Here is a 55,368-nt window from a genome sequence, read left to right as displayed (position 1 = left end):
AAGCGGTTCGCGACCGGCGCGATCTCCTACGGGTCGATCTCGGCCGAGATGCACGAAACCCTGGCCATCGCGATGAACCGGCTCGGCGGCAAGTCGAACACCGGTGAGGGTGGCGAGGATCCGGAACGGCTCTACGACCCCGAACGGCGCAGTGCCGTGAAGCAGGTCGCGAGTGGACGGTTCGGGGTGACGAGCGAATACCTCGTCAACGCCGACGACATCCAGATCAAGATGGCGCAGGGCGCCAAGCCCGGCGAGGGCGGGCAGCTGCCCGGCCCGAAGGTGTACCCGTGGATCGCGAAGACGCGGCACTCCACGCCCGGTGTCGGGCTGATTTCCCCGCCACCGCACCACGACATCTATTCCATCGAGGACCTTGCCCAGCTGATCCACGACCTCAAGAACGCCAACCCGAAGGCACGCATCCACGTGAAGCTCGTGTCGGAGGTCGGCGTCGGGACGGTCGCGGCGGGTGTGTCGAAGGCTCACGCCGACGTCGTGCTCATCTCGGGCCACGACGGCGGGACCGGCGCGTCGCCGCTGTCATCCATCAAGCACGCCGGTGGCCCGTGGGAACTCGGGCTCGCCGAGACGCAGCAGACGTTGCTGGCCAACCGGTTGCGTGACCGGATCGTGGTGCAGACCGACGGTCAGCTCAAGACCGGCCGGGACGTCGTCGTCGCGGCGCTGCTCGGCGCCGAGGAGTTCGGCTTCGCGACCGCGCCGCTGGTGGTGTCCGGCTGCATCATGATGCGGGTGTGTCACCTCGACACCTGCCCGGTGGGCGTGGCGACGCAGAATCCGAAGCTGCGCGAGAAGTTCAGCGGCAAGGCCGAGTACGTGGTGAACTTCTTCGAGTTCATCGCCCAGGAGGTCCGGGAATACCTGGCGGAGCTGGGTTTCCGCTCGATCGCCGAGGCCGTCGGGCACGCCGAGTTCCTCGACAAGCGCAAGGCCGTCGAGCACTGGAAGGCGTCCGGTCTGGACCTGGCGCCGATCTTCCACGTGCCCGAGATGGCGCCCGCTGGGCTGCGGCTCCAGCAGACGCTGCAGGACCACGGGCTGGACAAGGCACTCGACAACACGCTGATCCAGCTCGCCGAGGGCGCGCTGAACTCCGGCGACAAGGTGCGGCTGGAACTGCCGGTGCGCAACGTGAACCGGACCGTCGGCACCATGCTCGGGTCCGAGCTGACCAAGCGCTGGGGCGGGGAAGGCCTGCCGGACGACACGATCGACGTCACCTTCACCGGCACGGCGGGCCAGTCGTTCGGCGCGTTCGTGCCGAGCGGGATCACGCTGCGGCTGGTCGGCGACGGCAACGACTACGTCGGCAAGGGCCTGTCCGGCGGGCGGATCATCGTGCGGCCGCCGCATGAAGCGACGTATGCGGCGGAGGAGCACATCATCGCCGGGAACGTCATCGGCTACGGCGCGACGAGCGGCGAGATCTTCATCCGCGGCAAGGTCGGCGAGCGGTTCTGCGTGCGCAACTCGGGCGCGCTGGCCGTCGTCGAGGGCGTCGGTGATCACGGCGGCGAGTACATGACCGGGGGCCGGATGGTGGTGCTCGGCCAGATCGGGCGCAACTTCGCGGCCGGGATGTCCGGTGGGATCGCCTACGTGCTCGACCTGCCGGCGCACCGGGTGAACCCGGAGATGGTGGACATCGATCCGCTCGACTCCGAGGACGTCGCGTTCCTGCGGTCCACTTTGGAGAAGTACTACAACGAAACGGAATCCGCTGTCGCGCGGGCCCTGCTGGCGGACTGGGACGCGGCCACCGACCGGTTCGGCAAGGTCATGCCGAAGGACTACAAACGAGTGCTCGCCGCTCAGGCGAAGGCCGAGCGGGATGGGCGTGACGTGAACGAGGCGATCATGGAGGCGGCTCATGGCTGACCCCAAGGGTTTTCTGACCACCCCGCGCGAAACGCCGAAGAGCCGCCCGGTGGATCTGCGGCTGATGGACTGGCGCGAGGTCTACGAGGACTTCGCGACGACGAAGCTCCAGAAGCAGGCCGGGCGCTGCATGGACTGCGGGATCCCGTTCTGCCACCAGGGTTGCCCGCTCGGGAACCTCATCCCGGAGTGGAACACCTTGACGTGGCAGGAAGACTGGCGCGAGGCGGCGGATCGGCTGCACGCGACCAACAACTTCCCGGAGTTCACCGGCACGCTGTGCCCCGCGCCGTGTGAAACCGCTTGTGTGCTCGGGATCAACGACGATCCGGTGACGATCAAGCGGGTCGAGATCTCGATCATCGACCGCGCCTTCGAGGAGGGCTGGGTCACCCCGCAGGTCCCGGTGACGAAGACCGGCAAGAAGGTCGCCGTCGTCGGTTCGGGGCCGTCCGGACTTGCCGTGGCGCAGCAGTTGACGCGCGCGGGCCACAGCGTCGTGGTCCTCGAGCGGGCCGACAAGATCGGCGGGCTGCTGCGCTACGGCATCCCCGAGTTCAAAATGGAGAAGTCCCGTTTGGACCGTCGGCTCGACCAGATGCGGGCCGAGGGCACGGAATTCCGGACCTCGGTGAACGTCGGCGTCGACGTCACCGCCGAGGAACTGCGGTCCGCCTACGACGCCGTGGTGCTCGCGGGCGGGGCGACGGCGTGGCGGGATCTGCCGATCACCGGCCGCGAGCTGGACGGCATCCACCAGGCGATGGAGTTCCTGCCGCCCGCGAACCGGGTCGCCGCCGGGGAGCTGGACGTGTCGCCGTATGACGCCGCCGGGCTCGACGTCGTCGTGATCGGTGGCGGTGACACGGGCGCGGACTGCGTCGGCACGTCACACCGTCAGGGCGCGAAATCGGTGACACAGCTGGAAATCATGCCGCGTCCGCCGGAGTCCCGTTCGGACGCTCACCCGTGGCCGACGTACCCGATGATCTACCGGGTCTCCTCGGCGCACGAGGAGGGCGGCGAGCGGCTGTACTCGGTCAACACACAGGAGTTCCTGGGTGACGAGAACGGCCGGGTGCGGGCGCTTTCGCTGGTCGAGGTGCGCAACGAGGGTGGCAAGTTCGTCCCGGTCCCCGGGACCGAACGGGAGCTCCCCGCGCAGCTGGTGCTGCTCGCGATGGGCTTCGTCGGCCCGCAACGGGAGGGCCTGCTGGAGTCGCTCGGTGTCGAGCTGGACCCGCGCGGGAATGTCGCGCGGGACAAGGACTTCCGGACCAGCCTGGACAACGTGTTCGTGGCCGGGGACATGGGCCGGGGCCAGTCGCTCATCGTGTGGGCTATCGCCGAAGGCCGCTCCGCGGCCTCCGCCGTCGACGCCTACCTCACCGGCCGGGACGTCCTCCCCGCCCCCATCCGCCCCACCGACCGCCCCATCTCCTGACCCGAAACGGCGATCTCGCGTAATCCGATGGAGATCTCGCGTGCTTGGACGGCATCCCCGGCCAAACACGCGAGATCTCCGTTCACGCACGCGAGATCGCCACTTGCGCACGCCTTCCCTTGCTCTTTTCGAGTGAAAGCGGGAAATGAGTGGCGGGGAAGGGGTGACGGGGAGCAACCTGGTTGTAGGGGACGCCGTCGGTGACGAGGGGGCTCGAGCCGACGGCGTGCCGTCCAACCGGATGGCGATTCACTGGGGAAGGGGCCCGATCTTCGTGCTGTCACAGGCTTTTCCGCGCGTACAGGCCTGATTCTCCCGCGGTGAAGTCCGTGAATGCCACATTGAGGGAATCAGAGTCCCTCAATGTGGCATTCACGGACCGGTACGACGGGCCAGCAGGTCGAGGGCGAGCAGGCCCGCGCCAAGGCGACCCGCCTCGGGGCCGAGTTTCGCGACGCGCAGCTCGGGCATCCGCTGGAAAGTCAACGACGCCGCCAGCCGTTCCCGCAGCGGCGCGACGACGTACTCCCCCGCCGCGAACAGGCCACCGCCGAGCACGATCACCTCGGGACCGAGCAGCGTGAGCAAGGTGCGGAGGCCACGCGCGAGCCCGTCCACCGCCTCGGACACCACGGCACTCGCCACCGGATCGCCGTCCCGCGCGAGATCGATCACCGGCAACGCGCCGTCGACCACCCGACCCGCCCGTTCGGAGTAAAGACGCGCGACCGCCGACGCCGAAGCGCTCGCCTCCAGGCAGCCGACCGCCCCGCAACCACACCGCAGCGAATGGCCGACGTCGATGTGCCCGATCTCCCCCGCGAGCCCGTGCGCACGGTAGATCCGGCCGTCGAGCAGCAACGCCGCGGCGATCCCGGTCCCGACAGCGACGAACGCCGCGTCCGCGCACCCCTGCCCCGCCCCGACCCGGAACTCGGCGAGACCGCCCGCGCTGACGTCGTGCCCGAAGGCCACCGGCAACCCGAGCCGCGATTCCAGCAGCGAGCCGAACGGGACGTCCCGCCAGTCGAGATTCGCCGAAAACCGCGCTACCCGCGCCTCTTCGTCGACGATCCCCGGCACCACGACGCCCACCGCGCGCACCGACGTCCCGCCGCCCATCTCCCGGACCAGCGAGGTGACCTGCGCGGCCAGCGCCGTCCCGTCCGCGCCGCGCGCCGTCGGGACCTGCCGTTCTTCGAGGATGCCGAGCTGCGCGTCGAGCAGCGCGGCCTTGATCGTCGTACCGCCGACGTCGAGTGCGGCCACCGTGTCCATGACCGCATTGTGGCATCGAGGCCGTCACATCCAGCATCGTCACATTGACGCCCCCTTCACACGGACCTACTCTCAGACGGCCAGACGACGGAATCCGGAACGCGGTGAGAATCCGCGCGGTCGCGCCACTGTGACCCCCGAGGGGGAAGCCAGACCCGGAGCCGTCGAGCAGTTGTCCCCGACGAGGCCGCGCAAGCCCTAGGAGGTCACCGTGACGAACCCGGCGATCACAGCCGCCCCCATCCCGCTGCGGATCCCGATCCGCGAAATCGTGCCGTGGGCGGTGTTCGTCACCCTCCTCGCGCTGATCGCGCTGTACTTCGTCAGCACCGAGCAGGGCGCGCTCTCGGTGTTCGCGAACACCTACGTCCACGAGTTCGTGCACGACGGCCGGCACCTGCTGGCCTTCCCCTGCCACTGAGCGGGGCCACACCACTCATGATGAGGACCTTGCTGGTCCGCGGGATGCTCGCGGGCCTGATCGCCGGTGTGCTCGCGTTCGTTTTCGCCTATCTCTTCGGTGAACCGTCGGTCAACGCCGCCATCGGCATCGAGGAGTCGGGCGGCGCCGCGCACTCCCACACGCACGACCACGGTGCGGGCGCCGAGCCCGCACCCGCGCCCGCTCCCGCTGAGCACGAGGAGGAGGTCGTCCCTCGCGACGTCCAGAGCACTCTCGGGCTCTTCGCGGGCGTCGCGGTGTACGGCGTCGCGATCGGCGGGCTGTTCTCGCTCGCCTTCGCATTCGTCTACGGCAGGCTCGGCACGCTCCGGCCTCGTGTCACGACGGCGTTGCTCACCGGTGGCGCCTTCGCGGTGGTTTTCCTGGTGCCGTTCCTGAAATACCCGGCGAACCCGCCCGCGGTCGGCCAGGCGGGCACGATCGGGCAGCGCACCGAGCTGTACTTCGGTTTCGTCGCGATCTCCCTGCTGGCCGGAATTCTCGCCGCCGCCTTCGGCCGCAAACTCGCCGACGCGCTGGGCGCGTGGCGGGGCGGGCTGCTCGCGTGTGCCGGGTACGTCGTCGTGATGGCGGTGGCCGCGTGGCTGATGCCGGTGATCGACGAGGTCCCGGCGACGTTCCCGGGTTCGACGTTGTGGAGTTTCCGTACCGCATCGGTGGGAACACAGCTGACCTTGTGGATTTCCCTGGGCCTGGTTTTCGGATTCCTCGCCGAAAAGGCGTTGGCACGGAAAACCCCCGCCGTGCTTTCAGAGCGGTAACACCCCCATCCCTTACGGTGAATCCGCGCGTGCCCTGCCTGACGGGCACGCGCGGCTTCCGTAGCGTCACCGGTCATGAAAAAGCCAGCCATGATGCGGCGAGCGGAAGCCGGTGCCGAACTCAGGGCACTCCGTGAAGCGCGGGGCATGGGCCTGCGCGAGATGTCGCACATCTTCGGCGAGAACCCGGGTTTGCTTTCCAAGTGGGAACGAGGGCTGTACTCCATCGCACCGTGGCAGGTCGGCATCTACTTCGGCGTGTGCTCGGCACCCTTGCCCGAGGCCCGGCGCGTCGCGGAGATGCTCCAGCCGCCGAATGACCTGTACTGGGTCCGCCCCTATTTCGACAAGCTGACCGATCCGGTCAAGTCAGTGGTCATCCACGAGAACGCAGCGAAGACGATGGTCTGCTACAACCCCGACTACATTCCCGGATTGCACCAGACCGAAGACTACGCCCGAGCTTTATTCGAGCACGAGCCGCACCTCCCTTCGGAAAAGGTCGATCTCCTTGTCAAGACTCGTCTCGACCGGCAGAAGTTGCTGGCACGACCGAACCCGCCACGATGTACGTTCTTCGTTCATGAAAGCGCGTTGCGAAGGGTCGTGGGAAACCCGCAGATCATGCACGAGCAGCTCCAATACCTGATGCTGTCCACCAGTCTGCCGCATTGTGTGATCCGAGTGGTCCCCGAGGCGAGCCCGGCGGGCCGAGCCCGCCGCCTTCCGTTCCGGATCATGGAGTTCCCCGAACCGCGCCCCGCGATGGCCTACGCCGAGACCGACACGGCGAACCTCTTCATCGAGGACCGTCCCGCGGTGGAGACCTACTACTGCCTGGTTACGCAACTGGAACAGTCTGCCCTGAATGAGGGACAATCGCGGGACTGGCTCGTCCGGCTGGCGGACGAGTACGAGCGTATGAGGGAGTAATGCGATGGCGGCCCGCGAGCTGACCTGGTTCAAGAGCAGCTACAGCGGCAGCAAAGAGACGAGCGAGTGTGTCGAAGTCGCCTTCGCACCCCAGCTCACCGCGGTCCGCGACTCCAAGGCCCCCACCGGACAACTGACCGTCAGCCACCACGCCTGGGCGTCCTTCCTCACGGCGCTCGCGCGGTAGCACCGCGGCGTGGTCGAATCGTTACCACGCCTCCTGCGGGCACGGCTCTAAGATCTCCTGCGGGTCGGGGGATTCCGCAGGGGGAAACATGTCTCAGGAGGCCCTGCCCGCGTCACCACCGACCCCGGTGGTCCCCGGGCGAAACGGCTATGCCACCGCCTCGCTGTGCTTGGCGATCTTCGGGTTCACCGGTATTCCCGGGCTTCTCGGCGTGATCTTCGGGATCGTCGCGCTCGTGCAGGTCCGCCGGACCCGGCAAGCCGGACGTGGCTTCGCCGTCACGGGCATCGTGCTCAGCGTGTTGTGGCTGGCCGGTGTCGTCTTCTGGATGCTCGACGAGCTGGACGATCCTCCCGGATCGTACGAGCTTTTCGCTCTCCAGAAGGGCGATTGCTTCGTGGAGGCCGTCCCGGCAGGCACCAACGCGACAAAGGTGCCTTGTACCGCGCCGCACGACGCCGAAGTCATCGGCACGGTCGTGTTCCCCGCTGACATCTACCCCGGCGACAGCCGGGTCAGTTCACAGGCGGCTCTCGACTGCGACAGGCAGGCAGTCCACTTCTTCGACAAGAGGATCGCGCCTGGCGTGTACACGATCCCGCAGATACCGAGCGAACGGGCGTGGGATCACGGCGTCCGCACCGCGATGTGCCTGGCCTTCGGCTCGTCGGGACGGTTGTCACAGCCCGTCCGCGAACTCGTCCGCTGACTTCTCCCGGACCACACAAGGAGTTGTATGTCCGATTCACCCGTACCGAGAGCCGTACCGCCGTCCGGGCCGAGCTACGAGGACGCACCGTCACCGCCGCCCCAGCCCGTCCCGCCGGGCACCAACGGGCTCGCTGTGGCGTCGCTGGTGCTGGGCATCGTCGGCGGGATCCTGCTGAGCGCGATCTTCGGGTTCGTCGCGCTGCGGCAGACCCGGCGGACCGGCCAGGCGGGGCGGAAGCTGGCGATCGCCGGACTGACGCTAAGCGGCGTGTGGCTCGCGGTGATCCTGATCGCGGTGACCGTCACGGCCACGAATTCCCGGCAACTCGCGGACAACGAGCTGAGCGTTTTTTCGCTCAACGACGGGCAATGCTTCAACGCCACCGAAGTGAACAGCACGACCGTGGCGAAGACGCAGTGCACGGTCCCGCACGACAGCCAGGTCTTCGGCAGGGCGCTGCTGCCCGGCGCCGACGCCTACCCCGGCGAGGCGCAGCTCAAGAGCACCGGCCTCGCGGAATGTCATGCGCAGGCGAAGGCGTTCTTCACCAACGGCGCTCCGGAAGGTCTGAAGCTGAACGTCTACTACCCGTCGGAAGCGGGCTGGCGGGGCCAGGTCCGCACCGCCGTCTGCGTGTTCCAGAGCGCCACCGGCCAGCTCTACCACCCCGTCCGCCCCTGACAACGCGCCGTGGGGGCCTCCCCGAGGGACTCTGGGTCCCTCAAGGAGGCCCCCACGGACCTCTGCGCTCCCGACGGTGCCGCAGCGGGCGCCCACGCAGCCGCTGCGGCAGACGCGCCACGCGGCCGAACGGGATGGCGACCGGACATGCCGCGCGGCCAGGCAAGATGGCGGCCGGACGCCCCGCGCGACCGGCGCTCGACGGTGGCCGGGCGGGATGTGCCGAGGGACGCCTTCGGTGCGCTCACCGCACCGAGGGACGCCCCCGTCACACCCAACGCACCCAGGGCGTCCCTCGGCGCTGCCCCACGCCCCACACCCCACGCTGTGAAGGCCTCCTTCACAGCGCTCAGCGCCAGTAAGGAGTCCTTCACGGACGCCGGGCGAGAGCGGCCGGGCTACCTGCGCCGCATTTGAGCCGGGGAGGGTTAAGGGGCGCCGGGTGGGATGAAGGGGAGGGTGGCAGGGGCGCCGGTGGTCAGGAGGCGTAGGAGGAGGGACGTGTCGAGGTGGGTGTCGACGGCGTCGGCGAGGCGGTCCAGCATGTCCTCCCGCAGCTCCGCGAAGCCGGGGGCGTCCGGGGATGGCGTCCACGATCGACCCGCGGCGAGCGCGACTTCCGTGAGCCAGGCACGGCGGAAGCCGTCGTTCTCGAACGCGCCGTGCCACGTCGTGCCCCACACCGAGCCGACCCGGTAGCCGTCCAAAAAGGACTCAGCGGATCCGGACAAAACCGCGCTGCCGTGGTGGATTTCGTACGCCGAAACGTCGTGACCCCGCCACGAACCACTGGGCCGCCCGAGCACCTTTTCGCCGGAGAACGACACCCGCGTCGGCAGCAGTCCCAAGCCGTCCACCTGACCAGCCAACGACTCCACATCATCCACAATGGACTCGGCGAGCATCTGGTAGCCACCGCAGACGCCGAGCACCGGACGACCCGCCGCGGCCCGCGCGGCCACCGCCGTGTCCAGACCGCGCGAGCGCAGCCAGCGCAGATCGTCCACTGTGGCCCGTGAGCCGGGCAGCACGACCAGGTCCGCCGCCGCGACGACGTCGGGATCGGCGGTCAACGACACCGTGACGCCGGGTTCGGCGGCGAGCGCGTCGACGTCGGTCGCGTTGGAGGCACGCGGGAAGCGCACCACGGCGACGTTCAGCCCGCCGCCTGTCGACGAGTGGCGCCAGCCCGCCACCGCCAGCGCGTCCTCGGAGTCGATCCACACGCGGTCGAGCCACGGCAGCACGCCCAGCACGGGGCGCCCGGTGACCTTCTCGATGCTGTCCAGCCCCGGCCGGAGCAGGCCGACATCGCCGCGGAACTTGTTGACGATCCAGCCCGCGACCAGCGCCTGGTCCTCGGCCGAAAGCAGCGCGAGCGTCCCGAACATCGCGGCGAGCACGCCGCCGCGGTCGATGTCGCCGACCACCAGCACCGGCAGCGAAAACCGCCGCGCCAGGCCCATGTTGACGTAGTCCCCGGCGCGAAGGTTGATCTCGGCCGGGCTGCCGGCACCTTCGCAGACCACGACGTCGAAGCGGCTGCTCAACTCGGCGTACGCGTCGAACGCGATGGTCGCGAGACCGGCGCGTCCGGTGGCGTACTCCCCCGCTTCGAGCGTCCCGAACGGCTTCCCCAGCGCGACGACGTGACTGCGCCGGTCACTTCCCGGCTTGAGCAGCACCGGGTTCATCGCGGCCTCGGGCTCGGCGCGCGCCGCGCGGGCCTGGAGCCACTGCGCGCGGCCGATCTCGGCGCCGTCCGCGCAGACCATCGAGTTGTTGGACATGTTCTGCGCCTTGAACGGCGCGACCCGCATCCCCTGACGCGCCAGCCAGCGGCAGATCCCGGCGGTGACCAGGCTCTTTCCCGCGTCCGACGTCGTCCCCGCGATCAGCAGCCCGCTCATGCGATCGCCTCGCTCCGCGAGACAGTGTTCAATCCCTTTTGGCGCATGATATCCATGATTCGCTCGCAAGCGTCGCTCATCGGGCGACCACCACGGCAACCGCCAGCGCCGCCGCACCGACCACTTTGGACAATCGCACCGCGCGGCGGAGGTCGACAGTCTCCGGCGCCCGTCCCTCACCGAGCGTGCCACGACGCTCGGTTCGGCCGCCGTAGCTGTTGGTCCCGCCGAGCTGGACGTCGAGCGCCCCGGCGAAGGCGGCCTCGACCTGCCCCGCGTTGGGGCTGGGGTGGAGCGCGCCGTAGCGCCGCCAGACCCGCCACGTCCGACGGACCTGGCCGCCAACGAGCGGCGCTGACAACGTCGTCAGCGCCGCACCGATCCGCGACGGCACGAGATTCGCGACGTCGTCGGCGCGAGCCGAAGCCCAGCCGAAACGTTCGTAGCGGGGCGAGCGGTAGCCGACCATCGCGTCGAGCGTGTTGAGCGCGCGGTAGCCGAACAGGCCGGGAATCCCGCCGACCGCGCCCCAGAACAGCGGCGCGACCACGGCGTCGGAGGTGTTCTCGGCGATCGACTCGGTCGCGGCGCGGGCGAGCTCGGCGGAGTCCAGCTCGGTGGCGTCGCGCGCGCAGAGGTGCGAAAGCCTTTCCCTCGCCGCGGGGACGTCGTCGCTTTCGAGCAGTCTGGCCATCTCGGCGCCTTCGGTCGCGAGGCCACGTCCACCGAGGACGATCCACGTCGCGGCGGCTGTCAGCGCGAAGCGCGCGAAGGGACGTCGTCGCGTCACGGCCTGAGCAGCGACGCCGAGTCCCGTAGCGACGCCGACGCAGATCCCGGCGTACGCGGCTCCGCGCGGCTTCGAGTCCGCCCAGAGACGTCGTTCCAGCGCCGCCGCGGCCGTCCCGAACAGGGCGACCGGATGCCCTCGACGGGGGTCGCCCAGAAGTGCGTCGGCGGCGAATCCGGTGATCAATCCGGCCGTCGTGGCTGCTTGTCGGAGTGGCACGTGGCGAACCGTAGCGCGTGCACGACAATGCGGAGTATGACTGTGTCTGATGCCGCCTCCGCGCCAGGGAATACGTCGGCGGGGCTGACGCACCGGCTCGCCGGGTACCTCGAGACCCTGGCGCGAGCACTACGCCGGTACGGACGTGACGACGGCAAGGTGCTGGTCCTCGGCGGTGTGCGCTCGGGGAAGTCCAGGCACGCCGAACGGCTCGTCGCCCACCATCCGTACCTCGTCTACGTCGCGCCCGGCCTGCCGCCGAGCGCCGAAGACCCCGAGTGGGCCGCGCGCGTGGCCGCGCACAAGGCGAGAAGGCCGTCGCACTGGAAGACCGTCGAGACGACCGACCTGCCCGGCGTGCTGCGGAGCGCGACCGGGCCGGTACTCATCGACTGCCTCGGCACGTGGCTGAGCCGGGTGCTCGACGAGGTCGGCGCGTGGACGCAGAAGTCCGGCTGGGAGCTCCGGCTGGACGAACGACTCGAGGATTTCCTGGTCGCGTGGGCGCAGGCGCGGGTCCCGGTGGTCGCGGTCAGCAACGAGGTCGGCAGTGGTGTGGTGCCCGCGACGGTGTCCGGGCGGCTGTTCCGTGATGTGCTGGGCGCGCTCAACAGCCGTGTGTCCGCCGAGTCCGACCGGGTGCTCCTGGTCGTCGCCGGCCGCGTACTCGATCTGCCGTAGGGAGTTCCGCCATGCGTTTCGACATCCCCGTCCCGGACGCCGCCGCCCACGCCGCCGCCCGGGAGCGGCTCGACGGGCTGGTCAAACCGGTCGGCTCACTGGGGCGGCTGGAGGAGATCGCGGCCTGGCTGAGCGCCGCGCACGGCTGCGTGCCACCCCGGCCGATCTCGGACGTCCGCGTCGTGGTGTTCGCCGGCGACCACGGCGTGTCCGCGCTTTCGGCGTATCCGCGCGAGGTCACCGGCGCGATGGTGCGGGTGTTCCTGGCCGGGCGCAGCGGGGTGAACGTGCTCGCTTCGCAGGTCGGCGCCCGAGTGCGGGTCGCGGACATCGCGGTCGATTGGGACGCTTCGGATATTCCGGATTCCGTGCTGGCGCACAAGATCCGGCGGGGTTCGGGCTCCATCGACGTCGAGGACGCGCTCCTGCCCGGCGAGGCCATGCGTGCGTTCGAGGCGGGGCTTTCGCTCGCGGACGAGGAGATCTCGACCGGGGCCGAACTGCTGATCCCGGGCGACATGGGGATCGGGAACACGGCCGTGTGCGCGGCGCTGGTGGCCGCGTCGCTGGGTCTGCCCGCCGCGGAGGTCGTCGGAACCGGGACGGGGGTGGATTCCGACGGTCTCGCGCGGAAGGTCAAGGCGGTGTCGGCGGCTCTCGCGCGTGCCGCGGGACGCGTCGAGGATCCGTTCTCGCGGCTGACGGTGCTGGGAAGCGCGTGCGCGGCGGCCACCGCCGGTTTTCTGGTGCAGGCCGCGGTGCGTTCGGTGCCGGTGCTGCTCGACGGCGTGTTCTCGGGCGCCGCGGCGCTGGTCGCGCGAGACATCGCGCCGGGAGCGGAACAGTGGTGGCTGGCCGGGCACCGCTCGACCGAGCCGTCGCAAGCGTTTGCGTTGAAGGCGCTGGGCCTGGAGCCGATCCTCGACCTCGGTTTGCGGCTCGGCGAAGGCAGTGGCGCGGTGCAGGCCGTCCCGACGCTGCGGGCCGCGCAGGCGATCCTCGCCGACATGGGCCTGCTCGCGGACCTCACGTGACACGCTCGCTCGCGGTGGCGTCTGCTGCGGTGGCAGGTGTGCTGAAAGGGCCCTTCGGTGCGTTGAGTGCGCTGAAAGGGCCCTTCAGTGCGTCTAACGCACTGAAAGCGCCCTTCAGCACCCACGGGCCTCTCCGGGGTGCAGGACTTCCCGGGGGCGCTGCGTGAGCCGGTGGGGGGACGCGGCGCGGATGGCGGTCGGGACGTTGACGACCGTGCCGGTCCCGGCGCCGCGCGTGATCGACGGCCGGGTGGCCGGGGCCGCGATGGTGCTCGCACCGCTCGCGGCGGTGCCGCTGGCCGTGATCGCGGGGCTGGTCGTCGCGGCGGGTGACGCGCTGGGCCTGCCCGCGATCGCCGTGGCCGCGCTGGCGCTGGGCGCGGTCGCGCTGGGCAACCGCGGCCTCCACCTCGACGGGCTCGCCGACACCGCCGACGGTCTCGGCGCCTCCTACGACCGGTCGAAGGCCTTGGACGTCATGCGCCGCGGCGACTCGGGACCCACCGGCGTGGCGACGCTGGTGTTCGTCCTGCTCGTGCAGGCAGGTGCGCTGACCGGCGCGATCTCGCACGGGCACGGTGTCACCGCGGTGGTTCTGGCCGTCCTCAGTGGACGGTGTGTGCTTTCGCTCTGCTGCGCCCGAGGTGTCCCGTCCGCGCGGCCGGAGGGGCTCGGCGCGACCGTCGCCGGGTCGGTCCCGATCGTCGCGGCGGTGCTGGTCTTCGTGCTCGCCGCGGGTGTTTCGGCAGTCGCGCCCGGCCTGCCGTGGTGGCGCGGTCCCCTCGCCGTCGCGCTCGGCTACGTCGTGGCTGCGCTGCTGCTGGCGCGCTGCGTCCAGCGCATCGGCGGCGTCACGGGCGACGTTCTCGGCGGCTGCGTCGAGGTCGCGGTGGCGGCGGCACTACTCACGACGGCGTGACCGCTCGGCGGACGCCGCGGCGTCCGGGATCACACCCGCGGTGATCCGGCCCGAGTGCCAGTATTCGACGAGGACGTTCCTCTCCGGCAGGTAGATCCACACGTCGTCACCGGTGTCGATCAGCTCCCCCGCGTTCGCCGCGGCGAGCCGGGCGGGCAGCCGCACCGTCGGGATGATCAGGTTGCCCCAGAACACGACCACGTCCGAGGTCGAATACCGCAGCACGAGTTCACCCAGTACTCGCACGGCATCGGCGTAGTCCGCTTCGAGAGACTGTTCCAGCACGACGGCACCCGACCAGTCGATCGCTCCGGTCGTCGCACGGTCGGTGGGGAACCGTCGCAGGCTGACCGCCGCGAGCGCGTCATCCTCCTCCCAGGAAAGCTGGTGCACCAAACCACGTTCCTGCGGGCCGATGGCGTCGAGCAAGTAGACCAGCGCCGCGGGATGGGTGCCGTAAGGGTTGTTCATGACCAGAAGCTATCGGGCAGGGCTCACCGAACGCGACGGAGAATTTCGAGGAAGGCATCGGTCGTGGCGCGATCCCGGACCGCGAGCCGCAGGTGGTCCGGCCCCAGCCCGGGAAAGGTGTCGCCGCGGCGGACGGCGTAACCCATCTCGCGCAGCCGCAGCCGGACGTCCGCCCCGCCGGGGACACGGATGAGGACGAACGGGCCGCGCGGGTCGCCGAGCACGTCGATCCCGGCCTCGGCCAACCGGGACACGAGGTATTCCCGGTCGGCTTCCGCCGCCACGGCCAGCTTTTCCGCCTCCTCCAGCGCGGCGGGGCGGCAGCAGGCGACCGTGGCCACAGCGGCCAAAGTGGACACTGACCACGGCGGCTGGACCGCGCGCAGCCGCGAGATCAGCGACGGCTCACCGAGGACGTAGCCCGCTCGTAGCCCGGCCAGCCCCCACGTCTTGGTCAGGCTGCGCAGCACCACCACGCCCGGAATCCGCTCTCCGGCAACGCTTTCCTCCTCGCCGGGGATCGCGTCGAGGAACGCCTCGTCCACCACGAGCACCCGCCCGGGGCGCGCCAGCGAACGCAGCGTGGACGCCGGATGCAGCACCGATGTCGGGTTCGTGGGGTTGCCGACGAAGACGAGATCAGCGTCTGGGGAAACCGCACCGGGGTCCAGTCGATAACCGTCCACTGCGGACAGTACGACGCGTTCGACGTCGTGCCCGGCAGCCCGCAACGCGGCCTCAGGTTCGGTGAACTGCGGATGCACCACCGCGGCGTGACGTGGTTTAAAGGCCGACGCGAGCAGTGTGAACGCCTCCGCGGCCCCAGCGGTCACCAGCACGTCCTCCGGGTCGCGCCCATGACGTCGCGCGACGGCTTCCGTGGCGGGCGCGGCATCGGGATAGGCGGCCAGATCGTCCAGCGCGGCGGCGAGTTCGGCACGCAGCCACGGTGGCGGCGCCGGGAGCCGGACGTTCACCGCGAGGTCGACGAGGCCGTCGCCGACCTCGCGATCGCCGTGATGATGGAGGTCGTACTCAGTCATGAGCCGCGACCAGGGCATGCCTGTGGACGTGCGAGGCGAAACGGTCCGCCAGCGCCGGATATCCGGCCCAGTGGACGTGCAGATACGAGGCGTGCAGGTTGGGCGAGGCAAAGCCGTCGAGCACGCGGTCCCAGCCCCACGCGGCGGTGTCACCGTGCGCTGGGGCGATTTCGGTGCGGTGGAACTCGTGGCCGGTGACGCGCTGACCGGCCACGGCGAGCACGTTGTCGGCGACCGCGACAGCCTTGCGGTAGCCGAGCTTCCCACGTTTCGTCATGACCGCCGTGGCATCGACGGCGCCCACCATGGGCATGTCGTCCAGCGAACGGCACAGGTACAGCAGGCCCGCGCATTCCGCGCTCACCGGCATCCCCTCGCCGATCGCGGCGGCGACCTCCGCGCGAAGCTCCACATTGGACGAAAGCTCGGCGGCGTGCACCTCCGGGAACCCGCCGCCGAAGTAGAGCCCCGCGCACCCCGGCGGCAAAGCCTTGTCCTGCAAGGGGTCCACATCGACGACGTCGATTCCGCGAGCGGCCAGGAGTTCGGCGGTTTCGGTGTAGCGGAAGGTGAAGGCGGGGCCCGCCGCCACGGCGATCGTGGCACGCGGGCCGTCGTGCTCCGGCCCCGGACTCCACGACTCCCCCGTCAGCGCGGGCGCCCGGTGCGCGACCCGCACCACGGCGTCGAGGTCGACACCGCCGGCGACCCACGAGGCGAGTTCCGGCAGCACGCGCCGCGACTCCGAGGCCCGTTCCGCGGCGGGGACGAGGCCGAGGTGACGGCTCGGGGCGTGGATGGAATCGTTGCGGCGCAAGGCACCCAGCAGCGGCACACCGGTCGCCTCCAGCGCGGTGGCGATTTCGTCCTCGTGCCGCTGCGAGCCCAGCTTGTTGAGGATGACCCCGGCGAGCCGGACGCGGGTGTCGTAGTTCGCGAAGCCCAGCACGGTCGCGGCCACGCTGCGGCTCGCCGCCGAGGCGTCGACGACGAGGATCACCGGAGCGTCGATCAGGCGCGCGACATGCGCCGTCGACGCGTAGCCCTCGGTACCGAGCGCGCCGTCGAACAGGCCCATGACGCCCTCGATGACGGCGATATCCGCGCCCGAGGAACCGTGACGCAGCAAGGGAACCAGCTGCTCCTCGCCCTGCAGGAACGGGTCGAGGTTCCTGGCGGGGCGGCCGGTGGCGAGCGCGTGGTAGCCCGGGTCGATGAAGTCCGGGCCGACCTTGTGCCCGGACACCCGATGCCCCGCCGCGCGCAGGGCCGCCATCAGCCCGGCCGCGATCGTGGTCTTGCCGTGCCCCGAACCGGGCGCGGCGATGACCACTCTCGCTACCATTCGATGCCCCGCTGGCCCTTTTGCCCCGCGTCCATCGGGTGTTTCACCTTGGTCATCTCGGCGACCAGATCGGCGGCCTCGATCAGTTCCGGCGGCGCGTAACGGCCGGTGATCACGACATGCTGATGACCGGGCCGGGACTCCAATGTGGACACCACGTCGTCCACCGCGAGCCAGCCCCATTTGAGCAGATAGCTGAATTCGTCGAGCACGTAGAAGTCGTGGGTTTCCGCGGCGAGGCGACGTTTGATCTCCGCCCAGCCTTCCCTCGCGTTTTCGGCGTGGTCCTCTTCGGTGCCGGACTTGCGCGTCCAGCTCCAGCCCTCGCCCATCTTGTGCCATTCCACCGGTCCGCCCTGGCCGGTGTCCTCGTGCAGTTTCCCGAGCGCGCGGAACGCGGCTTCCTCCCCGACTCGCCATTTCGCCGACTTCACGAACTGGAACACGCCGATCGACCAGCCCTGGTTCCACGCGCGCAGCGCCATTCCGAACGCCGCGGTCGACTTCCCCTTCATCTCGCCGGTGTGCACGGCGAGCAGCGGCCGGTTGCGGCGCTGGCGGGTGGTGAGGCCGTCCTGCGGGACGACGGCGGGTTTTCCTTGCGGCATCAGGCAGCCCTCCCGGACGTGCGGGCGCGCACCGCGCCGGCGAGCGCGTCGGCGGCGACCTCGGTGAGCGGAACGTGGTCGGCGCCGAGGTGGTCGGCGAGTTCCGCGGCGAGTCCCAGCCGCATCTTGCCGTTTTCGCAGTCCATCACGACCGCGGTGACGTCGGCGAGCAGCCCGGCGGCCGCGTGCGAACGCGCGACGGCGTCGGCGCCGCTGGTGGCACGCCCGTCGGTGACCACGATCAGCAGCGGACGCCGGCGGGGATCACGGATCGCTTCGACACGCAGGACTCGTGCGGCTTCAAGGAGTCCTTCGGCCAGTGGGGTACGGCCACCGGTGGGAAGTTCGTCCAAACGGGACGCCGCGGCGTCGACGCTGATGGTGGGCGGCAACGCGAGTTCCGCACCACCGCCACGAAAGGTCACCATGCCGACCTTGTCCCGGCGCTGATAAGCGTCCAGCAGCAGGGAAAGCACCGCGGTCTTGACCTCGCGCATGCGGGCGCGGGCGCCCATCGAGCCGGACGCGTCGACGCAGAACAGCACGAGATTGCCTTCCCTGCCTTCACGCCGGGCGAACCGCAGATCCTGTTTCCGCACGCGCAGTCCGCCACCGTCGCGGCCCCGTGCCCGCTGGTGCGGAGCGGCCGCGCGGACGGTCGCGACCAGATGCGGACGCCCCTCGCGCACGCTCGACGGCTGCACGCCGATCGTCCGGCCGTTGTCGGTGATGGCCCGCGAACGCCGTCCGCGCTCCCCCTCGCCGGTACCCTTGACCTCGAAAGTCCTTGCGCGGAAAGCCTTTCCGGCGCGCTCGGCCATGCCGTGCTGCCGCTCCCCGCCGGGCCGGCCGCCGGTGTCACCCTGCTGGGCGTCACCGCTGGGTCCGCCCGTCGCGTCCTCAGTGGACGGTGGCGTCGATCCGGAACCCGGCCCGTCATCGTCGGGCCCCTCCGGTGGTCCTGGTTCGTCGGGTTGCGCGTCCTGCAACGCCTGTTCGAGCTGCTCCTCGGAGATTCCCGGCGCGTCGAAGGGATTCCGGCGGCGCCGGTGCGGCAGGGCGAGCCGCGCCGCCACCCGGATGTCCTCTGTGGACACTTCGTCGCGGCCCGCCCACGCCGCGTGCGCGACGGCGGTCCGCGCGGTGACGATGTCCGCCCGCATCCCGTCGACCTCGAACGACGCGCACACCTCGGCGATCTGCCGCAGCGCCTCGTCCGTGAGCTTCACCGAGGGCAGAAGCCGTTGCGCCGCTTCGATGTCCGCCGCCAGCCGCGCGTCCTCATCGGCGTACTCCGCGGCGAAGGCATCCGGATCCGCCTCGTAGGCCAGCCGCCGCCGGACGACCTGGACGCGCTGTTCCGGGTCACGACTGGAGGCGACCTCGACGGTGAGCCCGAACCGGTCGAGCAGCTGCGGGCGCAGCTCGCCCTCCTCCGGGTTCATCGTGCCGATCAACACGAACCGCGCCGCGTGCGACACCGAGACGCCCTCGCGTTCGACCGTCGCGCGGCCCATCGCGGCGGCGTCGAGCAGCGCGTCGACGAGGTGATCGTGCAGGAGGTTGACCTCGTCGACGTAGAGCAGCCCGCGATGCGCCGCGGCGAGCAGACCCGGCTGGTAGTCGGTGATTCCCTCGGAAAGCGCGCGCTCCAGGTTCAGCGAGCCGATCACCCTGTCCTCGGCCGCGCCGACCGGCAGCTCGACCAGCCGCGCGGGCCTGCGATGTGCCGCGGCGCCGTCGTGCGGGCCGTCCGGACACGCCGGATCGGGTGAAACCGGGTCGCACGAGAAGCGGCAGCCGTCGACGACGTCGACGCTCGGCAGCAGTCCGGCGAGCGCACGCACCATGGTCGACTTCGCGGTGCCCTTTTCCCCGCGCACCAGCACTCCGCCGACGGCGGGCGAGATCGAGGAGAGCACCAGCGCCAGACGCAGGTCCGGCATCCCGACGACGGCGGTGAACGGGTACGGCTTCAACGGCGCTCCTCGCGGCTGGCGACTCGGCTTCCGGCCGATCATCGCACAGGAGCGGGGTCGACTAGCCTGCCTCAGCGTGCGCGAAAAATCACCCTTCCCCGTGGTCGGTATCGGCGCCGACGGCTGGAGCGGCCTGTCCGAGGAGGCCAGGACCATTGTGCTCTCGGCCGACGTCGTCATCGGCGGTGCGCGGCAGCTCGCCTACCTGCCGCCCGAGGTGGAAGCCGACGCCGTCGAGTGGCCCGCCCGCCTGCTGTCCAAGCTCGACGGCTTCCTCGCCGAGTACTTCGACCGCCGGATCTGCGTGCTCGCCAGTGGTGACCCGCTGCTGTCCGGTATCGGCACGACGCTGATCGAGCGCGGTTACGACATCCAGGTCCTGCCGACGCTGTCGTCGGTGACGCTGGCCCGCGCACGGCTCGGCTGGTCCGCCGAGCAGACCGAGGTGGTTTCGGTGGTGGGCCGCGACATCGAGCGTGTCGGGCTGGCGCTGGCCCCGGGGCGGAAGGTGCTCGTTCTCGGCGCGAAGGCCACCGCGCTGCGGAAACTGCTGAAGTCGCGGAAGTTCGCCAAGAGCACGTTACGGGCGTTGGAAAATCTCGGTGGCCCCGACGAGCGGATCTCCGACGGCTGGGAGCACGACCCCGGGCCGCTGACGGTGTTCGCGATCGACTGCGTCGGCACCCCGGGGAAGATCCTGCCGCTGATCGGCCTGCCGGACGACGCGTACGAACACGATGGTCAGATCACCAAACGCGACCTGCGCGTTTCCGCGCTGGCCCGGCTCGCGCCGTCGCCCGGCGAACTGCTGTGGGACGTCGGCGCGGGCGCGGGCAGCATCGCGATCGAATGGTCGCGCATGCACCCGCTGAACCGCGCGATCGCGATCGAGGGGGTCAGCTCGCGGGCCGACCGCATCGAGCGCAATGCCTACAAGCTCGGCGTCCCCGGACTGCGAGTGGTCTGCGGGCTGATCCCGGAAGCGCTGGTGCCCCTGCCCACGCCGGACGCGATCTTCATCGGCGGTGCCCTGACGACTCCCGATCTGATCACCGGCTGCGTCGAAAACGCGTCGCGGATCGTCGCGCACGCGGTGACGCTGCAGGGCGAGTGGGTGCTCGCCGACGCGCACCGGCGGTACGGCGGCGAACTGACCCGGATCTCGGTGCAGCGCATCGAACCGCTCGGCCACTACGACGGCTGGAAGCCGTCGCGGACCGTGACCCAGTGGTGCAAGATCAAGTGACCGTGCACTTCATCGGCGCCGGACCGGGCGCCGCGGACCTGATCACCGTACGCGGCCGTGATCTGCTGGCCCGCTGCGACGTCTGCCTGTACCCGGGCAGCATGACGCCGCCCGACCTGCTGGAGTACTGCCCTCCGGAGGCAGTGGTCATCGACACGGCGAACCTGTCGCTGGACGAGATCGTCGCGCGAATGGTCTCGGCGCACGAGGGCGGTCACGACGTCGCGCGGCTGTGCTCGGGCGATCCGTCGCTGTACAGCGCTGTCGCGGAGCAGATGCGACGTCTCGACGACGCCGGCGTGCCGTACGCGATGGTGCCGGGCGTACCCGCCTTCGCGGCGTCGGCGGCGGTACTCGGGCGGGAGCTGACGGTGCCCGAGGTGGGCCAGAGCCTGATCATCACACGGGCGCAGGCGCGGTCGACGTCGATGCCGTCGGGGGAAACGCTGGCGAACTTCGCGGTCAGCGGGGCGACACTGGCGCTGCACCTGGCGATCAACCACATCGAGCGGGTGTGTGCCGAGCTGATCCCGCACTACGGGGCGGACTGCCCGGCGGCCGTCGTCGCGCTTGCCACCCAGCCCGGCGAGACCGTCGTGCGGGGGACGTTGTCCGACATCGCGTCGCAGGCGCGGGCGGCCGGGATGACGCGCGCGGCGACGATCTTCGTCGGCCGGGTGCTCGCCGCTGAGGGCTTCCCGGACAGCTTCCTCTACTCGGCCACCCGGGACCGCCGCTCCCAACCGGACTCCCTGTGAGTGACCCGAATGTCTCTGAAGGCCACCTTGAGGGACTTGAGTTCCCTGAAGGTGGCCTTCAGAGACCGCTGCTGATCCTGGGCGGGACGGCGGAGGCGCGGGAGCTGGCCGCCGAGCTGGTGGAGCGTGAGGTGCGGGTGGTGTCGTCGCTGGCGGGGCGGGTGGCACGGCCCCGGCTGCCCGAGGGCGAAGTGCGCGTCGGCGGCTTCGGCGGTGTCGAGGGGCTCGTGCAGTGGCTACGGGACAACGACGTCAGCGCTGTCGTGGACGCGACGCACCCCTTCGCCGAGCGCATCGGCGCGAACGCCGCCGAGGCCACGCGACGCACCGGCGTCCCGTTGCTGCGGCTCGCACGTCCCGGCTGGCAGCGGCAGCCCGGCGACGTCTGGCACTGGGCGGACGACCTCGCCGACGCCGCCGCGCGGCTCCCCGCGCTCGGCCGCCGGGTGTTCCTGACCAGCGGACGGCAGGGGCTCGCGGCGTTCGCCGGGCTGGACGGCCTGTGGTTCCTCATCCGCTGCGTCGACCCGCCCGAGCCGCCGCTGCCGCGCGAGCACGAGATCCTCCTCGATCGCGGACCGTACACAGTGGACTCCGAACGGTCGCTGCTGCGCGAGCACCACATCGACGTCCTGGTCACAAAGGACAGCGGCGGCACGCACACCGATGCCAAACTCCGCGCGGCGCGGGAGCTCGGGCTGCCCGTGGTCGTGGTCCGCAGGCCGCCGCGCCCGGAGGCCGAGACCGTCGGCACCGTCCGCGAAGCCGTCGAGTGGGTGCTGAACCATGACTGAGTTGGACGCGTTCTACGAGACGCTCTACCGCCGCCGGGACGTCCGCGGCGAGTTCACCGGCGCCCCGATCGACGACGACGTCCTGCACCGCATCCTGTCCGCCGCGCACGCCGCGCCCAGTGTCGGGCTCAGCCAGCCGTGGGACTTCGTGCTGGTCCGCGACGTCACCACCCGCGAGGCCTTCGCGAAGCACGTCCACGACGAGCGCGAGATCTTCGCCGCGTCGCTCGACAAGGACCGCGCCGGGGCGTTCCAGAAGATCAAGATCGAAGGCATTCTCGACGCCACGCTCGGCATCGTCGTCACCTACGACCCGGCGCGCGGAGCGCCGGACGTGCTGGGCAGGCACGCCATCGCCGACGCCGGGCTGTACTCGGTGTGCCTCGCGATCCAGAACCTGTGGCTCGCCGCGACCGCGGAAGGCCTCGGCGTCGGCTGGGTCAGCTTCTACCGCGAACCGTTCCTGGCCGATCTGCTCGAGATCCCCGGCGGCATCCGCCCGGTCGCCTGGCTGTGTGTCGGGCCGGTGACCGCGCTCGCCGAGGTCCCGGATCTCGAACGCCACGGCTGGCGTAGCCGCAGGCCCTTGACCGCGGCTTTACACCACGAACGTTTCACCCCGCGTGACCCGGGGTCGGCGTAACACGGCCGATCAGACCCATTAGCGTTGCGCCGATGCGGTTGATCGCTGTGACGCTGGGGTTGCTCTCCGCCTTGTGCGCGCTGGCTTTCCCCTTCCTGCCGGTGGTGCAGGACACCGCGGAGGTCGTCTGGCCGACAGGCAACGACACCCGCTCCGTCAACGCGCCCTTGACCGGGTACTGGGCCGAGGACATGCGCGTCGCGCTGCCGTGCGCCACGATCCACTCGCTGGACGCGCGCACCAACGGCCCCGCACTGCTGTTCGCCACCGTGCCGGACGGGCGCACCGACCCGCGCGCGGGCAAGGGCGTCGGCATGCAGGTGCGCGTCGACAACGGCGTGCTGCTCGCGTCCAGCCACGGCCAGCAGATCGTCCAGCAGCCACTGCCCTCGCAGGGCTGCGACGTGGCGGTGCATTCCGACGCGACGCAGATGACCATCTCCGTCGCCGGCACTCCGGTGTTCCACACGACCGGAGACGTCCGGCCGCGGGTGGTCGGCATCTACTCCTCGATCAACTCCGGCCGCGACCCGATCGCCGGGCTGCACGTTTCGGTCGTCCCGGACACGCGCTACCAGACCTCGCCGACCACGCTGAAGATCATCGTCGGCATCCTCGCGGTGATCTCCATGATCGGCTGCATGATCGCGATCTGGCGGCTCGACTCCGGCTTCGCGAGACGGGCGCCGCGCTGGGCGCCGGTCGGCTGGTGGCGGCTGACCGCCCGCGACGCGACGGTGTTCGCCGCGCTCGGCGCGTGGGTCTTCATCGGGCCGGTGACCTCGGACGACGGCTACATCCTCACGATGGCCAGGGTCACCGAGCAGACCGGTTTCCTCACCAACTACCACCGCTGGTTCGGCGTCGCGGAGGCGCCGTTCGGCTGGTTCTACCACGTCTACGAGCTGATGACGCACGTGTCCACGGTGCCGCCGTGGATCCGGCTGCCGTCGTTCCTGCTCGGCTGCCTGTCCTGGCTGCTGATCAGCCGCGAGGTCATGCCCCGGCTGGGCACCCAGGTCCGCACGAGCCGCGCGGCGGGCTGGGCCGCGGCGGCGGTGTTCCTGGTCTGGTGGATGCCCTACAACAACGGCGTCCGGCCGGAGCCGGTCGCGGCGCTCGGTTCGCTGCTGGCGATCTGCGCGGTCGAACGCGCGCTCGTCACGCGCCGTCTGCTGCCGCTGTGCCTCGGGCTGACCGCTGCGGCGTTCACCCTGGCCGCGACGCCGACCGGGCTGATCGCCGTCGCGCCGTTCCTCGTCGCCGCCCGGCCGCTGTTCAAACTGCTGCGCCAGCGCGCGGAGAACGGCTGGACGACGGTGCTCGCGCCGGTCGCCGCGGCCGGGTTCCTGGTGCTCGTCGTGATGTTCGCGGACCAGACGTTCGCCACCGTGCAGGAGGCGACCCGGCTGCGCGCCCAGGTCGGCCCGAACCTGTCGTGGTTCCAGGAGTTCGCGCGCTACCAGCTGCTGTTCGAGAGCCTGCCGGACGGCTCGGCGCCGCGCCGCTTCCCCGTGCTGCTGGTGCTGCTGTGCACGGTGACCTGCCTGGTCGTGCTGCTGCGGCGCGGCCGGATCCCCGGCGCGTCGCTCGGCCCCGCGCGGCGGCTGATCGGCACGACGGCGTTGTTCTTCCTGTTGCTGGCGCTGACCCCGACCAAGTGGACCCACCACTTCGGCGCGTTCGCCGCGGTCGGCGCGTCGATGGCGGCGCTGACCGCGCTCGCGACCAGTTCGACCGTGCTGCGGTCGAAACGCAACCGCGCGGCCTTCCTCGCCGGGCTGCTCGTGGTCGGCGCGCTCGCCGCGACCGGCCCGAACACGTACTGGTTCGTCTCGCGGCTCGGGGTGCAGTGGACCAGCGTCGCGCCGTCGATCGGCGGGATCCCGCTGTCGACGATCCTGCTGGTCGCGGCCGGGATCGCCGGGGTGTACGCGTTCGTCGAGAACGTCCGCGCGCATCGGCCCGGCGCGTTGGTCGGGCCGCAGGAAAGACGGGGGCGCGCGCTGAAGCTGGGCTCGCTGTCGCTCGTGGTGGTCTGTGGCCTGGTCGCCGGCGGCGAGTTCGTCACGATGGCGTGGGCGATGCACAACCAGGCGGGCAGCTACAGCCTCGGCGCGGCCAACTTCGGGCACCTGTTCGGCAAGAGCTGCAACCTCTCCGACCGCGTCATGGTGGAACGCGACGCGGCCACCAGCATCCTGCACCCGCAGACCGAGCAGCGGACCGTGCCGCCCAAGACCACGCCCCCGCCGCCGAACTCGCCGCTGCCGCCACCCGAACCGGACAACGGCCGCGTGCAGACCGGGTTCCACACGCGCCCGGTCGACGACAAGGACCCGCTCGCCGAGCCGCCGCACGGATTCACGCCGGACCAGGTGCCGATGTGGTCGAGCTACCTCGACCAGGAGACACGCGCCGGACGACTGCGCAGCGACTGGTACGCACTGGCCGAGAAACCCGCCGACGGGCAGATCGTCGTCGCCACGGCGGGCGCGGCGAAGCGGCCGACGTCGGTGAGCCTCGACTACGGCGTCAACACCCCCGCGGGTGTCAAGGTCCTGCGCAGCCAGTTCGTGCTGCCGCCCGGCGCGGGCACCGGCAGCTGGAACGACACCCGCATCAACCTGCGCGACCTGCCGCCCGAGACGAACGCGGTACGGATCAACATGGTCGACGACGACCTCACCGAGGACGGCTGGATCGCCGCGTCGGCCCCGCGCGTCCCGACGTTCACCACGCTCACCGAGAAGATCGGCGACAAACCGGTCTACGTCGACTGGCCCGCGTCGTTCGTCTACCCGTGCGTGAACCCGGTGACCTCGCACGACGGGATCTCCGCCATGCCCGCCTACCGCATCACGGCGGGCCGCCTCGCCGACGAAGCGGACTGGGCGGCCAGCCCGAACGGCGGCCCGACCGGCTGGCTGGAGGAGGTCGCCAAGGAACCCGAGGTGCCGAGTTACCTGATCGGGCAGCCGTATCAGTCGTGGGGCCAGCTGCTGCAGATCGAACCGTTCACCGAGGGCATCGCGCCGACGGTGCTCCACGGCGAGAAGACCGTCCCCGGCTGGTGGTCCCCCGGCCCCGGCCCACGCCAGCCCAACGGCAAGGACGCGACGCGGTAGTTCTCGTTTCTCCGGGGCGCTTCTGTGTTGCGCCCCAATGTGGCGTTCGGTGCTCCGCCCTTGCCCCCACCACCACCCTCAACGGAGACGCTTCGCGTCCAGCCTTACCGCACGCACCCAATGCCACATTGGGGCGTTCGAGCCGCCTCGGGAGCGGAGCCGGAAGCGGGTCAGGAGAACCAGTCGCGTTCCGAGAGGTCTTCCTCCTCGTCACCCTCGTCACGACGGTGCCGTCCCGGACGCGGCGGAGCGGCCCGGCCGCCCGGGGCCTCAGCGGCGGGCGGAGCGGAGCCGGGTTCGATTTCCTCCGCCTGGCGGACGGAGGCGTCCAGCGCGGCGACCACGCCGGGGTCGCGATCCAGCTTGCCCTGCAGGTAGTCGGTCCAGCCGAACTCGCCGCGTTCGACGCGCCGCGCCAGCTCCCGCCATTCCGGCGGCGCCTTGTCGCTCGACGCGTACTGCTTCATCATTTCGGCTTCTTCGGGCGTCACCGGACGTTCGTTCGACTCGACCTCGTAGAGCGTCCGGTCGGCTTCCGCCATGGCCGTCTCGGCCTGGTCCGCGGCGTCGTCGAGCGTGTGCTCGGCGGCGACCATGTCGTCGGTCTTCCAGTTCAGCGCCCAGTTCGGCAGCTGTGCCATGGTCTCCCCCTAGTGTGCTTCCTGGCCGTATTTGTCGAGATCGCCGAGCTTCTTGTCGATGTCCTTGGCGGAGTCGTCGACCTGCTTCCGCTTTTCGTCCATGTCCTTTTTGGCATCCCGGAACTGCCTGCCCAGCTGCACCGCGTCGTGGGTGTTGTTGACCTCGGGCACTTTCCCGATGGCTTCCTTGATCGTGTCGATGTTCTTCAGGTAGCCCTCGATGCCCTGGACCAGCTTCTTGAGCGAGTCGTACAGCCCGATCACCGTCTGGATGAGACTGACGATTTCCTGCGCCTCGTGAACATACGGCGTGTCTTCGAAACCGCTCGCGACCCAATCGAAGATCGACCACAGCTGACCCCAGCCGGGAATCACCTTCTTGGCCAGTTTTCCCAGGAGATCGAAGATCTTCTCGAGCAGCTGGACACCCCGGGTGGCGAGTTTGATCGAGACGTCAGCGAGTTTGTCGAACCCCTTCTTCATCCATTTGCAGCACTGTTCCGCGACATAGAGCGCGCCCGTCCAGACACTTTGGACGAGGCCGTTGAACGCGTCCGCCGCCTCGCCCTGCCAGTCGGTCTCGACGAGTTTCGCGCTGTTCTGGCCGAGGTTCCCGGCGATCGTCCAGTACATGTCCCCGGTGGTGGCCCACGCGTCGCCGTTGGCCCTGATCCGGTTGAAATCCCCGGTCAGCGGCTTGATCAGCAGGTCGAACAGATCCTTGTCGCCGGTGCCGACCATCGGCCCGATGATGTGCTGGTAGATCCAGTTGACCGCGCCCGCGATCGGGAAGTTCCCGCTGACCACGTCCCCGAGATGAGTGGTCGCCACCTCGGGCACCTTGGGGTTGATCGCTTCGACGTCCTTCCAGTCGCCGTAGACGTTCGGCGTGCTGTCGTAGGCGGTCGCCATGTCAGGAGCCACCGCCCGCTTCCGTGACCGTGCCGGCGGCCTGGTAGTCGACCTCGCCATAGGCGTGTGCCGCGGTCTGGACTCCCATGGCCAGGCCGCACAATTTCTCGTCGAACTGCTTGTTCACTTCGACGCACACGCTGTTGAGCAGATCCATCGCCGCCTGCAGTGGTTCGAGCAGCCCGGTGAAGCCGGATTTGTTGGTCGGCTCGTCTCTGATGTACGACTGCACGGTGGAAAAGTCGTCGGCGACGGCAGTGAGATAAACGCCGAACTCGTACATCCGCGTAACGTGGCTTTTCACGTGAATCCCCTTGTCGGCGGCCCCTTTCGGCGCAGTATGTGCACCCGCCGACAGGGTGTCAACTCGAAGTCCGACGCCGATTGGCGCGGGCTGTTAGCATCCCCGGCATGCTGAGGGTCGATCGCGCTTTCGCCGCCGGGATACTGGGCTTGTCGCTACTGTGCGCGTCGTGTTCCGGCGATTCGGGAACGGCGACCACACCGAGCGGTTCCGCGTCCTCGCCCGCTTCGAGCACGCCGGCCAATCCCGGATCCAAGCCGGATTGCGCCACCCTGGTGACCCAGCAGGAGGCCCAGTCCGCCGTCGGCAAGCCGCTGACCAGGGACGAGACCACCACCAAGCCACCCACCGCCTGCGGCTATTCCACTTCGGACGGTGGGCTGGTCGGTATCCGCTATCTGACGGTGTTCCCGGTCGGGCAGGGCGTCGCGACCAAGTTCGAGGGCCGCGCCGCGCTGCTCGGCGACTCCTCGCAGAAGCAGCCCCCACAGTGCGCGCTGTACGTGCAGCTGGGCAGCGGCCCGGACACGCTGGCCGTCACGGTCCGGGCCATCGCGAACCCCGATCTCTGCTCGGCGGCGAAGAGCCTCGCCCACACCGCGCTCTCCCGGCTGCCCGCCGCCTGACAAATACCCGTTCGAGTGATTTCCCGACGCGAGCTGAAGGGGACTTTCCTCGCATGCGATGCGAGGAAAGTCCCCTTCAGCCCAGCCCGGGCTAGTAGCTGCGGGGCGTCCAGACGAACCCGTCGTCCACCCTGGTCTTCGACGAACCGACGATCAGCAGGCAGCGCATGTCCACAGTGGACGGATCGAGCCCGCCCAGCGTCGTCACGCGGACGTCCTCCTCCGGCCCGCCGACGTCACGGGCGACGACGACCGGAGTGTCCGGGGACCGGTGCCGCAGCAGCACATCGCGGGCGTCCGAGAGTTGCGTCTTCCGGGTGCGCGAGGCCGGGTTGTACAGCGCCAGCACGAGATCCGCGGCACCGGCGGCGTCGAGCCGGCGTTCGATGATCTCCCACGGCTTGAGGCGATCGGACAACGAGAGCACGCAGTAGTCGTGCCCTAGCGGGGCACCGACCTTCGACGCGGCGGCCTGCGCGGCGGTCACACCCGGCACGATCCGCACCCGCACCCCGGCGCCGTGCCCTGCCGACACCTGCTCCAGCACGGCGGAGGCCATCGCGAACACCCCGGGATCACCGGAGGACACCACCGCGACCCGCGCTCCCCCGGCGGCCAGTTCGAGGGCCTCGACGGCCCGGTCGGCCTCGACGCGGTTTCCCGACGCGTGCCGTTGCTGGCCCGCGCGCTGCGGGACGCGGGCGACGTAGGGGCCGTATCCCACGATGTGCTCGGCGGCCGCCAGTTCGGCTTCGGCCTCCGGGGTCAGCCACCGCGGCCCCGCCGGGCCGAGCCCGACCACGACCACCTCACCGCCGGTGACCTGCTCGGCAGGCGGCGCAGGGGTTTCCGCGGGCTCACCGTCCACACGGGACGCATAGGCCGGGCTGGGCAACAGGGCCAGTGAGAAGTACGGCACCGACTCGGGGTCGACGTCCGCGAACGGCGCCACTCGCTGCTGTCCCCAGGTCGCGCGTTCGATGTACCAGGCGTCGTCGAGTTTCCCCGCCTCGGCCAGCGCGTCACGCACGTTGCCGAAGGTCCGGCCCAGCTTGAGTACCGCGGCGGCCTCGGTGTCGGCGAGGCGCCGGGCGAGTTCCGGCGCGGGCAGCGTGCCGGGCAGCACGGTGAGCACCTCGTCGCGTTGCACCAGCGGACGACCCAGCACCGACGACGCCGCGCTCACGGACGTGACGCCCGGGACCACGGTCGCTTCATAGCGCCCGGCGAGCCGCTCGTGCATGTACATGTACGAGCCGTAGAAAAACGGATCGCCCTCGCACAGCACGACGACGTCGCGCCCGGCGTCGAGGTGTTCGGCGAGCCGTTTCGCGCTCAGCTCGTAGAAGTCCGCGATCGCGCCCTCGTACCCGCCGGGGTGATCGGTGGTTTCGGTGGTGACCGGGTAGACCAGCTTCTCCTCGATCTGCCCCTCGCGCAGGTAGGGCTGGGCGACCGAGCGCGCGATACTGCGGCCGTGCCGCGCGCTGTGGTAGGCGATCACATCGGCCTCGTTGATCAGCCGCGCGGCCTTGACCGTCATGAGTTCGGGGTCGCCGGGGCCGAGGCCGACGCCGTACAGCTTTCCCAAGGTGACGCTCATTCGACGACGCTCGCGAGTGCGTTGATCGCCGCGACCGCCATGGCACTGCCGCCCCGCCGTCCGTGCACGACCAGATACGGCGCGGGCGCGTGCTTCGCCAATTCCACTTTGGACTCCACAGCGCCGACGAAGCCGACCGGGACGCCGATGATCGCGGCAGGCGCCCCGATACCCTCGTCGAGCAGTTCCAGCAGCCGGAACAACGCGGTCGGCGCGTTCCCGATCGCCACCACGGACCCGGGGAGTTTGTCCCGCCACAGCTCCAGCGCGGCGGCCGACCGCGTGGTGCCCAGCCGCTCGGCGATCCCCGGCACGCTCGGATCGTCCAAAGTGCACAGAACCTCGTTGGCGGCAGGCAGCCGTTTGCGGGTCACCCCGCTGGCGATCATCTTGGCGTCGCACAGGATCGGCGCTCCGGCTTCCAGTGCCGCGCGGCCCGACTCGACGACGTCGAGCGTGTACCGCAGGTCGTCGACCAGATCGACCATCCCGCAGGCGTGGATCATCCGCACCGCGATGCCCGCGACGTCGTCGGGCAGGATCGCCAGATCCGCCTCCTCGCGGATCGTGGCGAACGAGTGCCGGTAGATCTCGGCCCCGTCCCGGAGGTAATCGATCACGTGTTTCCCTTTCGTACCGCCATTTCGCCCAGCTGCTCCACCGGGACCCAGGTGCCGTCGACACGGTAGCCGCCCTCGACGGCCACGACGTCGAGATGTGACCGGGACGGCTTCCCGCAGCGTCGCTCACACCCCGAAACGTGCGCCCGCACATCGCCGGGCAACCGGACGGCGTCGGCACGGACGTCGGCACGGGACTTCGCGCAGCCGGGACGTCCGACGCACGCGCTGACCCCCAGCCGCGGATCGGCCGGATCGGTCAAGAACCCCGCCCCCGCCAACGCTTTCCGCGCGTTCGCGCCGACCCCTGGCAGCACGATCGTGCGCCATGGCGTCACCACGGCGTGCTCCGCGACGTCGGCCAGCAGGCGCAGTTGCGTGGCCGTCAGCTGCCCGAAGCGCGGGGCCGCCCCGATCGCATCGCCGTCGTTCCCCTGCACCGCGCCGATCCGGTCGTCCGGGGCGCCTTGCCATGACGTCGGAGCCGTGCGCGTACCGAAGTCCAAGGCCAAGAGCAGCGTCGAGGGATCGTCGAGTTCCCCGACCCGCCAAGCGGTTTCGCGCGTCTCGGCGAACGCGGCCGCGAGCGCCACCAGCGCGTCGACAGCGCTTTCGCGCGACACACGCACACCGGTGTCCTCGCCGGCGAGTAGCACCGCGCCTTCCTCGGCGCTGACGGCGATCCAACAGACGTCCGGTGCTTCGCCCGCGACGTCGCCCCGGCCGTCATCGAAGGCGAAGAGGAACCGGCCGGGCAGCGAGGCCAGGTCCGGCCGGGCGCAGACGGCGTCGTCCAGCGCTGCGGCGAGCCCGCGTACGTCGGCGAGCCCACCGGAGATCCCGCTCCACGGCGAGGCGAGGACATTCCGCACCCGCTCATGCGTCAGCGAAGGCAGCAACCCGGCGTCGCTCAACCGCGACTGGAGCCCGGGGCGGATCACCGCCCGGAGCTGGACGTTGCCGCGCGAGGTCAGGTGGACGTCGCCGTCGCCGCACGCGGTGGCGGCGTCGGCGAGGGCACGCAGCTGCGCCGGGGTCACGGCCCCGCCGGGCAGCCGGACCCTGGCCAGCGGGCCGTCCGCGGCGTCGTGGGTGGCGAAAACCCCGGGGCACGCGTCGGCTCGTACCCGCGCACGGATGGACATGGCGCTCACTCTAGCTGGCGCACCCCTGAGCACTGCTCGGATGATATGTAGTAGGTGTGCTACATTCGATCGCAGTACTGAGATGGGGGTGAGGACAGATGAGCCATGACGCCGGCGACGTGATCCACGTCGAGGGCCTGCGCATGCGGTACGGGACCAATGACGTGCTGCACGACGTCGCCTTCCGGGCGGGCAAAGGGGAGGTGGTCTGTCTGCTCGGGCCGAACGGGGCGGGCAAGACGACCACGATCGAGATCCTGGAAGGCTTCCGGATGCGTTCGGCGGGCGCGGTGTCCGTGCTCGGCGTGGATCCGGCTCGCGGGGGCGAGGACTGGCGGGCGCGACTGGGGGTCGTCCTGCAATCCTGGCGTGACCACGGGAAATGGCGGGTGCGGGAGCTGCTGGCACATCTCGGTGAGTTCTACGCGCCGTACTCGACGACGTCGATCCGGCGGCCATGGGACACCGACGAGCTGGTCGACGCCGTCGGGCTCACCGAACACGCGGGCAAGAAGATCCGGATGCTCTCCGGCGGGCAGCGGCGGCGGCTCGACGTCGCGATCGGCATCGTCGGCCGCCCGGAACTGCTGTTCCTCGACGAGCCGACCGCGGGCTTCGACCCCGAGGCGCGGCGAACCTTCCACGACCTGGTGCACCGTCTCGCCGACGACGACATCACGATCCTGCTGACCACTCATGACCTCGATGAAGCGGAGAAACTGGCCGACCGGATCCTCATCCTGGCCGGCGGCCGGATCGTCGCGGACGGCTCGGCCGATCAGCTGTCGCGGCAGATCGCAGGGGAGTCGGAGGTTCGCTGGACGCGCGAGGGCCAGCGCTTCGTGCACGCCACCACCGAGGCGACCAAGTACGTCCACGAGCTGTTCAAGCAGTACGGGGACGCGATCGGCGACCTGGAGGTCCGCCGGGCCTCGCTCGAAGACACGTACATGACGCTCGTCCGCCAGGCCGAGGCGGGCGACGAGCCCGTGGCCGCGCTGGACTTCGCCGGCCGGAAGGTGAGGGCGCGATGACCCCGCTCAACATCGCCACGCGAGCCGGTCTCCGGCGTGGCCTGATCGAGTTCCGGCAGACGCTGACCAACAAGGAGGACCTCGCCAACCTGACCATCCCGACGTTGATCTTCATCGTCGTCATGGTCTTCATGCGGGGCGCGAAACTGCCGGGAACGGACTTCTCCCTCGGCTCCGCCACCGTGCCCAGCGTGCTCGGCGCCGGGGTGCTCTTCAGCGGCCTGACCGGGATGGCGGGCGCGCTGTCGGTGGAACGGGAGGACGGCACGCTGCTGCGGGCCAAGGCGATCCCGAACGGGATGCTCGGCTACCTCATCGGCAAGGTCGTGTCGATCTCCTGCGGGGCCGTCCTCGGCATCGTCGTGACGCTGGTGCCCTCGCTGTTCCTGTTCGACGGCCTCGCCACCGGCGGGCTCGCCTCGTGGCTGACCCTGCTGTGGGTACTGGCGCTCGGCCTGCTCGCCGCACTGCCGCTCGGCGCGGTCTTCGGCGCGCTGGCCAGCAGTCCCCGCAGTATGGGGTTGCTGATGATCCCGATCATGGGCCTCGGCGCGATCTCCGGGGTCTTCTACCCGATCACCGCGCTGCCCGAATGGCTCCAGTACATCGCGCAGGTGTTCCCGATGTACTGGCTCGGTCTCGGCATGCGCTCGGCGCTACTGCCGGACAGCGCGGTCGTCGTGGAGATCACGCAGTCCTGGCGTCCGTGGGAGACCCTCGGCGTGCTGGTCGTGTGGTCCGTGATCGGATTGACGCTGGCCCCTATCGTGCTGCGCAGGATGGCGCGGCGCGAGTCCGGGTCGTCGGTGGCGGCACGACGGGAAAAGGCGATGCAGCGAATTGGCTAGGGCAGCAAAATGAGCGAGGTCGTCTACAACCGCATCGCGATGCTGCGCGCCGAGCGCAACATCTCGCGACGTCAGCTGGCCGAGGCGCTGGGCGTGCACTACCAGACCATCGGCTACCTGGAACGCGGCGAATACAGCCCGAGCCTCTATCTCGCGCTGAAGATCGCGGAGTTCTTCGAGGTGGCGGTGGAGGTCATCTTTTCCACCGCGCCCTTCCCTCGCATCGGCGACCGCGAACGCTCCGCCTGAGCTCAGCTGCCCGGCTTCGCCTCGGTCAGCGCCCGCACGACGTCGGCGCGGCGGGTGGCGGAATCCCGCACCGTCCGGCTCATCTCGACGTGCAGGAACACCGTCCCCGCCGCTGCGGCCGCCTTGCCCTGCACATTGGTCTTGGCCTCCAGCCCGGGGCAGGTCTGTGCCCAGCCCGGGCACACCACGAAGTCATGGGCGATCAGGCGGTCCGCGGCGCGGAACGCCGGGTCCCCCGCCTTGCCCGCCCCGGTGGACAGCACGATGTCGGTGCCGGGCTGGCTGTCGTCGTCGAAGCCGTGCAGCTGCACCTGCGCGAGCTTGCGCGCCATCAGCGTCGTCGCGATGACGTGGAACATCGAGCTCTCCTCGTGTGCCACGTCGGCCTTGCCGCCACCCGCCTTCCGGTGCGCCCCGGCGATCATCAGCACCGCGCCGGGCACCTGCCGGAACTGGTCGAGCCCGGCGAGTTCGGTGTGCAGGTCGAACGCCGGATGCGGGACCTCGACCACCAGGGACGGCGGCGCCGAACGATCGATGACGTACATTCCCCACGCCCGCTCGGTGCCGGACTCGTTGACCGCGATCGTGTAGGGCCGACCGGTCTTCGCGTCGACGCCGTCCCGCACCGAGAAGCCGAGACCGTCCAGCGCACTCGACGTCGCGTGGCCCGCATCGAGCACCTTGGTGAAGCCCTCCTGCCCCGCGCGACGCTCGGCGGCTCCCGGCGGACGATAGGGCTGACCGGCGGAAAGCGCGCCGGTGAAGTCCGCGACCAGCGAGTCGAGCGACGCGGCGGAGGAATGCGCGACCGGTGTCGGCGTCTCGCTCTCGCCGCGGACGAGGACCACGGTCGTGGCCAGGCCCAGTGCGAGGACTGCGCCGGTCACGCCGAGCAGTAGCCGGGTGCGCCCCATCATCTCGCCGAGTCTAACGGCGCCGCACGCACCACTGGCCGGTAGCGGGCAGTACGACCAGCATCAGCATGGCGACCGCGGGGAGCACCATCAGCGGCCCGACCACCAGATAGGTGATGCCGTCCTCGCCGAATCCACCGAGCAGCAGAGAAAACACCACGACGCTGATGACCCCCTGCAGAACGATCAGCGCGCCCCCGGCCGAGACCAGCCACCGCCCCACCGGGCTGCGCAGGAACAGCAGCACGGCGCCCGCCACGAGCGTTACCAGTTCGAGCACACAAGCGGTGACGTGCAACGCCAGGCTGTACGGGTACTTCGCGCCCTGGAGCAGGAAATCCATGTTCTTGTAGATGCCCCACCAGGTCCATGGCAGGCACACCAGGGCAAGCACCGCGGTGGTGATCGCGGTGCCGCCACTCGGGGGCCGCACGGCAGCGCCCGGGTACGCGGGCTCTTGGGGGTGGGTCATGTCGCCGAATCTATCGAGGAGCGGCGTCGCGGGCGGTGGGCCGTCCGGAAGCGGACAGGGCCGTCGAGCACATCACCTTGACGCACGGGGGCGCACACCGGAGAGTGAGAGCGCACCCACGCGTCGGCAGGTGGAGGAACCCGGTGGAAGTCCGGGACGGTCCCGCCACTGTGACCGGAGAGGTCTCCGGGAGTCAGGAACTCCGGCAGGCGCGCCCGACCAACCGGGGCGAGGACACCCCGGAGGAGGAACTCCGTGATTCTGCTGCTGTCCACTTCGGACACCGATCTGCTCAGCGCCCGCGCCAGCGGGGCGGACTACCGGCTGGCGAACCCGGCCCGGCTCCCGCTCACCGAACTGCCCGGCCTGCTCGACGGCGCGTCCGTCGTCGTCGTGCGCATCCTCGGCACCCCGCAGAGCTGGCAGGAGGGTCTCGACACGGTGCGGGCCTCGGGCGTGCCCGTCGTCGTGCTCGGGGGTGAGCAGACCCCGGACGCCCAGCTGATGAAGCTGTCGACCACGCCGGCCGGGATCGCCGCCGAGGCACACGCCTACCTCGCCCAGGGCGGCCCAGAGAACCTGACGCAGCTGCACCACTTCCTGTCCGACACGCTGCTGCTCACCGGCGACGCCTTCGAGCCGCCCACGGTGCAGCCCGCGTGGGGTGTCCTCGACCGGCCCGCTTCGGACAACACCGGTCCGGTCGTGGCGATCCTCTACTACCGAGCGCATCACCTGTCCGGGAACACCGCGTTCATCCACGCGCTCGCCGACGCCGTCGAGGAGACCGGCGGCCGCGCGCTGCCGATCTTCTGCGCGTCACTGCGCACCCGCGAGCCCGAGATGATGGCCGAGCTGGCCAAGGCCGACGCGCTGCTGGTCACGGTGCTCGCCGCGGGCGGCACCCGGCCGTCGGAAGCGGGCGCGGGCGGGGACGACGAGGCGTGGGACGTCGCCGAAATGGCCGCGCTCGACATCCCCGTGCTCCAGGCGCTGTGCCTGACCAGCGACCGCGAGACGTGGCAGGACAGCGACGACGGACTGACCCCGCTCGACGCCGGGAACCAGATGGCGGTGCCCGAGTTCGACGGCAGGCTGATCACCGTGCCGTTCTCGTTCAAGGAAATCGACGCCGACGGGCTGCCCCGCTACGTCCCGGACACCGAGCGCGCCGGCCGCGTCGCGAAGATCGCGCTCGCGCACGCCCGGCTGCGGCACACCCCGCCGCCGTCACGGCGGATCGCGCTCATGCTCTCGGCGTACCCGACGAAGCATTCGCGCGTCGGCAACGCGGTCGGCCTCGACACGCCCGCATCGGCGATCAAGCTGCTGCGGCGGATGCGGGAGCAGGGCTACGACCTCGGGCCCGACGCGTTTCCCGGTGTCGACCCGACCGGCACCGAACAGCCCGACGGCGACGCCCTGATCCACGCGCTGATCGCGGCGGGCGGGCAGGATCCGGAGTGGCTGACCGAGGAACAGCTGTCCGGCAACCCGATCCGCGTGCCCGCGGCGCGTTACCGCGAGTGGTTCGCCGCGCTGCCCGCCGAGTTGCGCGAGGCGATGGAGGAGCACTGGGGCCCGGCGCCCGGCGATCTCTATGTCGACAACGGCGACATCGTTTTGGCGTCGCTGCGATCCGGCAACGTGATCATCATGATCCAGCCGCCGCGCGGGTTCGGCGAGAACCCGGTGGCGATCTACCACAACCCGGACCTGCCGCCGAGCCATCACTACCTGGCCGCGTACCGGTGGCTGGAGGAGGAGTTCGGCGCGCACGCCGTGGTCCACCTCGGCAAGCACGGTTCGCTGGAATGGCTGCCGGGCAAGACGGCCGGGCTCTCGCCGTCGTGTGCGCCGGACGCCGTGCTGGGCAATCTGCCGTTGATCTACCCATTCCTGATCAACGATCCCGGTGAGGGCGCGCAGGCGAAGCGCCGCGCGCACGCCACGATCGTCGACCACCTCATCCCGCCGATGGCGCGGGCCGAGTCCTACGGCGACATGGCGCGGCTGGAGCAACTGCTCGACGAGCACGCCAACATCGCCGCGATGGACCCGGCGAAGCTGCCCGCCATCCGCGCGCAGATCTGGACGCTGATCCAAGCGGCGAAGCTGGATCACGACCTCGGCGTCGAGGAACGTCCGCACGACGCGGAGTTCGACGACTTCCTGCTCCACATCGACGGCTGGCTGTGCGAGGTCAAGGACGCGCAGATCCGCGACGGCCTGCATGTGCTGGGTTCCGCGCCCGAGGGCGAGGCGCGGGTGAACCTCGTGCTCGCCATGTTGCGCGCGCAGCAGATGTGGGGTGGTAAGCAGGGCGCGGTCCCCGGCCTGCGTTCGGCGTTGGGGCTCAAGGAGAACTCCGACGCTCCACTGTCCGAAGTGGACTCAATCGAACAGACCGCGCACGCGCTCGTCTCGGCCATGGAAGCGCACTCGTGGTCCCCCGCCGCCGTCCCCACGGTGCTCTCGGAGGTCCGTGAAGGCCTCCTTACCGGCGCTCAGGGTTGTGTAAGGTGGCATCACGGAACGACGGGGGGGTTAGAGCGGGGGGGGCGGGTCGCGGCCGCGGAGATAGGGGCCCGGGGGGGGGGGTCCGCCCCCCCCGCCCCGGGGTTGTGTTTTGGTTAGGCCGCCCCCCCCCCCCCGACGGCGGAGATCGAGCGGGTGCTGCGGTTCGCGGCCGAGGAGATCGTGCCGCGGCTGGCTGGGACGGCGTCCGAAGTGGACATGGTGCTGCACGCGCTCGACGGCGGGTACGTCCCGGCGGGGCCGAGCGGGTCGCCGCTGCGCGGGCTGATCAACGTGCTGCCCACCGGACGGAACTTCTACACCGTCGACCCCAAGGCCATCCCGAGCCGCCTGGCCTGGGAAACCGGCCAGGCGCTGGCGGACTCCCTGCTGCGCCGCTACCGCGAAGACACGGGAGACTGGCCGCGCTCGGTGGGCCTTTCGGTGTGGGGCACATCGGCGATGCGGACGTCCGGGGACGACGCGGCCGAGGTGCTGGCGCTGCTGGGTGTCCAGCCGGTGTGGGACGAGGCGTCGCGCCGGGTCACCGGGCTGGAGCCGATCCCGCTCGCCGAGCTGGGCCGTCCGCGCATCGACGTCACGGTCCGGATCAGCGGGTTCTTCCGCGACGCGTTCCCGCACGTCATCACGATGCTGGACGACGCGGTACGGCTGGTCGCCGGGCTGGACGAGCCCGACGAGCAGAACTTCGTCCGCGCCCACACCCGCGCGGATCTGGCCGCGCACGGCGATGAACGCCGCGCCACGACCCGGATCTTCGGCTCCAAACCGGGCGCGTACGGGGCCGGGCTGCTGCCGCTGATGGACTCCGGGAACTGGCGTGACGACAAGGATCTCGCCGAGGTGTACGCGGTGTGGGGCGGCTTCGCCTACGGCCGCGGCCTCGACGGACGCCCCGCACGCGAGGACATGGAGAGCTCGTACAAGCGCATCGTCGTCGCGGCGAAGAACACCGACACCCGCGAGCACGACATCGCCGACTCCGACGACTACTTCCAGTATCACGGCGGCATGATCGCGACCGTACGGGCGCTGACCGGCGCCGCGCCCGCGTCGTACGTCGGAGACAGCACGACGCCGGACGCGGTGCGGACCCGCACGCTCGGCGAGGAGACCGCGCGGGTGTTCCGGGCGCGCGTGGTGAATCCGCGCTGGATCGGCGCGATGCGCAAGCACGGCTACAAGGGCGCGTTCGAACTGGCCGCGACGGTGGACTACCTGTTCGGCTTCGACGCCACCGCCGGGGTGGTCGGCGACTGGATGTACGAGAAGCTGTCCGAATCGTACGTACTGGACCAGGTGAACCAGGAGTTCCTGCGCCAGGCGAACCCGTGGGCGCTGCGCGGCATCATCGAGCGGCTCAACGAGGCCGCCGACCGCGGCCTGTGGGCCGAACCGGACCCGGACCTGCTGGCGCGGATGCGCGACGTCTACCTGTCGCTGGAAGGCGATCTCGAGTCCGAGTAGCCGTCCACTCGGCTGACACGACGCCGAAATGCCGGACGAATATCCGGCATTTCGGCGTTTTCGCCCCTCCTGGCGTCTCTTGGTCCAGACCATGCCTTGACATCCGAAATGGTCTAGTCCAATGCTGTACGGCATCCCGCCTCACAGGAGGACAGATGCAACGACGCACGCTGACCGCCCTCGGGTTCGCCGCCGCCACGCTCGTCGGGGCCGCGACCACCGTTGGATTCACAGTCGCCACCGCGGAAGCCCAGCCCGCCGCCGCGGCGCTGCCCAGCAACTGGTACGCCTCGGCCCCGTACCTCATGCCCCAGAGCAACAACCCGCCCGACCCGGTGACGGTGATGAACGCGACCGGTCAGAAAGCGTTTCAACTGGCCTTCATCCTGGCTCCCGACGGCGGCGGCTGCGCCCCCACCTGGGACGGCAAGTCACCGGTCCCCTCGGACACCGCGGTGGCCGGGGTGATCGACAGGATCCGCGGCGCCGGCGGCGACGTCTCGGTGTCGGTCGGCGGCTACGGCGGGACCAAGCTCGGCCAGACCTGCGGCACCGCGGACGCCACCGCCGCGGCCTACCAGCAGGTGATCACGAAGTACGGCCTCAAGGCGATCGACTTCGACCTCGAAGAGCCGGAAATCGAGAACACCGCGGCGATCGCGAACGAACTGGGCGCGGCGAAGAAGCTCCAGGCCGACAATCCCGGCCTGTTCCTCTCGATCACGATGCCCGGGATCTCCAGCGGTGCCAACTGGTTCGGAACGCAGCTGATCGACACGGCGAAGTCGATCGGCCTCACCCCGGACAACTTCTCGATCATGCCGTTCGACGGCGGCTTCAACGGCGGTTCGTCGCAGGTCTCCGCGCTGGAGGGCCTCCACGGTCAGCTGATGAGCCACATGGGCTGGGACAGCGCGACCGCGTACGCGCACGAAGGCTTCTCGGGCATGAACGGGAAGTCGGACGCTTCGGAGTACTTCCAGGTCGCCGACTTCCAGACCGTGTACGACTACGCCACCAGCCACAAGCTGGGCCGGTTCACCTTCTGGTCGGTCAACCGCGACCGGCCCTGCGTCGGCACCACGGACAACGGCGTGTGCAGCAACGTCCCGCAGAACGACTGGGACTTCACGAAGTTCAGCACCCGCTTCGCCGGGGCGACCCCGCCAGTGAGCACGCCGCCGACCACCCCGACGACTCCGACGCAGCCGGGCTCGTGCACCGCCGCCGAATGGCAGAAGTCCGCGATCTACACCGGCGGCAACGTCGTCGCGCACAACGGCCACAAGTGGACCGCGAAGTGGTGGACGCAGGGCGAAGAACCCGGAACGACCGGCCAGTGGGGCGTCTGGACCGACAACGGCGCCTGCTGAGTTCCGTCAGGCCCGGACGCCGGGCAGGTGGGTGTTCTCGCGCATGACGTCTCGGGCGAGCGCGGACACCTCGACCACCCGGCGTCCGGCGGCCTCCAGCTGCTCGGCGCCCTCGCAGACCACGAAGATCTCGGGCTCACGCCAGGCGAAGACGACCCGCGGGATCCCGGCGTCGAGGATCAACCGGGTGCAGCTGGCAGGGCTGGACGACCGGACGCTGCAGGGTTCCAGCGAGCTGTACATCGTCGCGGTGGCGAGCCGAGGATCGCGCGGGTCGAGTTTCGCGAGCGCGGCCTGCTCGGCGTGGTTGTGCGGGTCCCCTTCCCCGGAGTGCCCGGTGGCCAGCACCGCGCCTTCGGCGTCGGTGAGCACCGCGCCGACCCGGAACGTCGCGCTCGGCGGGCACAGCGCGGCGAGCGCGATGGCCTCCCGCAGCCGCTGAATGTCCATTGAGGACGGTTCGGTAGCGGCGACGTACCGCAGGACCGCCACCCCGTCGAGCGAGCGGACGTCCGTGAGGGTCATCGGCCGCGGGAATGTTCCCGGCCCGACGAACCGGGGCGCCCGCGGATCACCGACGAACACCGGCGCGATCGCGAGCCGCAGTTCGTCGGCCAGCCCGTCGGCCAGGAAGCGGGTGTGCACCGCGCCGCCGCCCTCGACCAGCAGCCGCCGCACCCCGCGCGTGGCGAGGTCGTCAAGCACCGCGCCGAAACCCGGCTCCGCCAGCTCGACCATGGTTGCCGCGGCGCCGAACTCGGCTTTCGCACCGGGCCGGGCGTAGACGAGCTTCGGTGTGTCCCCGGTGGTGAAGAACCGGGACTCCGGGTCGAGGTCGCCGGTCGCGGTCATGGTCACCTTGATCGGCTGTTCGGGCCGCCCCTCGGCCACCCTCGCCCGCCGCAGCTCGGGCGAGCGCACCAGCAGCCGCGGATTGTCCGCCCGCACCGTGCCCGCACCGACCAGGATCGCGTCGGCCTCGGCCCGCAGCCGGTCCACCTCGGCGAAGTCGTCCTCAGTGGACAGAACCAGCCGCTCATCGGACGCGTCGTCCAAATAGCCGTCCAGCGACTGCGCCGCGGAGAGCAGGACATAGGGCCGGGTGATCACCCAGCCAGTATGCCCGCACGTGCGGTCGCCCGGGCGAGTGCGTACGCGGGGGCGCGGGTCCCCGATCGACGACCCGCTCCGCCGCCGATCGCGCCGGTCCGTGGGTCCGGCCGGAACCTGCTGAAGTATTGTCTGGTGCTTCACAGCAACCCGACGTTGTCCACGTGGGGGTCGCCGATGAAGAAGCGGCAGTTCGACAAGACATCGACCACGCGAGTCACGAACACCTTCACGGGCAAGGTCCGCGGCCTGATCCAGGTGGGGGTCGTCAACGGCGGCTTCCACGTCCACCTTCCCCGGTACGCCGGGGCGGCCATGCTGGTCGCGGCCGTGGGACTGCCGGTACTCCTCGCCCTCGTGGTGCCTTCCGACGTGGCCCCGCCGTCCCTCGTAGCACCGGTTCGCCCGGTCGAAGTGAGCACCGTGACCGTCAACGTCCTGGACGACAGAACGGCGGCGGTCGAGGGCATCACCATCGGCATCGACAGCGTGAGCTTCACGAGCACGGACAACGGAAACGCCACCTGCGTGGGCGTCGACAACCACCCTGGCACGTGCACCGCCTTCGCCAACGGCACGGCGAGCGGGAGCAGCACCGTCGGCGTCATCGACTTCAGCGTCACCACACCCGCGCTGACCTGCCGGACCTCCGGCGTGCACGTCAGCGAATCGGTGGTCCTCGCTCAGGCTTCCGGCGCCTGGGCAAGGGTCCTGCTCCGCGCGATGGGCCCGAACGACCGGGAGGGCCACCAGCTCCCGGTGACCTTCGAGGTCTCTCGCGGGCACAGCGGGCCCGCTCCGCAGAGCCCCAAAACCTGCGCGCCCAGCTGAAGCGGGCACAGTCGCTCTCGTGGCTCAGGACGAGCGGGCTCGTGCCCTGTCCCGAGTCCGCGATTTTCCCGGTCGGCGCAGTGGTGCCCGCTCTATGCCGCACCGACCGGTCGCACTTCGGCCGCCGTGGCTTCAGTCGCCGTCAGTCACACACAGGAGGAGGCTCAGGCCGCTGTGCGTGCAGCCCCAGCTGTGGTGGCTGTGGTGCGGGATCTCGTCGGCGCCGAGACTGCACTCTTCCTCGGGAAGTACTTGCAGGTCAAGCACGTGCTTCATCGTTGTGCCCTTCCGGTGGAGTCGATCATGGACTACCTCGCTTCACAGTTAAAGACACCAACCGGCGGGACACCACAGCATTGCCGGCACGCCATACCATCGGGCATCCACGCCACCCTGACAGCCGAGCGGAACACAACGAAAACGGGATCCGACGGTGGCCACAGGGGCCCTTTTCGTGTGATCGGCCGAGTCACCCGGACGGGTAGATCGGTGGCTTCGCCGAGCTCGGCAGGGCAGGCGTCAGCCAGCCGGGCGGCTCCGGCTCGATCGCACGCAGTACCGAGAGACGACGGTCCGCCTCCAGGACCTGCCGACGGTGTACACAGTGGACACTGCTGTTCAGCGGAACGCCAGCGCGTACGGCGCTCAGGCGCTTTCGGCGGTTCAGGCCGGGAGCACCGCGTACTGGCGGACGTACAGGTCGGTGTAGGTGACCGGACCGCGCGGGCCGGGCACCCTGTCCAGGTTGATGCCGGTCTCGGGCACGGCGAGCAGCTTGAAGCCGTCGAGCAGCCGGGTCGGGGCGTTCCAGAACACGCCCGTGCCGGTGTAGCCGTCGAAGAACGCCTCGGCGGCGGCCTTGTCCTCGGTCGCGATTCCGGCGGCGAGACCGGAGGTACGCTCGTTCGCGATCTCGACGGCCTCGGTGAGCCCGCCGACCTTCGCCACGGTGACCGTGGCCTCGCGCTCGGAGTCCAGCGCCCATTCGTAGCCGATCGCGTGCTCGTGCGGCGCCAGCGACGGGGTGACACCGCGCTCGCCGAGTGCCTCCGCGATCGACGGCCATATCGCGTCGTGCACGCCCTCGTGGATCAGCAGCAGGTTGAGCCGGTTGCACACGCCGAGCCGGTCGAGGCTCGCGAAGACCAGCTCCCGCACCTTCGCCACGTCGGCGGCCGCGTCGACGTACAGCACGCCCCCGCCGTCGGCGTGGGCCAGCGTGCGGACACCGTGGACCGCTGCCTCGGTGGCCAGCGCACGGGTGCTGTCACCGCTGCCGCGCAGGATCACCAGCGGCACGAGCGCGGGCAGGCGCACCAGCGCCGAAGCCGCCTCGCGCTCGACCCTCGGCACCAGCTGCACGACATCGGCGTCGATCCCGGCCGCGTCCAGCGCGGGCGCGATCACCGACTCCCGCAGCCGCTGCGCCGAACCGAGTGCCGCGGAGCCGGTCCGCAGGACGCCGGCGTTGCGCGACTTCACCAGCTGCGAGGCCACGTCCACGGTCACGTTCGGCCGCGCCTCGTAGTTGGCACCGATGACGCCGACCGGACGACGCCGCTCCACCAGCCGCAGCCCACCATCCAAAGTGGACACTTCGACCGAGCGTTCCTGGTGCGGGGCGCCGGCCAGCAGCCGGAGCTGATCGGCCATGCCGGTCAGCCGCTCGGGGGTGATGGTGAGCCGGTCCAGCAGCCCGGCGCTCATCCCCTCGGCACGGGACTTGGCGACGTCGGCCTCGTTCGCCTCCAGCACCTCGGCGCGGTGGCTCAGCAGCCGCTCGGCCATCCCGACGAGCGCGGCGTCCACGGCGTCGGCACCCGCCGTGGCGAGGGACGGCGCGGCCAGCTTGGCCGCCCGGGCGCATTCCTCGACGGCCTTGGCCACCTCGTCCATCGTCCGACTCCTTCCGCGCGCACAGACTGGGGGAACAGTCTGCCGCACGGCCGCGCTCAGGCCGCCACGGGCTCCAGAAGCCACAACCCGCCCGCGATGAGGCAGCTCACCGTGAGCACGCCGAACACCAGCACCCACAACACCGCGGGCACCCCGGTCAGCCGGCCGAGCTGGTCGGCGTCGGAGTCACGGGCCGTGCCCCGGCGACGCTTCGCCTGCAGCTCGATGACCGGGCGGATCCCGCCGATGAGCAGGAACCACGTCAGCAGGTACACGAACGGGGCCTGCAGCCACGTCGGCGCCACCAGCGCGATCAGCCCGAGCACCACGGCGCTCGCGACCACGGCGAACACCCCGTAGGCGTTGCGGGTCATGACCAGCACGCCGAGCAGGAGCAACGCGATCAGGATCAGCACCAGCGTCGTCAGCTTCGCCCCCGCGAGCGTCGCGAACAACAGCCCGAGCACCGAGGGCGCGATGTAGCCCGCCATCGCCGTGAAGGCCATCCCCGGCCCCTCCGGCTTGCCGCGCGACACCGTGACGCCCGAGGTGTCCGAGTGCAGCTTGATGCCCCTCAGCCGCCGCCCCACCATGACCGCCGCCAGCGCGTGCCCGGCCTCGTGCACGATCGTCACCACGTTGCGCGCGGGCCGCCACAGCCCGTCGACCAGCACCGTGAGCAGTGCCAGGCCACCGGCCACGAGGGTGATGGTGGACAGCTCACCGGAGACGATCGACTCGGAGGCCTTGCCGAGCCCGGACGATTCCGCGGAGAACAACGGGAGACTGGTGAACGGCACCGCCGAGAGAACCGAGGAACTCACCCGCACACCTCACCACAGGCCGGATTTGGCCCGCGTAAGTCCCCGTCGCCCGCCGACCGGCCGCATCCGGTAATGGGTCAGCTACACCATGGTGTCTCCCTTCTCGTGCGCGGTGCGCAGCAGGAAGGAAACCCAGCTCCGGTACGGCCGCCAGGCCTCGGCGATCGCGGCCAGCTCCGCGGCCCCGGCATCCGGCCGTCCGTACCGCTGTCTCATCTCCTCGGCCAACCGCCCTTCGCTCGCGGGGAAGACGTCGGGGTGCCCGACGCCGCGGATGAGGATCAGCTCGGCGGAGAACGGGCCGACGCCGGGGAGCAGCCGTAACCGCGCGAGCGCCTCCTCAACCGGCAGCGCCCGCAACCTCGCCGCGTCGAGTTCGCCCTCCGCGGCCGCTTTGGCCACCAGACACAGCCGCTCGAACTTGGTCTCCGGGATACCGGGGAAATCGCACAGCCCGGCCAGCAACTCCGGCTCGGGGAACGCGGTCAGCTCGACTCCGCCCACGTTCACCCGCTTCCCGTACTCCTCGGCCAGCCGCCGCTTGATCCGCGCGGCCTGGCTCCCGCGGACGCGCTGGCTGAGCACCGCCCAGCAGGCCGCTTCGTACGGCGACGGGAACAACACCGGACGCAATCCCGGCCGCTCCCGCTGGAGCGCGCCCACCACCGGATCACGTTCGCCCGCCCCGGCGAATCCGGTGCCGTCGACGTCGAGGGACAGAATCCGCCGGACCTGAGCCGTCACCGCCTCCGCGAGGCCGGGCGGGCCGTACGCCTCGACCTCCACCGTGCCCGGGGCTCTTTGCCGGATCACCGCACCGACCGAGGTGCCACCCTCGTCGACGGGAAACGCCAGTCTGAGCACCCCGGACTCGCCCGCCGCGTCCGGCCGCCCCGCCGGTGTGAAGCCGGCCAGGAACCTGGCCGAAGCCGCCAGATCGAACGGCCCGCACACCGTGATCCGGCCGGTAGGCGCCGCTGTCGCAGTCATCTCATGCCCTCCTCGTGGGCTCGGAAACACCGTGCCGACGACGTTAGGAAGGAGCACCGACACTTTCCGGCCTCGAACACCCGAGCACCGAGATGTTCACTCGATAGTGGTGCGCACACGTCGCTGGCCTGCACCTTCCCCATCTGACATACTCTCGGTATCCGAACTCCCGACCCCAGGAGCAGGCGATGCCGACGACGCAGCCGGGAACACGCGACCGCCTGGCCGACCTGCTGACCACCGCGGTCCCGAGCGGCGACAAGGGGTTCGTCGATCTGCTCGGCGAGTCCCCGCAGGCCGGGCCGCCCACCGGGATCACGCAGCGGCTGATGCGCACGTCGCTGCTCCCCCGCGTCTACGAGCGGTACTGGCGGCCGCTGCTCGGCTGTGTCTTCAAGGGCCCGTTCGGCCCGAGCATGGCCGGCGAAGTCCGGCTGGCCACTGAACTGCTGGCCCTGCGCCCCGGCCAGACCGTGCTCGACGTCGCCTGCGGCACAGGCCGGTTCACCCGCGCGTTCGGCGCCGCGGTCACCCCGGGCGGCCTCGCGATCGGTCTCGACGGCGCTCGCTCGATGCTCGAGGCGGCGGTCGCGGAGGGCGGCCAGGACAACGTCGCCTACCTTCGCGCCGACGCCGTCGAACCACCCCTTCGCGGGTCCACAGTGGACGCCATCTGCTGTTTCGCCGCGCTCCACATGTTCGCCGAGCCCGAAAAGGCCTTGGACTCCTTCACCGCACTGCTCAAGCCCGGTGGCCGGATCGTGCTGCTCACCAGCGCGCGACGGGGCTGGCAACCGGCTCGGACCGTCGAGACCATGGGCGGAATCCTCAGCGGGCAAAGGATGTTCGACCGCGGCGAGATCGCGGCGGCGCTGCGGAAGCGGGGCTTCACCGCGATCACCGAACGGTACGCGGGGTTCACGCAGATCGTGGCGGGCAGGCTCGCGGTGCCGACACTGTGCGGGCGTCCCGCAGGACATAGCATCGGCGGATGAGCCACGCCGCGCCGATCCCGCCCGACGACAGCTATCTCCGTTCCCTCATCGAAGACACCGCCGACGCGGTGGCGAACGCCGAGCCACTGGATTCCCCGCACACCGGCGCCGACACCACGAGCCGGTCGGCCGTCCGGAGCGCGATCGACGCCGTTTCCGCCGATCTCGTGGCGCTCAGCCAGGATCTGCACGCCCATCCCGAAGAGGGCTTCGCCGAACACCGCTCGGTGCGCGCACTCGCCGAACTACTGGCCAAACACGGTCACGAAGCGACGATCGGCGTCGGCGGGCTGGACACCGCGCTGCGTGTCGGCACCCCCGGCGAAGGCCCGCACATCGCCGTGCTCGCCGAGTACGACGCCCTTCCGGGGCTCGGCCACGCGTGCGGGCACAACGTCATCTGCACCGCGGGAGCGGGCGGGTTCCTCGGAGCCGCCGCGGTCGCGGAGCAACTCGGCGGACGCGTCAGCCTGATCGGCACACCGGCCGAAGAAGGCGGGGGCGGCAAGGAAACCCTCGCCCGCGCCGGGGTTTTCGACGACGTCGACGCGGTGCTCATGCTGCACCCGTTCAGCCACGACATCGCGATGCACCCGTTCCTCGGCAGGCGCCAGCTGGAGATGGTGTTCCACGGGGTCGGCGCGCACGCTTCCGCGCAGCCGTTCATGGGCCGCAACGCGCTCGACGCCGCCGTGGCCGCGTACCAGGGCGTTTCGGCGCTGCGCCAGCAACTGCCGGACAGCGACCGCGTGCACGGCGTATTCTCCGACGGCGGCGCGCGGCCGAACGTGATTCCCGCCCGCGCGGCCGTGCTGTTCTACCTGCGCTCGGGCACCCCCGCGACACTGCGGGACCTCGCCACCCGGATGACGGCGATAGCGCACGGCGCGGCGGAGATGACCGGCTGCGGCGTCGAGCTGCTCTGGGACTCCCAGCCCGCGTACCTGCCGATCCGGTTCAACACGACACTGGCCGGGCGCTGGTCGGTCAACCAGCGCGGTACCGGGCGGAAACCGCTGCCGCCGGGCGTCGTCCCCGAATCGCTCACCGGGTCGACGGATCTGGGCAACCTGTCCTACCGGATGCCCGCGATCCATCCGATGATCGCGGTGTCGGAGGCGACAACCGCCTTGCACACCAAGGAGTTCGCGGCCGCTGCCGGATCAGCGGCCGGGGACGCCGCGGTCGTGGACGGTGCGCTCGGGCTCGCGCTGACCGCCGCGGACTACCTCGGCGACGCGGCCCTGCGCGCCGCCGTGCACGAGGAGTTCGAGGCGTCCGGCGGTGCGCTGGACGTCCCGGCGTTCTTCGACTGAGGTCCACAAAGGATTCCCCGTTGCTGAGATTCACCTGAGGTTTCTCAGCTGATTCTTCTCAGCAAAGCCGCAGGTGTTTCCACAGGCTCTTCACACGCACGCGGGCGAATCTTGAGTCATGACCGAGAACGAGAGCCGGCCCGGCCCCGCCTCACCCGGTGGGCACCAGCCGCACCAGCACCCTCAGCCGTACCCGCACTACGGCTACCAGCAGGCCACGCCGAACCCGCTCTTCACCCAGCCGCCGGCCCCGGCGCAGCCCAAGAAGGGCAACCGGGTCGCGGCGCTGGTCGGCGCCACCGCGCTCGCCGCCGCACTGCTCGGCGGCGCGGGCGGAGCCGCGGTCGTCGGCCTGACCTCCACGCCGTCCGCCTCCGGCACCACGACGTCCAGTTCGGCACCGGTGAACGGGCAGACGGTCGCGAACACCACCGGCTCCGGGGACGTCAGCAGCATCGCGGCGAAGGTGACGCCGAGCGTCGTGCAGGTGAATGTCACGACGCAGCGGGGCGGCGCGATCGGCTCCGGGGTGTTCCTCACCGCAGACGGCCGGATCCTGACCAACGCGCACGTCGTCTCCGGCGCGGCCGGGCCCGTCACGATCACGACGTCGGACGGCAAGAAGTACCAGGCCGACGTCGTCGGCGCGGACACCAAGGCGGACATCGCGGTCCTGCAGGTCAAGAACGGCAGCGGGTTCACCCCGGCCGCGATCGGCGACTCGGGCAAGCTGGCGGTCGGCCAGTCCGTGGTCGCGATCGGCTCGCCCGGCGGGCTGCAGGGCACCGTCACCACCGGCATCATCAGCGCGCTGAACCGGAACCTCTCCGACCTCGGCGGGCAGGAACAGCAGCAACAGCAGTCGCCGTTCAGCCGGAACACCCGCGACACGAACGGTTCCGGTGACTCGCCGAGCTACACGGCCATCCAGACCGACGCCTCGATCAACCAGGGCAACTCCGGCGGTCCGCTGGTCGACAGCCAGGGCCGGGTGATCGGCATCAACTCGGCGATGTACAGCCCCGTCGAGTCGTCGAGCGGTGCGGCGGGCAGCGTCGGGATCGGCTTCGCCATCCCGATCAACGACGCGATGAAGATCGTGAACCAGATCGTCGGCTGACGAGAGCGGGATGGACCGCGGTCGGGGCGGCCCATCCTTCCTCGCTCACGGGGTGCGAGGAACTCGCTGAAGGCCCCTCAGGGATTCGGGACTCTGAGGGGCCTTCAGCCTTCGTACGTCAGCGTGAGCGTGTGGTTGCCTTCGGCGTCCTGGGTGATCGCGGCGGTGCCACTGATCCCGGCCAGCTCGCCTGTCCCGGAACCGGGGAGGATCCGCAGGTCGAGGCCGTGATCACCGGCGGAGTGGTGCAGCACGAACGTCCCCTTGCGACCGCCGACAGCCCCCGCGAAGCGCTCGAAAGCCACGTACGCCCGCGAAGTGTCGTTCACCGCCGTGAGCATCTCGACGGTGCTGGCCCCCTCGACGTCCCCGCTGAACGTCTTGACGATCGCGACCCGCGCGAACCGCGTCCCCGCCGTCTCGTCTTCGGCCTGCGGCTCCCAACTGTCGAGCACGAACGAGGCGGTGGCGGTGCTGGTCATGACGTCGATCCTGTCTGTCATTCCGAAGTGGGCCAGGACAGCCTGCCGCCCTTACCTGACATCTTCTGTCAGGTTTTCTCAGCGCCTGCGGTTGCCGAACAGGCCCCGGGTGATCTCCTTGCCCAGCGAGTTGGCGGCGGACCGCAGGAACGACTTCACCGCGGGGTTGCTCAGTGTCTGCTCGATGAACCCCGGCTCGTCCTTCTTCGGTTCCGGCTCGGGAGCGGGTGGCGGCGCCACTTTGGCCTGAAGGATCTCGTAGGCCGACTCGCGATCGATCGTCTCCGCGTACTTGCCGTGCAGATCCGACGCCTGGACCGCGGCCGCGACGGCCTCGTCGCCGATCGAGCCCATCTTCGACCGCGGCGGCCGCAGGCGCGTCCACGCCACCGGCGTCGGCGCGCCCTGCTCGGACAGCACGGTCACGATCGCCTCGCCGATGCCCAGCGACGTCAGCGCCTTGTCCAGCTCGTAGTACTCGGTCTTCGGGTAGGTCTTGACCGTCCGGGAAAGCGCCTTCTGGTCGTCCGGGGTGAAGGCCCGCAGCGCGTGCTGGATCCGGGCACCCAGCTGCGAGAGGACGTTGTTCGGGATGTCCGTCGGCAGCTGCGTGCAGAAGAACACGCCGACACCCTTCGAGCGGATCAGCTTCACCGTCTGCTCGATCCGTTCCAGGAACGCCTTCGACGCGCCGTTGAACAGCAGATGTGCCTCGTCGAAGAAGAAGACGAGCTTCGGCTTGTCGAGGTCGCCCTCCTCCGGCAGTACCTCGAACAGCTCGGCCAGCAGCCACATCAGGAACGTCGAGAACAACGCGGGCTTCGACTGGAGGTTGTCCAGCTCCAGCAGCGTCACGACGCCTTTGCCGTCGGCCTGGCGCATCAGGTCGCGCACGTCCAGCTCCGGCTCGCCGAAGAAGTCCTCGCCGCCTTGAGCCTCCAGATTGGACAGTGCGCGCAGGATCACCCCTGCCGTCGCGGCCGACACCCCGCCGATGCCCTTGAGGTCCTCCTTGCCCTCGTCGCTCGTCAGATGCGTGATCACCGCGCGCAGGTCCTTGGTGTCCAGCAACGCCAGGCCCCGCTGGTCGGCCCAGTGGAAGATCAGCCCCAGCGTCGACTCCTGCGTTTCGTTCAGCCCCAGCACCTTCGCCAGCAGCACCGGCCCGAAACTCGTGATCGCCGCGCGGATCGGGGCGCCCTTCCCGCCCGTCCCCAGCGAGAGGAACTGCACCGGGAACCCGGTCGGCGCCCAGTCGTCCCCGAGCTCCTGTGCCCGCTTCGTGAGCTTGTCGTTCGCCTCACCCGGAGCCGCGAGGCCGGACAGGTCGCCCTTGACGTCCGCCAGCACCACCGGCACCCCGGCCGCCGACAGCTGCTCCGAGACCAGCTGCAACGTCTTCGTCTTCCCGGTCCCCGTCGCGCCCGCGACCAGGCCGTGCCGGTTCAACGTCGCCAGCGGCAGCCGCACCGCCGCGGCCGCCTCCGCCTGACCGTCGATGACCACCGCGCCCAGCTCGACCGCGGCGCCCTCACTGACATAGCCCTTCGCGATCTCGCTCGCGGGCCCCGACCCCTGCTCGACCACCACTGCTCCCGACTCTGTGTCCAAAACCACACGCACTTCGCTCGCGCAGAGCGTAACGCGCCGGATACGCAGGTGAGCCAGCTCGGCTCCCCGTGTCGGGTTAGGGTTTGCCGGTGACCGACCATCTAGTCTGGATCGACTGCGAGATGACGGGGCTCGACCTCGGCAAGGACGCGTTGATCGAAATCGCCGCTCTGGTGACCGACGCCGAGCTCAACGTCCTCGGCGAAGGCGTCGACATCGTCATCCACGCGGGCGAGGACAAACTCGACGGAATGCCCGAGATCGTCCGCGAGATGCACGCGCACTCCGGGCTCACCGAGGAAGTCCGCCGCTCCACCGTCAGCCTCGCCGAGGCCGAGCAGCGTGTTCTCGCCTACATCCGCGAGCACGTCCCCGAGCCCGGCACCGCACCGCTGGCAGGCAACTCCATCGCCACCGACCGCGGCTTCATCTCCCGCGACATGCCCGCCCTCGACGCGCACCTGCACTACCGCATGGTCGACGTCTCCTCGGTCAAGGAACTCGTCCGGCGCTGGTACCCCCGCGTCTACTACGCGAAGCCCGAGAAGGGCCTCGCGCACCGCGCGCTGGCCGACATCAAGGAATCCATCGGCGAGCTCGACTACTACCGCGCCGCCGCCTTCGTACCCCAGCCCGGCCCCAGCACCGAACAGGCCAAGGCCATGGCCGCCGAAGTGCAGGAACGCCACCCCGGCTGACCCCGCCCACCCCCGGAGAAAACCCCGCGCGAGGGCACGCTACGATTGCTCTCGCCGGTTGATCGCAAGAGAAACCTCGGCGATGGTGGGCGTAGCTCAGCTGGTAGAGCACCTGGTTGTGGTCCAGGAGGTCGCGGGTTCGAAACCCGTCGCTCACCCCATCACCCCAGCCTGTTCGGGCCGTTACCGGACCTCCCTTGGCTGGGGTTTCGCCATTTTTTCTGGGGGTCAAACCCCCAGACCCCCAGCCGGGGGTGTCCCCCGGACCCCCATCCCGTGTGGGGACGTTTCGTTCGTCTGTTGCGTTGCGTTGTTTGGTTGCCCTGCCACCTGCCGTTGATGGTCACCCTTGCGCGAGGGCCGACGGGCAGCGCCCGTCGACCCCCTTGGCGGTTAGCTGGTGGGGGTTTTCCATTGGTCCCAGGGGAGTTGCCAGTAGGACCAGCCGTCGGTGGGTTCCAGGGCGGGGCCGCCGGAGTTCTGGACGGTGATGAGGTCGCCGGGGTTCGAGAGGTCCATCAGCCACTTGGTGTTCTCGGTCGAGAGGTTGATGCAGCCGTGGCTCACGTTGCGCTTGCCCTGATCGCCCACCGACCACGGGGCCGAGTGGTAGAAAATGCCGCTGTAGGACATGCGGATCGCGTACTGGACATAGGTCTTGTAGCCGCCGGGACTGTCCGCCGGGACGCCGTAGGTGCCCGAGTCCATGGTGAAGCCGACATGCTCGCTCATCACCGTGTAGGTACCGGCCGGCGTCGTGTGCCCCGGCTTGCCCAGCGAGACCGGGACCGTCTTCACCTCCTTGTCGTTCACCGAGACCGTCATCTGGTGCGTCTGCCCGTCCGCCACCGCGACCACCTTGTCGCCGATCTTGACGCCGAGCTGCTTGTCCTCCTGGCCGTAGGTGCCTTTGCCGAGGTCCTTGCCGTAGATCGCGGCGTTCACCGAGACCTTCGTCCCGCTCTTCCAGTACTCCTTCGGCCGCCAGACCAGCTGCTTGTCGCCGAACCAGCGGAACGCGCCCTCCGTCGCGGGCTCGGCCGTGACCTTGATCGCACGCTCCGCCGCGGCCCGATCCGGCACGTTCCCGGTGAAGGTGAAGATCACCGGCATCCCGACGCCGACCGTGTCGCCGTCCTGCACATTCACCGACACCGCGATCTGCCGCGCCGGCTTCGCCGTGGTGAACGACTGCTGCGAGGTGACCGGCTTCCCGTCCGTCCCCGTCGCCGCCACCGCGAGCGTGTACTTCTTGCCGTACCCCAGCGGCTCGGCGGACTCCCAGCCCGACCCGTCCTGCTTGGCCTTGCCCGCGACCTGCCGGCCGTCGGCCCCGGTCAGCTTGACCTCGCCGACCTTGCCGTCCGTCACCGCGACCGTGACCGGCTCACCCGGGGCGACGCCGTTCGCGCCGTCCGCCGGCGTGACGCTCACCGAAGCGGGTTTCAGCACCGGCGGCGCGCTACTCGGCGCCGCCACCTTCGACGCCGCGGGTTCACCCGAAGGCGTCGCGCTGCACGCCGCCGTGAACCCGATCACCCCCACCGCAACCAGTCCCAGCACCCGCCGCCGCACCATCACACCCCGCCCGTTTCGCCGCCGATGTCCCGCTACAGTCTGCCTGACCGGGCACAACTTGGGGCCAAGATCGGGTAACTCCTCCCAAGTGACCCCCCGCGAAAACCCCCTCCGGGGCCGTGCTAATCTTTTCCACGTCGCCGAGGGAAACCGAAGCGAAGAGGTACCAAGCGCCATTAGCTCAATTGGCAGAGCAGCTGGCTCTTAACCAGCGGGTTCGGGGTTCGAGTCCCTGATGGCGCACCCCAGACTCCAGGTCATCGGATTTGATGACCTGGAGTTTTATGCTTTCCGGAAGACTTTCTTCCGCTTGTGGACTGTCCACTGTGGTCGTGGGGGAGCCCGAGGCTGCTGGTGGACTGCAGCGACCGCCGCGGGATGTTCGCCGCGAACTTCCGCGCCGCGTCGGTACATATTCCGGCTCACCGTCCGCTTCTTCCGCTTCAGAAAGTCGTCAACCTCCGCGTCCATCAACGGATGTTCGAGGGTGGTCGCTCCGGCGCGGACGAGACGGCGCACGTCCTCGATCTCGGGCAGCGGCTGCTTGTCCGAGATCACTCGCGCGAGCAAGTCCCCGATCTTGCGCAACGTCTCGTCATCACCGTCCTCAGCGATCCCGAGCAAGTCCCGAACCTGCTGCCCCACCCCCGCCTGCGCGTCCGCGGCGCTCTCGTACCCACCACGGCGACGTGGACGACGCCGACCGCCGCTGTCCGCGGGCAGCTTCCAATACCGTCTGGTGACCGTCGAGGGCGCCAGGTTCGCGCCCCTCGCGAATCGGGCGATGCGCGGGCCGGTCATCAGGTGGCCACCATTTCCCGTATCCGGGCGTTCCATGGACATCCGCATCTGCCGTTGTGGGGACGTTCGCCAACGGCGTGGCGCTGTCATTGGTGACGCTCGCTTCAGAATGAGCTTCAGTTGTTGTCGATCTTGGTGTTCCCTTGCCGGTCTTGCTGGGCAGGCCGGCTTTTTCAGCACGTTTGGTCAGCCAGGGGTGGCGACTCCAACTCCGCCTGTCCCCGAAGGATCACTACAGCCCCGGCGAACACCATCACACCGGATGTCGGTCTCGTTCGACATCAGCATCGAGGGGCCGTACCGGGTGTCGATGGGCGTCGACGCCGGGAGGTAACGGCAAAGAACCAGCTGTGGCTTATATAAGTCAGGTCTGGTATGTTTCTGGTTCGTGCACGCGTTCGACGTTCTCGGCGACCCGGTGCGCCGGCGCATTCTGGA

51 protein-coding genes, 2 tRNA genes, 1 pseudogene and 1 riboswitch (1 of these 55 only partly in view) are annotated in these 55,368 nt (G+C 70.1%); of the genes and pseudogenes, 30 read left to right on the top strand and 24 right to left on the bottom strand.

Annotated elements, in window-relative coordinates; genetic code table 11:
- Together gltB and ACFW0G_RS37385 are read left to right on the top strand one after the other, a co-directional pair.
- Positions 1 to 1,902, top strand: partial view of a glutamate synthase large subunit gene (gltB, locus tag ACFW0G_RS37390; protein WP_378330228.1) — the 3' portion only. It extends 2,649 nt beyond the left edge of the window; only the last 1,902 of its 4,551 coding nucleotides appear in the window; its start codon lies off the left edge, out of view; its stop codon occupies positions 1,900 to 1,902.
- On the top strand, positions 1,895 to 3,346 hold the full coding sequence (locus ACFW0G_RS37385) for a glutamate synthase subunit beta (RefSeq protein WP_378330227.1): 1,452 nt from the start codon (positions 1,895 to 1,897) through the stop codon (positions 3,344 to 3,346). The genes gltB and ACFW0G_RS37385 overlap by 8 nt, the downstream gene beginning before the upstream one ends.
- Before the next feature lie 372 nt (positions 3,347 to 3,718).
- On the opposite strand, the gene ACFW0G_RS37380 is transcribed toward ACFW0G_RS37385, so the two are convergent.
- Complete coding sequence (locus ACFW0G_RS37380) at positions 3,719 to 4,624, bottom strand: ROK family protein (protein ID WP_378330226.1); 906 nt, start codon at positions 4,622 to 4,624, stop codon at positions 3,719 to 3,721.
- Between the two features lie 211 nt (positions 4,625 to 4,835).
- On the opposite strand from ACFW0G_RS37380, the gene ACFW0G_RS37375 reads away from it, so the two are divergent.
- The 6 genes from ACFW0G_RS37375 to ACFW0G_RS37350 all read left to right on the top strand — a co-directional run bounded on the left by ACFW0G_RS37375 (position 4,836) and on the right by ACFW0G_RS37350 (position 8,361).
- Positions 4,836 to 5,045: a CbtB-domain containing protein gene (locus ACFW0G_RS37375; protein ID WP_378330225.1), complete on the top strand. Its 210-nt coding sequence runs from the start codon at positions 4,836 to 4,838 to the stop codon at positions 5,043 to 5,045.
- Between the two features lie 17 nt (positions 5,046 to 5,062).
- The gene (locus ACFW0G_RS37370) at positions 5,063 to 5,848 is read left to right on the top strand and encodes a CbtA family protein (RefSeq protein WP_378330224.1); all 786 of its coding nucleotides are present in this window, start codon (positions 5,063 to 5,065) and stop codon (positions 5,846 to 5,848) included.
- Positions 5,849 to 5,923: 75 nt separating this feature from the next.
- Positions 5,924 to 6,781, top strand: coding sequence for a Scr1 family TA system antitoxin-like transcriptional regulator (locus ACFW0G_RS37365; RefSeq protein WP_378330223.1), 858 nt, complete (start codon positions 5,924 to 5,926; stop codon positions 6,779 to 6,781).
- Between the two features lie 4 nt (positions 6,782 to 6,785).
- A complete protein-coding gene (locus tag ACFW0G_RS37360) occupies positions 6,786 to 6,968 on the top strand; it encodes a DUF397 domain-containing protein (RefSeq protein ID WP_378330222.1) in 183 nt (60 codons plus the stop codon).
- 88 nt (positions 6,969 to 7,056) lie between these two features.
- Complete coding sequence (locus ACFW0G_RS37355; RefSeq protein ID WP_378330221.1) at positions 7,057 to 7,677, top strand: DUF4190 domain-containing protein; 621 nt, start codon at positions 7,057 to 7,059, stop codon at positions 7,675 to 7,677.
- A gap of 27 nt (positions 7,678 to 7,704) precedes the next feature.
- The gene (locus ACFW0G_RS37350) at positions 7,705 to 8,361 is read left to right on the top strand and encodes a DUF4190 domain-containing protein (RefSeq protein ID WP_378330220.1); all 657 of its coding nucleotides are present in this window, start codon (positions 7,705 to 7,707) and stop codon (positions 8,359 to 8,361) included.
- Positions 8,362 to 8,789: 428 nt separating this feature from the next.
- Here ACFW0G_RS37350 and ACFW0G_RS37345 read toward each other — a convergent pair whose 3' ends face one another.
- Positions 8,790 to 10,271, bottom strand: a complete 1,482-nt coding sequence (locus ACFW0G_RS37345; RefSeq protein ID WP_378330219.1) for a cobyric acid synthase — start codon at positions 10,269 to 10,271, stop codon at positions 8,790 to 8,792.
- Between the two features lie 76 nt (positions 10,272 to 10,347).
- Positions 10,348 to 11,280 carry a cobalamin biosynthesis protein gene (locus ACFW0G_RS37340; RefSeq protein ID WP_378330218.1) on the bottom strand — a complete coding sequence of 311 codons (933 nt, stop codon included), beginning with the start codon at positions 11,278 to 11,280 and terminating at the stop codon, positions 10,348 to 10,350.
- A 36-nt stretch (positions 11,281 to 11,316) separates the two neighbouring features.
- On the opposite strand from ACFW0G_RS37340, the gene ACFW0G_RS37335 reads away from it, so the two are divergent.
- The 3 genes from ACFW0G_RS37335 (at position 11,317) to ACFW0G_RS37325 (ending at position 13,914) form a co-directional block, all read left to right on the top strand.
- Positions 11,317 to 11,961: a bifunctional adenosylcobinamide kinase/adenosylcobinamide-phosphate guanylyltransferase gene (locus ACFW0G_RS37335; RefSeq protein ID WP_378330217.1), complete on the top strand. Its 645-nt coding sequence runs from the start codon at positions 11,317 to 11,319 to the stop codon at positions 11,959 to 11,961.
- 11 nt (positions 11,962 to 11,972) lie between these two features.
- Entirely contained in the window at positions 11,973 to 12,995 is a 1,023-nt protein-coding gene (gene cobT, locus ACFW0G_RS37330) for a nicotinate-nucleotide--dimethylbenzimidazole phosphoribosyltransferase (RefSeq protein ID WP_378330216.1), read from the top strand.
- 190 nt (positions 12,996 to 13,185) lie between these two features.
- Positions 13,186 to 13,914, top strand: coding sequence for an adenosylcobinamide-GDP ribazoletransferase (locus tag ACFW0G_RS37325; protein ID WP_378330234.1), 729 nt, complete (start codon positions 13,186 to 13,188; stop codon positions 13,912 to 13,914).
- Here ACFW0G_RS37325 and ACFW0G_RS37320 read toward each other — a convergent pair.
- From ACFW0G_RS37320 to ACFW0G_RS37300, 5 genes are read right to left on the bottom strand one after another with little or no spacing between them, the layout of a single operon-like run.
- Positions 13,897 to 14,385: a hypothetical protein gene (locus tag ACFW0G_RS37320; protein ID WP_378330215.1), complete on the bottom strand. Its 489-nt coding sequence runs from the start codon at positions 14,383 to 14,385 to the stop codon at positions 13,897 to 13,899. The genes ACFW0G_RS37325 and ACFW0G_RS37320 overlap by 18 nt on opposite strands.
- A gap of 23 nt (positions 14,386 to 14,408) precedes the next feature.
- Complete coding sequence (cobC, locus tag ACFW0G_RS37315) at positions 14,409 to 15,428, bottom strand: Rv2231c family pyridoxal phosphate-dependent protein CobC (protein WP_378330214.1); 1,020 nt, start codon at positions 15,426 to 15,428, stop codon at positions 14,409 to 14,411.
- Complete coding sequence (locus ACFW0G_RS37310; RefSeq protein ID WP_378330213.1) at positions 15,421 to 16,773, bottom strand: cobyrinate a,c-diamide synthase; 1,353 nt, start codon at positions 16,771 to 16,773, stop codon at positions 15,421 to 15,423. Before ACFW0G_RS37310 ends, cobC begins: the two co-directional genes overlap by 8 nt.
- Positions 16,767 to 17,381, bottom strand: coding sequence for a cob(I)yrinic acid a,c-diamide adenosyltransferase (gene cobO, locus ACFW0G_RS37305; RefSeq protein WP_378330212.1), 615 nt, complete (start codon positions 17,379 to 17,381; stop codon positions 16,767 to 16,769). Before cobO ends, ACFW0G_RS37310 begins: the two co-directional genes overlap by 7 nt.
- Positions 17,381 to 19,360, bottom strand: a complete 1,980-nt coding sequence (locus tag ACFW0G_RS37300) for a putative cobaltochelatase (protein ID WP_378330211.1) — start codon at positions 19,358 to 19,360, stop codon at positions 17,381 to 17,383. Before ACFW0G_RS37300 ends, cobO begins: the two co-directional genes overlap by 1 nt.
- Before the next feature lie 76 nt (positions 19,361 to 19,436).
- Here ACFW0G_RS37300 and cbiE point away from each other — a divergent pair, with 76 nt between their 5' ends.
- From cbiE to ACFW0G_RS37275, 5 genes are all read left to right on the top strand, one after another.
- On the top strand, positions 19,437 to 20,606 hold the full coding sequence (gene cbiE, locus ACFW0G_RS37295; protein WP_378330210.1) for a precorrin-6y C5,15-methyltransferase (decarboxylating) subunit CbiE: 1,170 nt from the start codon (positions 19,437 to 19,439) through the stop codon (positions 20,604 to 20,606).
- Positions 20,603 to 21,364, top strand: a complete 762-nt coding sequence (cobM, locus tag ACFW0G_RS37290; RefSeq protein WP_378330209.1) for a precorrin-4 C(11)-methyltransferase — start codon at positions 20,603 to 20,605, stop codon at positions 21,362 to 21,364. The genes cbiE and cobM overlap by 4 nt, the downstream gene beginning before the upstream one ends.
- Before the next feature lie 68 nt (positions 21,365 to 21,432).
- The gene (locus ACFW0G_RS37285; RefSeq protein ID WP_378330233.1) at positions 21,433 to 22,158 is read left to right on the top strand and encodes a cobalt-precorrin-6A reductase; all 726 of its coding nucleotides are present in this window, start codon (positions 21,433 to 21,435) and stop codon (positions 22,156 to 22,158) included.
- Positions 22,151 to 22,801 (top strand): 5,6-dimethylbenzimidazole synthase, encoded by a 651-nt coding sequence (gene bluB, locus ACFW0G_RS37280; RefSeq protein ID WP_378330208.1) that lies wholly within the window; start codon positions 22,151 to 22,153, stop codon positions 22,799 to 22,801. Before ACFW0G_RS37285 ends, bluB begins: the two co-directional genes overlap by 8 nt.
- 32 nt (positions 22,802 to 22,833) lie before the next feature.
- On the top strand, positions 22,834 to 25,929 hold the full coding sequence (locus ACFW0G_RS37275; RefSeq protein ID WP_378330207.1) for an arabinosyltransferase domain-containing protein: 3,096 nt from the start codon (positions 22,834 to 22,836) through the stop codon (positions 25,927 to 25,929).
- A 170-nt stretch (positions 25,930 to 26,099) separates the two neighbouring features.
- Here the strand turns inward: ACFW0G_RS37275 and ACFW0G_RS37270 are convergent, their stop codons facing one another.
- From ACFW0G_RS37270 to ACFW0G_RS37260, 3 genes are read right to left on the bottom strand one after another with little or no spacing between them, the layout of a single operon-like run.
- Positions 26,100 to 26,570 carry a hypothetical protein gene (locus ACFW0G_RS37270; RefSeq protein ID WP_378330206.1) on the bottom strand — a complete coding sequence of 157 codons (471 nt, stop codon included), beginning with the start codon at positions 26,568 to 26,570 and terminating at the stop codon, positions 26,100 to 26,102.
- 9 nt (positions 26,571 to 26,579) lie between these two features.
- Positions 26,580 to 27,494, bottom strand: coding sequence for a hypothetical protein (locus tag ACFW0G_RS37265; RefSeq protein ID WP_378330205.1), 915 nt, complete (start codon positions 27,492 to 27,494; stop codon positions 26,580 to 26,582).
- Positions 27,484 to 27,765 (bottom strand): hypothetical protein, encoded by a 282-nt coding sequence (locus tag ACFW0G_RS37260; protein ID WP_378330204.1) that lies wholly within the window; start codon positions 27,763 to 27,765, stop codon positions 27,484 to 27,486. Before ACFW0G_RS37260 ends, ACFW0G_RS37265 begins: the two co-directional genes overlap by 11 nt.
- A gap of 128 nt (positions 27,766 to 27,893) precedes the next feature.
- Between ACFW0G_RS37260 and ACFW0G_RS37255 the strand changes: the two genes are divergently transcribed.
- Positions 27,894 to 28,412: a hypothetical protein gene (locus ACFW0G_RS37255; protein ID WP_378330203.1), complete on the top strand. Its 519-nt coding sequence runs from the start codon at positions 27,894 to 27,896 to the stop codon at positions 28,410 to 28,412.
- Between the two features lie 91 nt (positions 28,413 to 28,503).
- Here ACFW0G_RS37255 and ACFW0G_RS37250 read toward each other — a convergent pair whose 3' ends face one another.
- The 3 genes from ACFW0G_RS37250 to cobG are packed head-to-tail and all read right to left on the bottom strand — an operon-like array spanning position 28,504 to position 31,780.
- Positions 28,504 to 30,015, bottom strand: coding sequence for a precorrin-2 C(20)-methyltransferase (locus ACFW0G_RS37250; RefSeq protein ID WP_378330202.1), 1,512 nt, complete (start codon positions 30,013 to 30,015; stop codon positions 28,504 to 28,506).
- Complete coding sequence (locus ACFW0G_RS37245) at positions 30,012 to 30,635, bottom strand: precorrin-8X methylmutase (protein WP_378330201.1); 624 nt, start codon at positions 30,633 to 30,635, stop codon at positions 30,012 to 30,014. Before ACFW0G_RS37245 ends, ACFW0G_RS37250 begins: the two co-directional genes overlap by 4 nt.
- Positions 30,632 to 31,780 carry a precorrin-3B synthase gene (gene cobG / locus ACFW0G_RS37240; RefSeq protein WP_378330200.1) on the bottom strand — a complete coding sequence of 383 codons (1,149 nt, stop codon included), beginning with the start codon at positions 31,778 to 31,780 and terminating at the stop codon, positions 30,632 to 30,634. The genes ACFW0G_RS37245 and cobG overlap by 4 nt, the downstream gene beginning before the upstream one ends.
- 98 nt (positions 31,781 to 31,878) lie before the next feature.
- On the opposite strand from cobG, the gene ACFW0G_RS37235 reads away from it, so the two are divergent.
- From ACFW0G_RS37235 to ACFW0G_RS37225, 3 genes are read left to right on the top strand one after another with little or no spacing between them, the layout of a single operon-like run.
- Entirely contained in the window at positions 31,879 to 32,814 is a 936-nt protein-coding gene (locus ACFW0G_RS37235; RefSeq protein ID WP_378330199.1) for an ABC transporter ATP-binding protein, read from the top strand.
- Positions 32,811 to 33,662 carry an ABC transporter permease gene (locus ACFW0G_RS37230; protein WP_378330198.1) on the top strand — a complete coding sequence of 284 codons (852 nt, stop codon included), beginning with the start codon at positions 32,811 to 32,813 and terminating at the stop codon, positions 33,660 to 33,662. The genes ACFW0G_RS37235 and ACFW0G_RS37230 overlap by 4 nt, the downstream gene beginning before the upstream one ends.
- A 9-nt stretch (positions 33,663 to 33,671) precedes the next feature.
- Entirely contained in the window at positions 33,672 to 33,911 is a 240-nt protein-coding gene (locus tag ACFW0G_RS37225; RefSeq protein ID WP_378330197.1) for a helix-turn-helix transcriptional regulator, read from the top strand.
- A gap of 2 nt (positions 33,912 to 33,913) precedes the next feature.
- Here ACFW0G_RS37225 and ACFW0G_RS37220 read toward each other — a convergent pair whose 3' ends face one another.
- Both ACFW0G_RS37220 and ACFW0G_RS37215 read right to left on the bottom strand, forming a co-directional pair.
- Positions 33,914 to 34,831, bottom strand: coding sequence for a hypothetical protein (locus ACFW0G_RS37220; protein WP_378330196.1), 918 nt, complete (start codon positions 34,829 to 34,831; stop codon positions 33,914 to 33,916).
- Between the two features lie 10 nt (positions 34,832 to 34,841).
- Entirely contained in the window at positions 34,842 to 35,300 is a 459-nt protein-coding gene (locus ACFW0G_RS37215; protein ID WP_378330195.1) for a hypothetical protein, read from the bottom strand.
- A 133-nt stretch (positions 35,301 to 35,433) separates the two neighbouring features.
- Positions 35,434 to 35,503, top strand: a riboswitch (cobalamin riboswitch).
- A 52-nt stretch (positions 35,504 to 35,555) separates the two neighbouring features.
- Between ACFW0G_RS37215 and cobN the strand changes: the two are divergent.
- A pseudogene (cobN, locus tag ACFW0G_RS37210) lies at positions 35,556 to 39,305 on the top strand (cobaltochelatase subunit CobN).
- A 155-nt stretch (positions 39,306 to 39,460) separates the two neighbouring features.
- The gene (locus tag ACFW0G_RS37205) at positions 39,461 to 40,678 is read left to right on the top strand and encodes a chitinase (RefSeq protein ID WP_378330194.1); all 1,218 of its coding nucleotides are present in this window, start codon (positions 39,461 to 39,463) and stop codon (positions 40,676 to 40,678) included.
- A gap of 6 nt (positions 40,679 to 40,684) precedes the next feature.
- Here ACFW0G_RS37205 and ACFW0G_RS37200 read toward each other — a convergent pair whose 3' ends face one another.
- Complete coding sequence (locus tag ACFW0G_RS37200) at positions 40,685 to 41,788, bottom strand: dihydrofolate reductase family protein (RefSeq protein ID WP_378330193.1); 1,104 nt, start codon at positions 41,786 to 41,788, stop codon at positions 40,685 to 40,687.
- Between the two features lie 177 nt (positions 41,789 to 41,965).
- Here ACFW0G_RS37200 and ACFW0G_RS37195 point away from each other — a divergent pair, with 177 nt between their 5' ends.
- Positions 41,966 to 42,619 (top strand): hypothetical protein, encoded by a 654-nt coding sequence (locus ACFW0G_RS37195; protein ID WP_378330192.1) that lies wholly within the window; start codon positions 41,966 to 41,968, stop codon positions 42,617 to 42,619.
- A gap of 132 nt (positions 42,620 to 42,751) precedes the next feature.
- On the opposite strand, the gene ACFW0G_RS37190 is transcribed toward ACFW0G_RS37195, so the two are convergent.
- The 4 genes from ACFW0G_RS37190 to ACFW0G_RS37175 all read right to left on the bottom strand — a co-directional run bounded on the left by ACFW0G_RS37190 (position 42,752) and on the right by ACFW0G_RS37175 (position 46,329).
- Entirely contained in the window at positions 42,752 to 42,895 is a 144-nt protein-coding gene (locus ACFW0G_RS37190; protein ID WP_378330191.1) for a class III lanthipeptide, read from the bottom strand.
- A 387-nt stretch (positions 42,896 to 43,282) separates the two neighbouring features.
- Positions 43,283 to 44,515: an aldehyde dehydrogenase family protein gene (locus tag ACFW0G_RS37185; RefSeq protein ID WP_378330190.1), complete on the bottom strand. Its 1,233-nt coding sequence runs from the start codon at positions 44,513 to 44,515 to the stop codon at positions 43,283 to 43,285.
- A 56-nt stretch (positions 44,516 to 44,571) separates the two neighbouring features.
- Positions 44,572 to 45,249, bottom strand: coding sequence for a M50 family metallopeptidase (locus ACFW0G_RS37180; RefSeq protein ID WP_378330232.1), 678 nt, complete (start codon positions 45,247 to 45,249; stop codon positions 44,572 to 44,574).
- Positions 45,250 to 45,420: 171 nt separating this feature from the next.
- On the bottom strand, positions 45,421 to 46,329 hold the full coding sequence (locus tag ACFW0G_RS37175) for a DNA-3-methyladenine glycosylase family protein (protein ID WP_378330189.1): 909 nt from the start codon (positions 46,327 to 46,329) through the stop codon (positions 45,421 to 45,423).
- Between the two features lie 188 nt (positions 46,330 to 46,517).
- Between ACFW0G_RS37175 and ACFW0G_RS37170 the strand changes: the two genes are divergently transcribed.
- From ACFW0G_RS37170 to ACFW0G_RS37160, 3 genes are all read left to right on the top strand, one after another.
- Positions 46,518 to 47,324, top strand: a complete 807-nt coding sequence (locus ACFW0G_RS37170) for a class I SAM-dependent methyltransferase (protein ID WP_378330188.1) — start codon at positions 46,518 to 46,520, stop codon at positions 47,322 to 47,324.
- Positions 47,321 to 48,640 (top strand): amidohydrolase, encoded by a 1,320-nt coding sequence (locus ACFW0G_RS37165; protein WP_378330187.1) that lies wholly within the window; start codon positions 47,321 to 47,323, stop codon positions 48,638 to 48,640. The genes ACFW0G_RS37170 and ACFW0G_RS37165 overlap by 4 nt, the downstream gene beginning before the upstream one ends.
- A gap of 118 nt (positions 48,641 to 48,758) precedes the next feature.
- Positions 48,759 to 49,760, top strand: a complete 1,002-nt coding sequence (locus ACFW0G_RS37160) for a S1C family serine protease (RefSeq protein ID WP_378330186.1) — start codon at positions 48,759 to 48,761, stop codon at positions 49,758 to 49,760.
- A gap of 104 nt (positions 49,761 to 49,864) precedes the next feature.
- Here the strand turns inward: ACFW0G_RS37160 and ACFW0G_RS37155 are convergent, their stop codons facing one another.
- Together ACFW0G_RS37155 and ACFW0G_RS37150 are read right to left on the bottom strand one after the other, a co-directional pair.
- The gene (locus ACFW0G_RS37155; RefSeq protein ID WP_378330185.1) at positions 49,865 to 50,242 is read right to left on the bottom strand and encodes a DUF3224 domain-containing protein; all 378 of its coding nucleotides are present in this window, start codon (positions 50,240 to 50,242) and stop codon (positions 49,865 to 49,867) included.
- A gap of 78 nt (positions 50,243 to 50,320) precedes the next feature.
- A complete protein-coding gene (locus ACFW0G_RS37150) occupies positions 50,321 to 51,829 on the bottom strand; it encodes a helicase HerA-like domain-containing protein (protein WP_378330184.1) in 1,509 nt (502 codons plus the stop codon).
- A 113-nt stretch (positions 51,830 to 51,942) separates the two neighbouring features.
- Here ACFW0G_RS37150 and orn point away from each other — a divergent pair, with 113 nt between their 5' ends.
- Positions 51,943 to 52,551 (top strand): oligoribonuclease, encoded by a 609-nt coding sequence (orn, locus tag ACFW0G_RS37145; RefSeq protein ID WP_378330183.1) that lies wholly within the window; start codon positions 51,943 to 51,945, stop codon positions 52,549 to 52,551.
- A gap of 85 nt (positions 52,552 to 52,636) precedes the next feature.
- A tRNA-His gene (locus ACFW0G_RS37140) sits at positions 52,637 to 52,712 on the top strand.
- 232 nt (positions 52,713 to 52,944) lie between these two features.
- Here the strand turns inward: ACFW0G_RS37140 and ACFW0G_RS37135 are convergent.
- On the bottom strand, positions 52,945 to 54,129 hold the full coding sequence (locus ACFW0G_RS37135; protein WP_378330182.1) for an Ig-like domain-containing protein: 1,185 nt from the start codon (positions 54,127 to 54,129) through the stop codon (positions 52,945 to 52,947).
- A gap of 170 nt (positions 54,130 to 54,299) precedes the next feature.
- Here ACFW0G_RS37135 and ACFW0G_RS37130 point away from each other — a divergent pair.
- Together ACFW0G_RS37130 and ACFW0G_RS37125 are read left to right on the top strand one after the other, a co-directional pair.
- A tRNA-Lys gene (locus ACFW0G_RS37130) sits at positions 54,300 to 54,372 on the top strand.
- A 135-nt stretch (positions 54,373 to 54,507) separates the two neighbouring features.
- Complete coding sequence (locus tag ACFW0G_RS37125; protein ID WP_378330181.1) at positions 54,508 to 55,026, top strand: hypothetical protein; 519 nt, start codon at positions 54,508 to 54,510, stop codon at positions 55,024 to 55,026.
- Positions 55,027 to 55,368: the final 342 nt, after the last annotated feature.

It is taken from the genome of Amycolatopsis sp. NPDC058986, assembly GCF_042741125.1.
Taxonomy (GTDB): domain Bacteria; phylum Actinomycetota; class Actinomycetes; order Mycobacteriales; family Pseudonocardiaceae; genus Amycolatopsis.
Note: the sequence above shows the minus strand (reverse complement) of the source record. Positions and strands in the feature narration are given on the sequence as shown.

What these genes read in the sequence shown, in the direction of transcription:
- ACFW0G_RS37275 (WP_378330207.1), top strand. Translation starts at nt 22,834, where the DNA reads ATGCGGTTGATCGCTGTGACGCTGGGGTTGCTCTCCGCCTTGTGCGCG.
- ACFW0G_RS37260 (WP_378330204.1), bottom strand. Translation starts at nt 27,765, where the DNA reads ATGTACGAGTTCGGCGTTTATCTCACTGCCGTCGCCGACGACTTTTCC.
- ACFW0G_RS37365 (WP_378330223.1), top strand. Translation starts at nt 5,924, where the DNA reads ATGAAAAAGCCAGCCATGATGCGGCGAGCGGAAGCCGGTGCCGAACTC.
- ACFW0G_RS37250 (WP_378330202.1), bottom strand. Translation starts at nt 30,015, where the DNA reads ATGAGCGTCACCTTGGGAAAGCTGTACGGCGTCGGCCTCGGCCCCGGC.
- ACFW0G_RS37385 (WP_378330227.1), top strand. Translation starts at nt 1,895, where the DNA reads ATGGCTGACCCCAAGGGTTTTCTGACCACCCCGCGCGAAACGCCGAAG.
- ACFW0G_RS37380 (WP_378330226.1), bottom strand. Translation starts at nt 4,624, where the DNA reads ATGGACACGGTGGCCGCACTCGACGTCGGCGGTACGACGATCAAGGCC.
- cobG (WP_378330200.1), bottom strand. Translation starts at nt 31,780, where the DNA reads ATGTCCATCCGTGCGCGGGTACGAGCCGACGCGTGCCCCGGGGTTTTC.
- ACFW0G_RS37345 (WP_378330219.1), bottom strand. Translation starts at nt 10,271, where the DNA reads ATGAGCGGGCTGCTGATCGCGGGGACGACGTCGGACGCGGGAAAGAGC.
- ACFW0G_RS37310 (WP_378330213.1), bottom strand. Translation starts at nt 16,773, where the DNA reads ATGGTAGCGAGAGTGGTCATCGCCGCGCCCGGTTCGGGGCACGGCAAG.
- ACFW0G_RS37135 (WP_378330182.1), bottom strand. Translation starts at nt 54,129, where the DNA reads ATGGTGCGGCGGCGGGTGCTGGGACTGGTTGCGGTGGGGGTGATCGGG.
- ACFW0G_RS37165 (WP_378330187.1), top strand. Translation starts at nt 47,321, where the DNA reads ATGAGCCACGCCGCGCCGATCCCGCCCGACGACAGCTATCTCCGTTCC.
- ACFW0G_RS37170 (WP_378330188.1), top strand. Translation starts at nt 46,518, where the DNA reads ATGCCGACGACGCAGCCGGGAACACGCGACCGCCTGGCCGACCTGCTG.
- ACFW0G_RS37230 (WP_378330198.1), top strand. Translation starts at nt 32,811, where the DNA reads ATGACCCCGCTCAACATCGCCACGCGAGCCGGTCTCCGGCGTGGCCTG.
- ACFW0G_RS37190 (WP_378330191.1), bottom strand. Translation starts at nt 42,895, where the DNA reads ATGAAGCACGTGCTTGACCTGCAAGTACTTCCCGAGGAAGAGTGCAGT.
- ACFW0G_RS37125 (WP_378330181.1), top strand. Translation starts at nt 54,508, where the DNA reads ATGTTCGCCGCGAACTTCCGCGCCGCGTCGGTACATATTCCGGCTCAC.
- ACFW0G_RS37195 (WP_378330192.1), top strand. Translation starts at nt 41,966, where the DNA reads ATGAAGAAGCGGCAGTTCGACAAGACATCGACCACGCGAGTCACGAAC.
- ACFW0G_RS37335 (WP_378330217.1), top strand. Translation starts at nt 11,317, where the DNA reads ATGACTGTGTCTGATGCCGCCTCCGCGCCAGGGAATACGTCGGCGGGG.
- ACFW0G_RS37325 (WP_378330234.1), top strand. Translation starts at nt 13,186, where the DNA reads ATGGCGGTCGGGACGTTGACGACCGTGCCGGTCCCGGCGCCGCGCGTG.
- ACFW0G_RS37270 (WP_378330206.1), bottom strand. Translation starts at nt 26,570, where the DNA reads ATGGCACAGCTGCCGAACTGGGCGCTGAACTGGAAGACCGACGACATG.
- ACFW0G_RS37370 (WP_378330224.1), top strand. Translation starts at nt 5,063, where the DNA reads ATGATGAGGACCTTGCTGGTCCGCGGGATGCTCGCGGGCCTGATCGCC.
- ACFW0G_RS37255 (WP_378330203.1), top strand. Translation starts at nt 27,894, where the DNA reads ATGCTGAGGGTCGATCGCGCTTTCGCCGCCGGGATACTGGGCTTGTCG.
- ACFW0G_RS37160 (WP_378330186.1), top strand. Translation starts at nt 48,759, where the DNA reads ATGACCGAGAACGAGAGCCGGCCCGGCCCCGCCTCACCCGGTGGGCAC.
- ACFW0G_RS37220 (WP_378330196.1), bottom strand. Translation starts at nt 34,831, where the DNA reads ATGATGGGGCGCACCCGGCTACTGCTCGGCGTGACCGGCGCAGTCCTC.
- ACFW0G_RS37185 (WP_378330190.1), bottom strand. Translation starts at nt 44,515, where the DNA reads ATGGACGAGGTGGCCAAGGCCGTCGAGGAATGCGCCCGGGCGGCCAAG.
- cobO (WP_378330212.1), bottom strand. Translation starts at nt 17,381, where the DNA reads ATGCCGCAAGGAAAACCCGCCGTCGTCCCGCAGGACGGCCTCACCACC.
- ACFW0G_RS37215 (WP_378330195.1), bottom strand. Translation starts at nt 35,300, where the DNA reads ATGACCCACCCCCAAGAGCCCGCGTACCCGGGCGCTGCCGTGCGGCCC.
- ACFW0G_RS37320 (WP_378330215.1), bottom strand. Translation starts at nt 14,385, where the DNA reads ATGAACAACCCTTACGGCACCCATCCCGCGGCGCTGGTCTACTTGCTC.
- ACFW0G_RS37205 (WP_378330194.1), top strand. Translation starts at nt 39,461, where the DNA reads ATGCAACGACGCACGCTGACCGCCCTCGGGTTCGCCGCCGCCACGCTC.
- cobC (WP_378330214.1), bottom strand. Translation starts at nt 15,428, where the DNA reads ATGACTGAGTACGACCTCCATCATCACGGCGATCGCGAGGTCGGCGAC.
- bluB (WP_378330208.1), top strand. Translation starts at nt 22,151, where the DNA reads ATGACTGAGTTGGACGCGTTCTACGAGACGCTCTACCGCCGCCGGGAC.
- ACFW0G_RS37155 (WP_378330185.1), bottom strand. Translation starts at nt 50,242, where the DNA reads ATGACCAGCACCGCCACCGCCTCGTTCGTGCTCGACAGTTGGGAGCCG.
- ACFW0G_RS37225 (WP_378330197.1), top strand. Translation starts at nt 33,672, where the DNA reads ATGAGCGAGGTCGTCTACAACCGCATCGCGATGCTGCGCGCCGAGCGC.
- ACFW0G_RS37175 (WP_378330189.1), bottom strand. Translation starts at nt 46,329, where the DNA reads ATGACTGCGACAGCGGCGCCTACCGGCCGGATCACGGTGTGCGGGCCG.
- ACFW0G_RS37360 (WP_378330222.1), top strand. Translation starts at nt 6,786, where the DNA reads ATGGCGGCCCGCGAGCTGACCTGGTTCAAGAGCAGCTACAGCGGCAGC.
- cobT (WP_378330216.1), top strand. Translation starts at nt 11,973, where the DNA reads ATGCGTTTCGACATCCCCGTCCCGGACGCCGCCGCCCACGCCGCCGCC.
- ACFW0G_RS37235 (WP_378330199.1), top strand. Translation starts at nt 31,879, where the DNA reads ATGAGCCATGACGCCGGCGACGTGATCCACGTCGAGGGCCTGCGCATG.
- ACFW0G_RS37350 (WP_378330220.1), top strand. Translation starts at nt 7,705, where the DNA reads ATGTCCGATTCACCCGTACCGAGAGCCGTACCGCCGTCCGGGCCGAGC.
- ACFW0G_RS37355 (WP_378330221.1), top strand. Translation starts at nt 7,057, where the DNA reads ATGTCTCAGGAGGCCCTGCCCGCGTCACCACCGACCCCGGTGGTCCCC.